The sequence below is a fragment of the Streptomyces sp. NPDC002499 genome (assembly GCF_053595415.1).
Genome location: NZ_JBSFXO010000003.1, coordinates 180481 through 238151 on the forward strand (window position 1 = coordinate 180481; position 57671 = coordinate 238151).

Sequence of the window (57671 nt, forward strand, 5' to 3'; positions counted from 1 at the left end):
CCCCTGTGCACGGTTGCCGTGCACGCCCGGGAGATCAGCGACGGCTGATGCTGCGGACGCTGGCGAGCGTCAGGAGTCCGAGACCGACGAGAGTCACCGCGGCGCCGATCAACTCCGCTGTGGCGTGCATGGAACCTCCGGGGTGCGACGAGAGGGCGGCAACGGCCGGGGAATGGGGCGGTGTTAGTCATATAGACATGGGGAGCGGGCGAGCTGCGGAATCCGTCGCCGGACCGGCTCAGAGTTCACCCGGAGGGCAGATGTGGAGATGGGGGTGCCCCCGTTCGAGCGTGTCGAGAACGGGGGAGGGTGGTTGTGCACCCGTTCGAACGCCTACGATGCTCAGTTGTGTCCAAACTGACCGACGTGCCCAAGCGGATTTTGATCGGGCGCGCACTGCGCAGTGACCGGCTGGGCGAAACGCTCCTGCCGAAGCGCATCGCCCTCCCCGTCTTCGCCTCCGACCCGCTCTCCTCCGTGGCCTACGCCCCCGGCGAGGTGCTGCTGGTCCTGTCCATCGCGGGTGTGTCGGCCTACCACTTCAGCCCCTGGATCGCCCTTGCGGTCGTCGTGCTGATGTTCACCGTGGTCGCCTCCTACCGGCAGAACGTGCACGCCTACCCCAGCGGCGGTGGCGACTACGAGGTGGCGACCACCAACCTGGGCCCCAAGGCCGGGCTGACCGTCGCGAGCGCCCTGCTCGTCGACTACGTCCTCACCGTCGCCGTCTCGATCGCCTCCGGCATCGAGAACCTCGGCTCCGCCATCCCCTTCGTGGTCGAGCACAAGGTCGCCTGCGCGGTCGGCGTGATCGTGCTGCTGACCCTGATGAACCTGCGCGGGGTGAAGGAGTCCGGGAAGCTCTTCGCCATCCCGACATACGTCTTCGTCGTGGGCGTCTTCATCATGATCGCGTGGGGCGCGTTCCGCGGCCTGGTGCTCGGCGACACCATGCGCGCGCCGACCGCCCACTACACGATCAAGGCCGAGCACCAGGGCCTGGCCGGATTCGCCCTCGTCTTCCTGCTGCTGCGCGCCTTCTCCTCCGGCTGCGCCGCGCTCACCGGCGTCGAGGCGATCTCCAACGGCGTGCCCGCCTTCCGCAAGCCCAAGTCGAAGAACGCGGCGACCACGCTCCTCGCGATGGGCCTGCTCGCGGTCACCATGTTCTGCGGGATCATCGTCCTGGCCCTGACCACCAAGGTCCGGATGGCCGAGAACCCGGCCACCGACCTGCTCAGGAACGGCGCCGAGGTCGGCTCCGGCTATGTGCAGAACCCGGTCATCACCCAGGTCGCCGAGGCCGTCTTCGGCAAGGGCAGCTTCCTCTTCGTCATCCTCGCCGCGGCCACCGCGCTGGTCCTCTTCCTGGCCGCCAACACCGCCTACAACGGCTTCCCGGTGCTCGGCTCGATCCTCGCCCAGGACCGCTATCTGCCCCGCCAACTGCACACCCGCGGCGACCGGCTCGCCTTCTCCAACGGCATCGTGCTCCTGGCCGGCACGGCGATGCTGCTCGTCGTCATCTACGGCGCCGACTCGACCCGGCTGATCCAGCTCTACATCGTCGGCGTGTTCGTCTCCTTCACGCTCAGCCAGACCGGCATGGTCCGGCACTGGAACCGCCACCTGGCCACCGAGAAGGACCCGGCCAAGCGCCGCCACATGGTCCGCTCGCGCGCCATCAACACCTTCGGCGCCTTCTTCACCGGCCTGGTCCTGGTCGTCGTCCTCGGCACCAAGTTCACCCACGGCGCCTGGGTCGCCCTGCTCGGCATGGTCATCTTCTACGCGACGATGACGGCGATCCGTAAGCACTACGACCGGGTCTCCACGGAGATCGCGGCCCCCGAGGGCCCGAGCGACGACAGCGTGCGGCCCTCCCGCGTGCACTCCGTCGTCCTGATCTCCAAGATCCACCGCCCCACCCTGCGCGCTCTCGCCTACGCCAAGCTGATGCGCTCGGACACCCTGGAGGCGCTCAGCGTCAACGTCGACCCGGCCGAGACCAAGGCGCTGCGCGAGGAGTGGGAACGCCGCGGGATCGACGTACCGCTGAAGGTCCTCGACTCGCCCTACCGCGAGATCACGCGGCCGATCATCGAGTACGTGAAGGGGCTACGGAAGGAGTCGCCGCGCGACGCGGTGTCCGTGATCATCCCCGAGTACGTGGTCGGCCACTGGTACGAGCATCTGCTGCACAACCAGAGCGCGCTGCGGCTCAAGGGCCGGCTGCTGTTCGTGCCGGGCATCATGGTGACGTCCGTGCCGTACCAGCTGCAGTCCTCGGAGGCGGCCCGCGACCGCGCCCGCAAGCGGCAGGACTGGAACGCGCCGGGTGCGGTGCGGCGGGGTCCGGCGCAGGTGCGGCCGAAGGAGCCGACAGGGTCGGGCACGGGCACGGGGACGGGCGGCAAGGCCTGAGCGAGTCCTTGGCCTCGGGCGGCAAGGGCCGACGTTCGTTGGTCGGCGGCCGGACGGCACCCACGTAGACTGGTGGGCTGTTGTCCGGCCGTATTCTCTTTCGATGTTGTGGAGTCACCCCGCCATGCAGGCAGAACCGAAGAAGTCGCTGGTCGGGGAGGCGTACGAGGTCGAGGTCGGGCCCGTCGCGCACGGCGGGCACTGTATCGCCCGTACCTCCGAGGGCCAGGTGCTGTTCGTCCGGCACGCGCTGCCCGGTGAGCGGGTCGTGGCCCGGGTGACCGACGGCGAGGAGGGCGCCCGCTTCCTGCGCGCGGACGCGGTCGAGATCCTCTCGGCGTCCAAGGACCGCATCGAGGCGCCCTGCCCCTACGCCGGTCCCGGCCGCTGCGGCGGCTGCGACTGGCAGCACGCCAAGCCGGGGGCGCAGCGCCGGCTCAAGGGCGAGGTGATCGCCGAGCAGCTCCAGCGGCTCGCGGGCCTCACCCCGGAGGAGGCCGGCTGGGACGGCACGGTGCTGCCGGCCGAGGGCGACAAGCTGCCGGCCGGGCAGGTGCCGCAGTGGCGGACGCGCGTGCAGTACGCGGTGGACGTGGACGGCAACGCCGGTCTGCGCCGGCACCGTTCGCACGAGGTCGAGCCGGTCGAGCACTGCATGATCGCGGCGCCGGGCGTCAGCGAGCTCGGCATCGAGGAGCGGGACTGGGCCGGCATGGCGTCGGTCGACGCGATCGCGGCGACGGGCTCCCAGGACCGCATGGTGATCCTGGAGCCGAAACCGGGCGCCCGTCTGCCCCTGGTCGAGCTGGACCGCCCGGTCTCCGTGATGCGGGTCGAGGAGCACGACGGCGGCATCCACCGTGTCCACGGTCGCGGATTCGTGCGTGAGCGGGCCGACGGTCGTACGTACCGGGTCGGGAGCGGCGGTTTCTGGCAGGTCCACCCGATGGCCGCCGACACCCTCGTCAAGGCGGTCATGCAGGGCCTCATGCCACGCAAGGGCGAGATGGCGCTCGACCTCTACTGCGGCGTCGGCCTCTTCGCCGGCGCCCTCGCGGACCGCCTCGGCGAGAAGGGCGCGGTCCTCGGCATCGAGTCCGGCAAGCGGGCGGTGGAGGACGCGCGGCACAACCTCGCGGGGTTCGAGCGTGTCCGGATCGAACAGGGCAAGGTCGAGGCGGTCCTCCCGCGCACCGGCATCACCGAGGCCGACCTGATCGTCCTGGACCCGCCTCGGGCGGGAGCGGGGAAGCGGACGGTCGAGCACCTGGTGTCGCTGGGGGCGCGGCGGATCGCTTATGTGGCGTGCGATCCGGCTGCGTTGGCTCGGGACTTGGGGTATTTCCGGGACGGGGGGTACAAGGTGCGGACGCTGCGGGCGTTCGATCTGTTCCCGATGACGCATCACGTGGAGTGTGTGGCGATTCTGGAGCCGATGGCCAAGTAGGCCTGATCGGTCCGGCGACGGTGCCCGTCCCGGGCCGGTCGCCGGGCGAACCGCCGGTCACAGCGTCGCTAAGGGCGGTTCGGCATCGACGGCGAGTCCCGCCTCGTCGTTCGTGATCGGGGAGATCCTGGTGATCGACGGGGGCCGCACCTTGTGGTGAGCCGGGCCGGCAAAGGCTCCTGACCTTCACGAAGGTCCGTACCGGTCGCGTCAAGTGATGGAGGAACAAGCCCCGTTGGGATCCGGCCCGCGGTCGGGTCCTGAACGGATCGGCGGCATCGCGCGCCCTCATCGACCAACTGCTGCGGATTCGGCTTCAGTTGTTGACGTCGGGCAAGGGTGGGGCTACAACCCGGGGAGAGCGCTCTCACATCTGCTGTTGCTCCTACCCCCGCACGCCGAACCGGCTTGAGGAGACTCCCCATGCAGACTTCCGCCGGCGTACCCGGCACACCCGGCAGACCTTCGGCCCGTGTCGTACGCCCCCGTACCGCTCTCGGACTCGTCGTCATCCTGATCGTCGCCTGTTTCGTCACCCTCACGTCGTCGCCCGCCCGGGCCGCCGAGCAGTTGCTGTCCCAGGGCAAGCCCGCCACCGCGTCCTCGACCGAGAGCGGGGCCTTTCCCGCCAGTGCGGCCGTCGACGGGAACACCGGCACCCGGTGGTCCTCGGCCTTCGCCGATCCGCAGTGGGTGCGGGTGGACCTCGGGTCCGTGCAGCAGCTCACCCGGGTCGCACTGAACTGGGAGGCCGCCTACGGCACCGCCTACCAGATCCAGATCTCCAACGACGCCAACAGCTGGACCACCGTCTACTCCACCACCACCTCCACCGGCGGCAACCAGAGCATCAATGTCTCCGGTAGTGGACGCTACGTGCGGGTGAACGGCACCGCACGGGCCACCCAATGGGGCTACTCGCTCTGGGAGTTCCAGGTTTATGGGCCTGGAAGTACCACGCCGCCGGACGACTTCTGGGGGAGTACCACCGACATTCCCCCGGCCGCCAACGCCGTCGAGGTGAAGATCCTCAACCGGACCAACGGCAAGTACCCGGACAGCCAGGTGTACTGGAGCTTCAACGGGCAGACGCACTCCATCGCCGAGCAGCCCTACCTGGACATGCCGGCCAACTCCGCGGGCCGGATGTACTTCTATCTGGGTTCGCCCACCAGCTCGTACTACGACTTCATCGAGTTCACCGTCGGCAACAACGTCTTCAACGGGAACACCACCCGCGTCGACGCCTTCGGGCTCAAGCTCGCCATGCGCCTGCACAGCAAGGACGGTTACGACGTCGAGGTCGGTGAGAACCGGCAGACCTTCGCCGAGGATCGCGCCACCACATTCCAGCGGTTCACGGACGCGGTGCCTTCGCAGTTCAAGGTGCTGGCCCAGACCCAGGGGCCGTACCGGATCATCGCGCCCGGCAGCGACCCGAGTTTCCGTGCGGGTGGGGTCAACGCCAACTACTTCACGTCGTACGCCCAGTCGGTCGGCGTGAACGCGGCCACTTCCGACATCTTCGGGTGCGCGGGCTCGTTGGCCGCCAATCCCGACATGTGCGCCGGACTCAACCGGCATGTGGCCACGCTGCCGGCCTCGCAGCAGTCCGACCCCGCGCAGTTCTACAAGGCCGCGCCCGCCAACTACTACGCCAAGTTCTGGCACGACAACGCCATCAACCAACTCGCCTACGGCTTCCCCTACGACGACGTGGCGGGTCAGTCCTCCTTCGTCTCCCATGCCAACCCGCAGTGGCTTCTGGTCGCCGTCGGTTGGTAGGCATGTAGACACATGCCGAACGGGGCCGCCCCTGTCAGGAAGGGCGGCCCCGCTTCATGCGGTGCTGGTCTGCGCTGCTCGGTCGCTACTCGACGTTGATCGTGAACGTGGACGTGGTGTTGCGGATGTCCTGGAAGTTGCCGCTCATCCGCAGGTTACGGAAGGTGGCCGAGCCGACGGCGGGTCCCTGACCCGGTTCCGGCAGCTCGTTGGCCCAGATGCCCCAGCCGGACTTGGCGTCGAACGCGTCTCCGCTCTTCTTGGAGTTGGTGATGGAGATGTCGGTGAAGATCGTGTCCTTCACCGGGAACTGCGGCTGGCCGCCGACGTAGTTGGTCTGGAACATCACGCCTCCGTAGGTGGAGTCGTCGATGTCGACGTCGTTGACCCGGATGCCCTGGAAGACCTTGGAGGCCGAGAACGCCCAGATCGCGGGGAAGACCTGGGAGCCCCAGAAGTGGCCGCCCGTTCTGTCCAGGGAGACGTTCTCGATCGTCGTCGGATCGGTCCCGAAGCCGTTCATCGGGTAGCCGAAGTCCAGCGAGGAGATCGTGATGCCGGAGTAGACCAGGGTGTCGGCGACCCTGATGTTGCGGAAGGTGTTGTTGAAGCCGCCGTAGACGGCGATACCGGCCGCACGCCAGGTGAGCGTCGACGTCAGGTTCTCGTACAGGTTGTTCTTCTCGTCCGCGCCGCCCGCGTCGATCGCGGAGAAGAGCGCGAAGCTGTCGTCGCCCGTGGCTCTGGCGTCGTTGTTGACCACGTGGTTGTCCGTGGAGCCGTTCGTCATGTTGACGCCGTCGGCGAACGTGTCACGGATGCGGGAGTTCTTGATGGTCACGCTGTCGGTGTTGGCGCCCCAGTAGAGGCACACCATGTGCTCGACCCAGATGTCGTCGATGGTGATGTTGGCGACGTTGGAGAAGTCGAACACCTTGCCCGGACCGTCGATCCGGGACGTGTAGTTGCCGAAGTAGGAGAAGCCGGTGAACGAGGAGCCGTTCGCGGTCGCCTCGGCCCGGAAGCCGACGTCGGTGTTCTCCTGCGAGGAGGGCGCGTGGAAGCGGGTGAACCACGACCCGGCTCCCAGGACCTTGACCGCCTTGCCGTAGACCTGGAACTTGCTGGCGGTCTCGTAGTCACCGGCCGGCAGGTAGACGCCCACGAGCTTGCCCGTGGTGTCCATGCGGACCTTGTCGAGCGCGTTCTGCACGTCCTGGTGCGAGAAGCCGGCCGGGACCGTGTAGGCGGCCGGGTCCGGGTTCGCGACCGCCGTCGCCTGTTCGAGGTTGATGAAGTCGACCGCGTACGTGGAGGTGTTGGCCGCGTCCTTCTGGAGCCGGATCTTCGAGCCGGCGGGCACGGTCTTTCCGAGCTGGACGTTCGCCTCGTCGTAGATGTGGCGCGGGGCACCGGAGCCGGGCGAGTTGCCGGGCGCGGTCTCGTTGCCGTACAGCCACGCGTACTTGGAGGTGAGGTCGATGGCCTTCAGGAACTGGCCGTCGACGTAGATGTTGAGTGTGGTGTCGGTGCCGTCGGGGATCTCGAAGCGGGTGACCAGGGTGTTGGTCGCCGCCCGGGTGGTCCACTCGACGTACTGACCGGTCGCGGAGAGGGTGACCGCCTTGCGGCCGCTGGCCTCGCCGGCGATGTCGCCGATCGTGCGGTTCGGTCCTACGACCTTGGCGCCGCCGCCGACGGTGCCGTCCTCGGCCTCGTACATGTCGTACGGCATGTCCGCGCCGCGGCCGACGAACAGGTTCTGCGTGGTGGTGTTGTTGGTGCGCTTGACCGGCAGTTCGTTGGCGTCGTCGGCGATGACCGTGGTCACGGTGAACTTGCCGTTGGCCGCCGTCCAGGAGCCGAGGGCGACCGGTGAGGTCGTCTGGCCGGACGCGATGGTGCCGTTGTAGGTGCCGGTGAGCGTCTTGACGGTGACGCCGTTCGCGTCCTTGACCGTCAGCGTGACGCCGTGGGCGCCGGCGGCCGAGGCCACCGAACCCTGGTTCTTGATCGCCACGGTGAAGGAGACGTTGTCACCCGCCGAGGCGCTGGTCGGGGTCCAGGCGACCGGTGCGGCGACCAGGTCGGAGCTGGCGACCGGCTTGACGACGAGGGCGTCGGAGCGGGTGAAGACGTTGTTCGCCTCGTTCTGCTCGATGACCTTGTTCGTCGGGTCCACCTCGGCGCCGACCGGGTAACTGCCCGCGTCCCGGGTGCCGATGCTCGCGGTGACCGTCGCCGACGCGCCGGCCGCGAGAGCCGGGACGTCCGCCGTGGCCGCCTTCGTGCCGCCCAGCGTGAAGTTCAGGTCGGTGGCCTTGGCCGCCTTGCTGCCGCTGTTGGTGACGGTCGCCGTCAGGCTGATGGCGTCCGACTCGACAGGCGCCGCAGGGGAGTTGGTGATGCCGGTGACCCTGAGGTCCGGGTTGGCCGCCGGGGTGCCGATCACCTGGAACTCGGCGACCTGCGCGCCGGGGGCGCCGGTGTTGGAGGCGAACTTGAGCTGGATGTCGGCCGCGGCGCCGGAGACCGGGATGGTCACCGTGTTGCCGCTCGACGGGTTGAACGTGTAGTCCTTCGCCGCGGCGAGACTCGTGAACGCGGTCGCGTCCTGGTCGCGCCCGAGGACCTGGATGTTCTGGGTACGAGTGGACCAGGCGGCGTCCGGGTTGAGCTTGACGACGACCTGGCTGAGGTCGGCGTTGGCGCCCAGCTTGGTGGTGAGGGTGGCCGGGTAGGCGCCGCCCCCGCTCTCCCAATAGGTCGCGACCTGGCCGTCGTTGGCGTTCGCGGCGACATAGGTGAAGGTGTACGAGGAGGCCTCGATGGGCTTGCCCTGGGCGAGGTCGGAACCGGTGCCGTTACCGGCCCGGGTGACGCTGTTGCTCGCCACCGACACGTTCCCGGCCGCGTCCTTGGCCTTCACGGTGTAGACGACCGTGGCCGTCGGCGACGGGGTGTCGGTGTAGGTCAGGGCGGTGCCCGCCACGGAACCGACGACCGTGCCGTTCGCGTAGACGTCGTAGCCGGTGACCGCGACGTTGTCGCTCGACGCCTGCCAGGTGAGCTTCACGTCGTTGCCGGTCTGCGTGTAGGCGAGGTTGCCCGGCGCGGTGGGCGCCTGGGTGTCGCCGCCCGATCCCGTGCGGGTGACGCTGTTGCTGTTGGCGGAGACGTTGCCCGCCGCGTCCTTGGCCCGCACGAAGTACGTGAGGGTGGTGCCGGCCGGCTGGGTGTCGGTGTACGTGAGGACGTTCCCGGCGACGCTCGCCCTCAACTGCCCGTTGGCGTAGACGTCGTAGCCGGTCACGGCCGTGTCGTCGGTCGCCGCGTTCCAGGTCAGCTTGATCTGCCCGGTCGCCGGCTCGGTGTAGGCCAGGCTCGTCGGCGCGGTGGGCGCCTGGGTGTCGCCGGTGGCCGGTCCGTAGACCTCCAGCTCGGACAACTGCCCTGCGGGCCAGCCGGTGTTGGCGGTGATCAGCACCCGCACGTACCGCGTGGTGGTCGTGTCCAGGGCGATGGTCGTCGACTGGTCGTTGGAGCTGTCGAAGGTGTACGCCTTCGAGGCCGTCAGGTCGGTGAAGTTCTGGTTGTCGGTCGAGCCCTGGACCTTGAGGGTCTGGCTGCGGCTCGGCCAGCCGCTGGGCAGCCGCAAGGTCACCTGGTTGATCTGGACCGACGATCCGAGATCGACCTTGACCCACTGCGGGAAGGCGTTGTTGGTGCTCTCCCAGTAGGTGGTGCGGTTGCCGTCACCGGCGTTGGCCGCGCCGTAGACGTCGGCGTGCCCGCTCTCGCTGAAGGGCTTGCCCTGGGCGAGGTTGGGGGTCGCGGCCGCGGCGGTCAGGACCTGAAGCTCCGCCAACTGGGCGGTGCCGGCGACCGAGTTGGCACTGAAGTCGGCCCGTACGAACCGGGTGAGGGTCGCGGGGAAGGAGACCTTCACCGTGTTGCCGTTGCCGGGGCTGAAGACGTACTGCGCCGACGACTTGAGCGTCGCGAAGCTCTTTCCGTCGGCGCTCGCCTGGAGCGCCAGGGTCTGCTTGCGGGTCTGCCAGTCCTCGGGCAGCCGCAGCACGACCTGGCGGACGCGCTCGGTCTTCCCGAGGTCGGTCTGCACCCACTGGGCCGACTTCTTTCCGGCCTGCCAGTAGGTGTCGGTGTCGCCGTCGGTGATGTTGGTGGCCTTGTGCGCGCCGCGGGTGCTGCCCGCGGTGGTCCTGGCGTCCGCTGCGGCGTTGGGGCCGCCGGCCGCGTGCGCGCCGACGGCGGGCAGGCCCAGCACCATGACGGCGGAGGCGAGCGCGGCGGTCGCTGCGCGGCGCCTGGTGGATCTCTGCTTGTGTCGAGTCATGCGGGGTCGCTTCCTGCGGAGGCTCGCGCGCCGGTGGGGGCGGCGAGGGCGGCTCATTCCTGGCGGAGTGGTGCAGAAAGGTGCAGGACGATCAGAGAGGTGCGGTGGGGGGTGGCTCAGGCGAGAATTTGCATTGTTTCATCGAAATATTGCAGAGCCGAGTGAAGGGGTCTACAGCCCGAACAGCACAATTTTCACCAGAAGCACTCACCACTCGGGGGTGGCGACGGCGCGGGAGCCCCTTCCGAGCCGTTGAAGTGGCCGAACGGCAGGACTCAGGGCGGGTCGCACCGGTCCGTGCGGCCCGCCCTGAGGTTGGGAGGCAGTGGCGAACTTGCGCTTCGAGAGCGCAAGCGAACGCAAGAACTGCAAACTCTTGCGTGATGTCTACGCCCGCACACTCCCCGGAAGCGGGGTCCGGGCGGGCCTGTCGGCCAGGACGTCGAGGATGTTGTCGACCGCCAGATCGACCATCGCGGCGCGGGTGGACTCGGTCGCCGAGCCGATGTGCGGGAGGGTGACGACGTACGGCTCCGCGACCAGCGGGGACAACTCCCGCCCCATCGGCTCGCGTTCGTGGACGTCGAGGCCCGCGGAGTGCAACCGGCCCTCGCGGACGGCGTGGAGCAGGGCGTCCTCGTCCACGACCCCGCCGCGGGAGGTGCTGACGAGGGTGGCGGTGGGCTTCATCAGGGCCAGTTCACGGGCCGAGATCAGATGCCGGGTCTCCTCGGTGAGCGGCACGTGCAGCGACACGACGTCGGACTCGGTCAGCAGCGTGGGCAGATCCACCGCGGTCGACAGGTCGTCGTCGGCGGCGTACGGGTCGTGGTGGAGTACGCGCATGCCGAAGCCGTGCGCCCGGCGGGCCACCGCGCGGCCGATCTGGCCGTAGCCGATCAGGCCGAGAGTGGCGCCGTGGATGTCGTGGCCCAGGTAGTCGTGCATCCGGAAGAGGTCCCAGGAGCCGGCGGCGAGGCTCGCGGACGCGGCGCCGAGCCGGCGGCGTGCGCTGAGGACCAGCGCGAAGGTGAGGTCGGCGGTGGTCTCGGCGAGCACGCCCGGGGTGTGGGTGACGACGATGTCCCGCTCGGCCGCCGCGGCCCGGTCGACGTTGTCGAAGCCCATGCTCGCCAGCGCGACGACCCGGAGCGAGGGGCCCGCCGCGTCCATCAGCGCGGCGTCCACGGGGTCGTTGCCGAGGGCCAGTACGCCGCTGACTCCGGGCGCGAGTGCGGCGAGGTCGGCGGGGCCGGGCTTTTCGGTGCCGGGCCAGGCAACCAGTTCCGCCGATTCGGACAGGCGGGCCAGGCCGTCGCCCGGCAGGTTTTCCCGGGTGGTGAGGACGCGCTTTCTCATTTGCTACTCCAGTGCCGAGCCATGCGTAACCGACCAAGTGAATTAATTCGATCGACGCTAGTCGGGACGGTCACCGGAAACAAATAGCGGATTCTTCTGACGCTATCGGGGATCCTTATCCCCGGTCAGTTCGAGGAACAGGTCGTGCACGGCCAGCGCGGGCTCGGAGAGCGGCTGATTGTCGGACGTCACCAGCGACAGCTTGACCTGGATCACCGGCTCCACGATCCGCCGCACGGACAGCGAACGGACGTCCAGGATGGCGCGCGCAGCCGACCAGGGCAGGACCGTGGCGCCCAGGCCCGCGTCCACGGCGTTGACCAGGGTCAGCGCCGATTCGACCTCGCCGACCACGTTCAGCCGGAGGGACGCCTGCTGGAAGGCGGCGTCCACCACCTGCCGGATGGTGTGGATGCGGCTCGGCAGCAGCAGCGGCACGCTCGCGAGCTCCGCCAGCCGCACCTCGCCCTGTCCCGGCGGTGCCGTCTCGCCGGGCGCGCCGATCAGGAACAGGTCCTCCGTCCGTACGGGCTCGAACTGCACACCCCGCAGCGGCCCCGCCCCGTAGATGAACGCCATGTCCATCCGGCCCGTCATGATCGCCTCGCTGATCACGCCGCCGAAGTTCTCGTTGATGTGCAGCAGGATGTCCGGGTAGCGCTCGCGCACGCTCTTGAGGAGCGGCAGGGCGAGGGCCGCGCCCAGGCTGTACGGCGCGAGGCCGACCGACACGCTGCCGGCGGGGGCCCGGCCGGACACCTCGACGGCGGCGTGGGCGAGGTCCACCTGTCGCAGGATCAGCTGCGCGTGCTGGTACAGCGCCCGGCCCGCCTCGGTCGGGGCGACCCCGCGCTTGCTGCGGATCAGTAGCTGCTGCCCGAACTGCGCCTCCAGCGCCGACAGTTGCTGGCTCAGCGCCGGCTGGGCGATGTGCAGGATGTCGGCCGCGCGCGTGATGCTCCCCGCGTCGATGATCTTGATGAAGGAGTAGAGACGCCTGGTGTCCATGCGCGGGGCCTTCCAGATGGAGCGAAGCCTCATCGTAGGGAGGGATCATCCCGAAGCACAGCCCCGGTGGGCGGAGGGTGTGAGGGGAGTCATAGCGGTTCGCGATAACGCCAGAACGAACGGATATTGGCGATCACGCGACGGGCGGAATAAGTTGAGCGGAACAAGTCGAGCGGAGCCTCCGCACCGGGCCGTACCCCGTTCCCCGTTCACGGTTTCCGGTCTCACGAAGACGTGATGGTATCCGCTTCCCAGAATTCCGCTCCCCAGGATTCCCCTTTCTGGAACTCCCTTCCCGGCATTCCCTACCGGAGGACGTCATGACTCCCATGGTTGATCTCGTCGCCGATCTCGGCGAGGGATTCGGCGCGTACACGATGGGCGACGACGCGGCCCTTCTGGAGATGCTGACGTCCGCCAATGTGGCCTGCGGGTTCCATGCCGGCGATCCGCGCATCATGGACGCCACCGTGCGGACGTGCGTGGCGAAGCAGGTGGCCGTGGGCGCGCACCCGAGCTTTCCCGACCTGGCCGGCTTCGGCCGCCGCGCGATGGACCTCACGCCGGAGGAGGTCCGCACGGACATGCTGTACCAGATCGGCGCCCTCCAGGCCTTCGCCGTCGCCCACGGCACCCGGGTGCGGCACATGGCCCCGCACGGCCGCCTCGGCAACCTGGTCGCCGTCCGCGCCGACTACGCCCGTGCGGTCGTGGACGCCGTGGCCGCCCTGGACGAGTCGATGATCGTGCTGGCACAGGACGGCGAGCTGGCCGACGCGGCCCGCGCCCGCGGACTGCGTGTGGGCATCGTGGGCATCGCCGACCGCGCGTACCGCGCCGACGGGACGCTCGTGCCGCGCTCCGAGGCCGGAGCCGTGATCCACGACCCCGACGAAGTCGCCCGGCGCACCCTGCGGATGGTCACCGAGGGCGTCATCCGCAGCGTCGACGGCACGGACGTCCAAGTCGCCTGCGACACCGTCCTGTTGCACGGGGACAGCCCTGGAGCGCTCGCACTGGCCGGCCGGATCCGCGAGCAACTCCTCGCCGCCGGGGTCGAGATCACCTCGCTCGACAAGGTCCTGACCGGCAAGGGAGCCTGACGTGACGGGTCTTGAGGTGAACGCCGGTGTCACGATCACCGACTGCGGCGACTCCGCGCTCGTGGCCAAGGCCGTGGGCCTGGACTCCGAAGCCGCCTGGCGACTGGTCCACGCCCTCGCCGACGCCCTGGACGCCGTCCGGCTCACCGGAGTCCACGACGTGGTGCCCACCTACGACGCCCTGCTCGTGGAGTTCGACTGCACGCGCACCGACCACGCCACCGTACGGAGCGTCCTGGCGCATGAAGCTGCCCGCCTCGGACCGCATCCCGAGCCGACGACCCCGCAGCGGCGCTTCGTCGTCCCCGTCGTCTACGGCGGTGAGTACGGCCCCGATCTGCCCGAGGTGGCCGCCCGACTCGGCCTGACCGAGGGCGAGGTGGTCGATCTGCACTCCGGGTCCGACCTCACCGTCCGCTGCCTCGGCGCACCCGCCGGAGCCCCGATGACGGACGGCCCGCCCTTTCCGAAGCCGGTGCCGCGCCTCGCCTTGCCCCGCACCCGGGTCGACCCCGGCTCGGTCGCCGTCGCCGGCCGGCAGGCGGTCATCTGCCCGATGCCTTCCCCCGGCGGCTGGCCGCTCCTGGGCCGCACCCCGGTGCGCGTCCTGGACCCGCACAGCGACCCGATCACCGCGTACCGCCCCGGCGACACCTTCCGCTTCCGGCCCATCGAGGCCCGACAGTGGGACGAATACGCCGACTTGAGCCTCGCTGACCTGGTGGACGCGGCGGACACGGTGGGCGTGGCAGACCTGGTGGACGCGGCGGACCTGGCACCCGTGACAGACCTGGCGGTCCGCCATGGCTGACACCCTCACCATCCGCACCGCGGGCATCGTCACCGTGCAGGACCTGGGCCGCGTCGGCCGCTCCCGCTACGGGCTGCCCGCCAACGGAGCCGCCGACCAGCACTCGGCACGCGTCGCCAACGTCCTGTGCGGCAACGACGAACGCGCCCCGCTGCTGGAGATCACGGCCCTCGACTTCGCGTGCGTGCCCTCCGCCGACATCCTCGTCGCCGTGACCGGCGCCCCCGCCGACGTCACGGTCGACGGCGGCGTACGGCCGCAGTGGGAACCCGTTCCCGTGCGGGCCGGCGAGACCGTCAAGGTCAGCGGTATCCGGCAGGGACTGCGCGTCTACCTGGCCGTACTCGGCTCGTTCGAGGCGGACCGGTTGCAGGGCAGCTGCGCTCCCGACACCATCCTCGGCTTCGGGCCCGCCCTGAGCGCCGGCGACGAACTCGTCCTGCGCACGGCGTGCCCGCCCCTCGACCACCCGTTCTCCCGCATCCCCCTGTTCCGCCTGAAGGCACCCGTCCCCCCGTTCCCCGCCGGCTGGACCATCGACGTCACCGACGGCCCCGACCGGGCCGAGTTCGGCGACACCGGACGGCGCCTTTTCGACGGCCCGTTCACCGTCACTCCGCGCAGCAACCACATCGGCCTGCGCCTTCAGGGGGAGGTGCCCCGCCGTGTCACCAAGGGTGAGGTGCTCTCCCGCGGTGTCCCCATCGGCGCCGTCGAAGTACCCGCCGGGGACGAACTCCTCGTACTCCACCGCGGCCGCGGTGTCACGGCCGGCTACCCCGTCCTGGCCGTCGTCACCGCGACGGGCCTGTCCGCCCTGGGACAGGTCCGCCCCGGCCAGACCCTCCGCTTCCGCCACCGCACCCTCGACCAGGCGGTCGCCGCCCACCGCGCCCAGCGCAACGCCGTCGACGCCCTGAGATCCAGGGTCCGCACGGCTTTCGAGGCCCTGCGCATCCGCGCACCCGCGGGGGCCTGATCACGGGGCACGGGCTCCCGCCGGCGCCTGACGCCCCGCACCTCGTCAACACGGGCCGCTTTTGCAGGGGCGCGGGGAACTGCGCGACCAGCCCCCACCGGCCGGCAGGAAATCCGCATCCGCTCCCTCCCCACTCAGCGGACCTCGCCGCCCACCAGCACATCCCAACCTGCACACACAACCCACCCGCACGCGCTCACCCGCTCCCGCCAACCCGCTGGAAGCACCCCGCACGGAGCCGCAACACCCCTCATCCCACGCCTGCTGCTCAAGACAGGAGACGCCATGAGTACCGTGGCCGCTCAGCCAGTCCCCAACACGGTCGATCCCAGAACCGCCCGCAAGGTCACCCTCGCCGGATGCGTCGGAATCTTCGCCGAGCTCTACGACAACGGCATCTTCGGCTTCATGGCCGGATCGCTCGCCGCGGTCTTCTTCCCCGGCTCGGACAACGCGATCCAGCTCGTCTTCCTCGGCTACGCCGTCTCCTTCTTCTTCCGCCCCCTCGGCGCCGTCATCTGCGGTCACCTCGGCGACCGCATCGGACGCCAGCGGATGCTGGTCTTCGTCATCATGCTGATCAGCATCGCCACCGCGGCCATCGGCATCCTGCCGACCTACGCGAGCATCGGCGTCGCCGCGCCCGCCCTGCTGATCCTGCTCCGCGTCGCCCAGGGCTTCTCCGTCGGCGGCGAGGCGTCCGGCGCCATGAGCTTCCTCGCCGAGCACGCCCCGGAGGGCAGGCGCGGCCTCTACACCAGCTACGCGCAGATCGCCTCGTTCCTCGCCCTGCTCACCGGCACCCTGGTGGCCGCCGCCATGACCAGCGGACTCGGCGACGACCGCATGCAGTCCTGGGGCTGGCGCATCCCGTTCCTGCTCGCCGTGCCGCTCGGCGTCACCGGCATCTACATCCGCAAGCGGATCAGCGACACACCCAACTTCACCCGCCTCAAAGAAGAGGACGGGCTGTCCAAGAACCCCCTCAAGGAAGCGTTCAAGTCGCCCGAGCACCGCCGCGCCATGCTGCTCGCCCTGTTCATCCCGCTGATGAACGGCTCCGGTTACTACGTCCTGTTCAGCTACATGCCCACCTTCATGAGCAGCGAGCTGGACTTCGGCAAGGTCCAGGGCCTCCTCGTCACCGCCTCCAGCCTGGTCGCGATCTGTATCGCCATCCCGTACATGGGCCGTCTCTCCGACCGCATCGGGCGCAAGGGGGTCATCGCCGGCGCCGCGATCGCCATGGCCGTCGTCGGCATCCCCTGTTACCTGCTGATCGGCACCGGCAACGTGGCCCTCGCCGTCATCGGCGCCTGCATCATGGCCGTCGTGTTCGCCGGGCACACCGGCGTCATCCACATCCTGCTCGTCGAACTCTTCCCGACCCGCGTGCGCTACTCCGCCTACGGCCTGGGCTACAACGTCTCCTCCGCCCTCTTCGGCGGCACCGCCCCGCTGCTCATGACCTACCTGATCGACCGCACGGGCAACGTCAACATGCCGGCCTTCTACGCCGTCATCACCGCACTCGGCACGCTCATCGCCGTCTCCCGAGTGACGGACCGCGCGCATCTGCCCCTGCGCGACGCCTGACAGCCCCGCGAACTCCCGGCACCCGCACACCCGTCGCACCCCCCACCCCGCACAGCAAGGAGCCCTCAGCATGCCCATCTCCGACTACAGGACGGCCCTCGTCACCGGAGCGTCGACCGGCATCGGAGCCGTGGTCGTCGAGCGCCTCGCCAAGCGCGGCCTCGAAGTCCATGCCGTGGCCCGCAACGCCGACCGGCTCAACACCCTTGCCGACGAGACCGGTTGCATCCCCCACGCGGTCGACATCACCGACACGGAGGCGCTCACCGCCGTCCTCGACGGCCTGGAGATCGACGTCCTCGTCAACAACGCGGGCGTCTCCCGGACCGGCAACATCCTGACCGCCGACGAGTTCGCCGTCGACGAGCAGGTCGCCGTCAACATCCAGTCCGTGCTGCACCTGGTACGGCTGCTCATGCCCGGCATGGTCGAGCGCGACCTCGGCCACATCGTCAACATCAGCTCCATCGCCGGTGTCTACAACTTCGGCGGCAACACGATCTACCACGCCACCAAGGCCGCCGTGCACACCCTCTCCCGCCAGCTGCGGGTCGACGGTTACGGTCGCCGGGTCCGCGTCAGCGAGATCTGCCCCGGCCGCGTGGAGACGGAGATCTTCGGCCGGCTGCTCGGCGACATGGAGGCCGCCCAGCGCGAGTTCTACGACGGCTACGAGTCCCTCAAGCCCGAGGACATCGCCGACGCCATCGAGTTCGCCGTCGATGCGCCCCGGCACGTCAACATCGGCCACATCGAGATCCTGCCCACCTTCCAGGTGCCGGGCGGCCTCAACTTCGAGCGCAGGGAGGGCTGAGCCGATGCCCGTCGACACGGCACAGCGTGTACGTCGTATCAACCCCTCGCCCAGCACGGCGGCGGCCCAGCGCGTCCGCGAGCTGAAGAGCCAGGGCCTCACCATCCTCGACCTCACCGTGGGCGAGCCCGACTTCGACACCCCCGACCACGTCAAGGCCGCCGCGATCAAGGCCATCGAGGCGGGCGAGACCAAGTACACGCCGGTGAACGGCACTTCGGCCCTGCGCGCCGCGATCTCCGGCAAACTCCGCGAGCGCCACGGACTCGACGTCACCGACGCGCACATCACCGTCGGCGGCGGAGCCAAGCAGGTCATCTTCCTCGCCCTGATGGCCACCCTGGACGAAGGGGACGAGGCCATCGTCCCCGCCCCGTACTGGGTGTCCTACCCGGACATGGTCCGCGCCAACGACGGCACGCCGGTCATCGTCGACTGCCCGGAGACGGACGGCTTCAAGCTGACGCCGGAGCGCCTGGCGGCCGCGATCACCGACCGCACGCGCTGGGTCGTCCTCAACACCCCCGGCAATCCCACCGGATCCGCCTACACCACCGCCGAACTGCACGCCCTCGCCCAGGTGTTGCTGGATCACCCCCACGTCCGCGTCCTCACCGACGAGATCTACGACGAGATCTGGTACGGCGACGAGGACACCCCCTCCCTCGCCGCCGCCGAACCCCGCCTGGCCGACCGGGTGTTCCTCACCAACGGCGTCTCCAAGACGTACGCGATGACCGGCTGGCGCATCGGGTACGGAGTCGGTCCGGCGGACCTGGTGACCGCGATCAACACCCTCCAGTCCCAGACCTCCTCCTGCCCTTCCTCCATCAGCCAGGCCGCCGCTGCCGCCGCGCTCACGGGACCGCAGGACTTCGTACGGGACACCGTGCGCGTCTACCGCGAACGCCGTGACGCGACCGTGAAGCTCATCAACGATGTCCCCCGGCTCAGCTGCACCGTCCCGGACGGAGGTTTCTACCTTCTGGTGAACTGCCGTGCGGCCATTGGGCTGTTGACACCTGAGGGCCGGTCGATCGAGGACGACGAGGACTTCGCCCGTCACCTGCTCGACAGCCGCCAGGTAGCGGTGATCCACGGAGCCGCGTACGGCGCGCCCGGCTACTTCCGTATCTCGTTCGCCACCTCCACGGAGGTCCTGACCGAAGCCTGCACCCGTATCGCGGCCGCCTGCGCGGCCCTGTCCGAAAGGTCCTCATGATCCGCGTCAGCACCAAGTTCGAGCGGCCGGAACCCTCCGTCGTCCGGCAACTGAGCGCCTTCTCCTCGGCCACCGTCCACGAGGCACAGGGCCGGCTCGGGGCACTGGACTCGGCGATCAAGCCGGTCGACCACCGCATGTCCCTGTGCGGCCCCGCCTTCACCGTCCAGTGCGCCCCGCGCGACAACCTCATGCTCCAGACCGCCATTGCCTACGCCCAGCCCGGCGACGTCGTGGTCGTGTCCGCCGGCAACTACGAGGAGGCGGGCTCCTTCGGTGACGTCCTCGCCAACGCCTGCCAGTCCAAGGGCCTCGCCGGACTGATCACCGACACGGGCGTGCGGGACACCGAGGACCTGCGCGACCTGGGCTTCCCGGTCTTCTCCCGCAGCGTCTCGATCAAGGGCACGGTCAAGGAGACCGTCGGCCCGATGTGCGAGCCGGTCACCATCGGCGGGGTGCTCGTCCGCCCCGGCGACGTGATGCGGGCCGACGCCGACGGCGTGGTCGTCGTCCGCCAGGAGGACGCGGCCGAGGCGGTCGCCGCCTCGCAGCGGCGGGTCGACACGGAGGCGGAGTTCATCGCGGCGTACCGGGCGGGCCGCACGGTCGTCGAGATCTGCGGCCTCGAACCGCTGCTGGCGGCGAAAGGCCTGGTCATCGAGGAGTAGGACGCCGCGAGGCCCTGGTCGGCGACCCCTCTCACACCGTCCGCCCCGCCCCTGTGCGTCCCGCGTAACCCCGGCCGACCGGCCCAGGAGACACCGGCGTAATGGGCATTTCGTACGGTCGCGGAAGCTCCACCCGCACGGGACGATCAGGAGAGGCAGGGGATGCCCGTGGCCGCGCCGCACTCGGGGAACGCCGGCACGAGGAAGGTGCGCACGGTCTGCTCGTACTGCGGAGTGGGCTGCGGCATGGTCCTCGACGTCGGCATGGGCCCGGACGGACGGCGTACGGTCCTGAAGGCGTCCGGCGACAAGGCGCACCCCGCGAACTTCGGCCGGCTGTGCACCAAGGGCGCGACCACCGCCGACATGCTGGCCGCGCCCGGCCGGCTGACCACCGCCCTGCGCCGGCCCGAGCGGGGCGCGCAGGAGGTGCCCGCCGCCCTGGCCCCGGCGATCACCGAGACGGCCCGCCGGCTGCGCGCGATCATCGACGAGCACGGGCCCGACGCGGTCGCCTTCTACGTCTCCGGGCAGATGGGGCTCGAAGCCCAGTACCTGGCGAACAAGCTGGCCAAGGGGTTCGTGCGGACCAACCAGATCGAGTCGAACTCCCGGCTGTGCATGGCCAGCGCCGGCACCGGCTACAAACTGTCGCTCGGGGCGGACGGCCCGCCCGGCTCGTACCAGGACCTCGACCGCGCCGACGTCTTCTTCGTCATCGGCTCGAACATGGCCGACTGCCACCCCATCCTCTTCCTGCGCATGATGGACCGGGTGAAGTCGGGCGGGGCGAAGCTGATCGTCGTCGACCCGCGCCGCACCACCACCGCCGAGAAGGCCGACCTGTTCCTCCAGATCAAGCCGGGCACCGATCTGGCCCTGCTCAACGGCCTGTTGCACCTCCTGTACGAGAACGGGCACACCGACCCCGACTTCATCGCCCGGTACACCGAGGGCTGGGACGCCATGCCCGCCTTCCTCGCCGACTACCCGCCCGCCGCCGTCGCCGAGATCACCGGCCTCGCCGAGGACGACCTGCGGGAGGCCGCCCGGCTGATCGGCGAGGCGGGGGAGTGGACCAGTTGCTGGACCATGGGTCTCAACCAGTCCACGCACGGCACCTGGAACACCAACGCCCTGGTCAACCTGCATCTCGCGACGGGCGCGATCTGCCGCCCGGGCAGCGGCCCCTTCTCCCTCACCGGCCAGCCCAACGCCATGGGCGGCCGGGAGATGGGGTACATGGGGCCGGGCCTGCCCGGGCAGCGGTCCGTGCTGGTCGACCAGGAGCGGGCGTTCATCGAGGAGTTGTGGGGGCTGCCGGCCGGCAGCGTCCGCGCCGACGGGGTCGGCAAGGGAACCGTCGAGATGTTCCGGAAGATGGCCGACGGCGAGATCAAGGCCTGCTGGATCATCTGCACCAACCCGGTCGCCTCCGTCGGCAACCGCAAGACGGTCATCGAGGGCCTGGAGGCGGCCGAGTTCGTCGTCACCCAGGACGCGTTCGCCGAGACCGAGACCAACGCGTACGCCGATGTCGTACTGCCCGCCGCCCTGTGGACCGAGTCCGAGGGCGTCCTCATCAACAGCGAGCGCAACCTCACCCTCGCCGCCCCGGCCGCCGACCCGCCCGGCGAGGCGATGGCCGACTGGCGGATCATCGCGGCCGTCGCCCGGGAGATGGGCTACGAGGAGGCCTTCTCCTACGACAGTGCCGAAGAAATCTTCGAGGAGCTCAAGCGGGCCTGGAACCCGAAGACCGGCTGGGACCTGCGCGGAGTGACCTACGAACGGCTGCGCTCCACGCCCGTGCAGTGGCCGGCCCCGACCGAGGACGGACCCGACCGCAACCCCGTGCGGTACGTCAACGAGGACGGCTCGCTCACCTTCCCCACCGCGAGCGGCCGTGCCGTCTTCTACGCCCGCCCGCACGTCCCGGCCGCCGAAATGCCCGACGACGACTACCCGTTCGTCCTCAACACGGGGCGCCTGCAACACCAGTGGCACACACTCACCAAGACCGCGAAGGTGCCCAAGCTGAACAGGCTCGACCCCGGGCCCTTCGTCGAGCTGCATCCACAGGATGCCGCCCAACTCGGCGTAAGCGACGGCGACTCGGTGGAGGTGGCTTCCCGGCGCGGGCGTGCCGTGCTGCCCGCCGTGGTCACCGACCGTGTACAGCCGGGGAGTTGCTTCGCGCCCTTCCACTGGAACGACGTGTTCGGGGAGTACCTGAGCGTCAACGCGGTCACCAGTGACGCCGTCGATCCGCTGTCCTTCCAGCCCGAGTTGAAGGTCTGCGCGGTGTCGCTGACGAAGGTGTCGACGCCGGTGACGGTACGGATTCCGGGGCCGGGTGCGGTGAGTTCGGGCACGGAGAGCTCGGGCACGGAGAGCTCGGATACGCAGAGGCTGGATGCGCAGAGGCTGGATACGGAGAAGCCCGGCGCGGTGATCGTGCCCTCCGGCGGACCCTTCGGTCTCGAACCCGGCCCACCGCCCCAACTCACCGCCCTCGAACGGCAGTACCTCGTCGGCTTCCTGGCCGGCATTCCCTCCGGAGCCCCGGGCGTGCCCGTCCTCCCGCCCTCCGCCCCCTTCAGCGCCGAGCACGCCCTGTGGGTCAACGGCGTGCTGGCCGGCATGTACTCGCGGGCGACACCGGGCACCGCCGACACCCTCCTGCCGGCGAGGTCGCCCGGCCGTGAGGTGGTGATCCTGTGGGCCTCGCAGACCGGCAACGCCGAGGAGTTCGCCGCCGCGATCGCCGAGCGGCTCAAGACGGACGGTCACGCGCCCTCCCTGCTCGGCATGGACGAGACCGACCCCGCCACCCTGCCGCCCGGCGCGGATCTGCTCCTCGTCACCAGTACCTTCGGCGACGGCGACGCCCCCGACAACGGCACCGGCTTCTGGGAGACCCTGGCAGCCCCCGACACCCCGCGCATGGAAGGCCGCCGCTACGCCGTCCTGGCCTTCGGTGACTCCTCCTACGACGACTTCTGCGGCCACGGCCGCCGCCTGGACCAACGCCTGCGGGAACTGGGCGCGTTGAGCCTCACCCCCCGCACGGACTGCGAGCCGGATTACGAGGACGCGGCGCACGCGTGGCTGGACGAGGTGCTCACGGCGCTCGCCGGGACACCGGAACGGGAGCTCACGCCCACGGCCCCCGAGCCCACGGCTCCCGTGCCGACGGCCCTCACCCCGACCGCGCCCGCAGGAGCACGTACACGAAAGCCCGTCCCCGTCACCGCCCGCCTCACCGGCAACCGCCTGCTCAGCCGCCCCGGTGCCGGCAAGGAGGTCCGCCGGTTCACCTTCGACACCCGTGACAGCGAGATCCCGCTCGTCTACGAGGCGGGCGACGCGCTCGGCGTCCGGCCGCTCAACTCCCATGCCCTGGTGGGGGAGTGGCTGACCGTCACCGGCCTGGACGCGGGCACGCCGGTCGACGTGAACGGCGTAGGAGAGGTCCCGCTCGGTGAGGCGCTGCTGCGGCACCTCGACATCACCCGGATCACCCCGGGACTGCTCCGCTTCCTGACCGAACGGGTCGGCGACCCGAGGGAGTTGAAGAAGCTTCAGCGCCCCGACAACAAGGACGGCCTGGCGAAGTGGTGTTGGGGCCGGCAGGCCGTCGACGTGGTCGCCGAGCACCCGGTCCGGGCCGGCGCCCAGGAGTGGACGGACGTCCTCGGGCGCCTCCAACCCCGCCTGTACTCCATATCGTCCAGCCCACTGACCGACCCCCACCAGGTCTCCCTCACCGTCTCCGTCGTGCGCTACGAGAACCTGGCGGGCCGCCCGCGCCAGGGCGTCTGCTCGCCGTTCCTCGCCGACGCCGCACCGGACACTCCCGTACCGGTGCACGTCCAGCGCTCCCCGCACTTCCGCCCGCCCGTCGACCCCGCCACCCCCATGGTCATGATCGGCCCCGGCACCGGAGTCGCCCCCTTCGTCGGCTTCCTGGAACAGCGCCGCGCCCTCGGCCACCGCGGCCCCAACTGGCTGTTCTTCGGCGAACAGCACCGGGCCACCGACTTCTACTACGAGGACGAGTTGACCGATCTCCTCGCCGACGGCACCCTCGACCGCCTCGACACCGCCTTCTCCCGCGACCAGCGCGCCAAGGTCTACGTCCAGGACCGCATGCGCGAACACGGCCCCCTGCTCTGGTCCCGCCTCCAGGAGGGCGCCCATCTCTACGTCTGCGGCGACGCCTCCCGCATGGCCAAGGACGTCGACCGGGCCCTGCGGGACATCGCCGCCCTGCACGGCGGTCTCGACGAGGCCGGGGCGGCGGCGTACGTGAAGCAGCTCGCGGCGGAGAAGCGGTACGTCAGGGACGTGTACTGAGCGGCTCCCGGCCGGAGGCGAGGAGCGGCTCCCGGGAGATGTGAGGAGCGGCCGGCTCCCGGCAGAGGTGAGCGAGACGGCAGATGCGAGGGTGAATTATGCTTTTGCCTCGCACGAGCTTGGCTGAATTGCCGTTCACATGCGCAGACGCGTTTGTCGGGCCCCGTCTCCCGGGTACCGTCTTGCGGGAGGTGGTGGCCCGTGAGCCAGTCCCTGATCCAGCCGGTCGCCGAGCTCGCCCTGACCGGGGACCTCGCCCGACCGGCCCGGCTGACCGTGCCGGACCTGCTCGGCTGGCCGCAGCACCGGGTCCGGGTGACCTTCGACTGCGCCACCAGCGGCCCCCAGCACCACCACTTCACGGGACCGCGCCTGTACGACGTCCTCACCGACGCCGGACCCGGCTTCGACCCCCGCCGCCGCAAGGACCGGCTGCGCTTCCTGATCGCCGTCACCGGCACCGACGGCCACCACGCGCTGCTGACCTGGGCCGAGATCGACCCCGACTTCGCGCACGCGCCCGTCCTGCTCGCGGCGAGCATCGACGACACCCCGCTCGACCGCGCGGGACCGCAACTCGTGCTGCCGCAGGACCGCTGCGGCGCCCGCTACATCAGCGGCATCAGCGCGATCCGTGTCGACGGGGGCTACCCGGGACCGTGAACCGGGACCGGTAACAGGGCACTCTGATCACATGCTGCTCCGCAGGCTCGAATACCTCGTCGCACTCGCCCGCGAACGCCACTTCGCGCGCGCCGCGGCCGCCTGCTATGTCTCCCAGCCGACCCTGTCCGCCGCGATCCGCCGTCTCGAACACGAGCTGGACGTCCCGATCGTGCGCCGCGGCAGACGGTACGAGGGCCTCACTCCCGAGGGCGAGGTGGTCCTGGCATGGGCGCACCGCATCCTCGCCGAACGGGACGCCCTGCAACAGGAGTTGTCCGCCCTGCGCGACGGCCTGGCCGGCACCCTGCGGCTCGGTGTCGTGCCCACCGCGCTGCCCGCCGCCTCCCTGCTCACCACCCCGTTCTGCGACCGCCACCCGCGCGCCCGGGTCACCCTGGAGTCGCTGTCCTCCGTCGACATCACCCAAGGACTCACCGAGTTCGAGCTGGACGCGGCGATGACGTACCTCGACGACGACACCCTGCGGCACGTACGCCGCATCCCGCTCTACGAGGAGCGGTACGTCCTGCTCACCCCCGTCGGCGGCGCGCTCGCCGGAGTGCCCGAAGCCCGCTGGTCCCAGGCCGCCGCGCTGCCGCTGTGCCTGCTCAACCCCCGGATGCGCAACCGCCGCATCATGGACGAGTGCTTCGCCGCCGAGGGCGTCACGGCCACGCCCGCCATCGAGTCGGACAGCGTCGCCGGGCTCTACGCCCATCTGACCGGCGGCCGTTGGTCCAGCGTGATCTCGCACGCGTGGCTGTACATGTTCGGCGTCCCGGACGGCATGCGGGTCATACCGCTGGAAGGCCCCGCGCACGGGCCGCGCGTCGGCCTGGTCGTCGCTCATAGCGAGCCCCAATCGGTCCTGGCCGAGGCGCTGTTGAAGGTCGCGCGGGAGGCGGGGGTGCGGGACGCGCTGGACGAACTGCTGCACACCTACCTGGGAAGCGCCGGGAGTTGATAGCCGTCGGCTATCCCGACATCACAAAGAACGCTTTGACCAGGGCGATCGTCCGCGAGCATCGTGAACAGCACCTTCCCGCAACGCCAGTTGAGGAGCCGCGACATGGCCAAGGTGCTCTGCGTGCTGTACGACGACCCCACCGACGGTTACCCGACCACGTACGCCCGCGACGACCTCCCCGCGATCGACCACTACCCCGGCGGCCAGACCACCCCGACCCCCGAGGCGGTCGACTTCACCCCGGGCCAGCTCCTCGGCAGCGTCTCCGGCGAACTCGGCCTGCGCGCCTTCCTGGAGAAGGCAGGCCACACCCTCGTCGTCACCTCCGACAAGGACGGCGCGGGCTCCGCCTTCGACCGTGAACTGGTCGACGCGGACGTCGTGATCTCGCAGCCCTTCTGGCCCGCGTACCTCACCCCGGAGCGCATCGCCGCCGCGAAGAACCTCAAGCTCGCCGTCACCGCCGGCATCGGCTCCGACCACGTCGACCTGGACGCCGCGATCGCGCACGGAGTGACGGTCGCCGAGGTGACGTACTGCAACAGCATCAGCGTCGCCGAGCACGTGGTGATGATGACCCTGTCGCTGGTGCGCAACTACCTGCCCTCGCACCAGGTCGTCCTCGACGGCGGCTGGAACATCGCGGACTGCGTGGAGCGTTCGTACGACCTCGAAGGCATGCACGTCGGCACGGTCGCCGCCGGGCGGATCGGGCTCGCGGTGCTGCGCCGGCTCGCGCCCTTCGACGTGAAGCTGCACTACACCGACCGGCACCGGCTGCCCGAGGACATCGAGCGCGAGCTGGGCCTGACCTGGCACGAGAGCGCCGCCGCCATGGTGCCGCACTGCGACGTCGTCACCATCAACGCGCCGCTGCACCCCGAGACGGAGGGCCTGTTCGGCGACGAGCTGATCGGCACGATGAAGCGCGGCGCCTATCTCATCAACACCGCGCGGGCGAAGATCGCCGACCGGGACGCCGTCGACCGGGCCCTGCGCAGCGGGCAGTTGGCGGGGTACGCGGGTGATGTCTGGTACCCGCAGCCGGCCCCCGCCGACCACCCCTGGCGGACCATGCCGCACCACGGCATGACCCCGCACATCTCCGGTTCCTCCCTCTCCGCGCAGGCCCGTTACGCGGCCGGCACCCGGGAGATCCTGGAGTCCTTCTTCGCGGGGCGGCCCATCCGCGACGAGTATCTGATCGTGGAGGGCGGCCACTTGGCGGGCACGGGCGCCCACTCGTACTCCGTGTAGAGGGGTAGAGCAGTAGAGGGGGGCGGGAGGATGGGAGGACCGGTGCCCGGCACCGGTCCTCCCACCCGCTCACTCAGCCCTTGCCGAGGAGCTTCTTCATCTCGGCGATCTCGGCGGTCTGGCCGGTGACGATGTCACCGGCCATGTCCTTGGCGGGACCGTAACCGCCCTTGCTCTTCTCGGTGTTGGCCATGGTCACGGCACCCTGGTGGTGCTCGGTCATCATGGTCAGGAACATGGTGTCGAAGGCGCTGCCGGACGCCTTCTTCAGCTCGTTCATGTCCTGGTCGGCCATCATCCCCGGCATCCCGGAGTGCTCCGAGTGGTTCGTGCCGGGCTTCTCGCCCCAGGCCTTCAGCCAGCCGGACATCGTCCTGATCTCCGGGTCCTGGGCCTTCTCGATCCGCGAGGCCAGGCTCTTGACCTGGGCCGACGAAGCTCGGTCGGCGGCGAGCGCGGCCATCTCCAGGGCCTCCTGGTGATGCGGGATCATGCCCTGCGCGAAGGCCACGTCCTGGGCGTTGTGGCTGCGGGCGCCGGTGCCGGCGCCCGTGCCGGTCGAGGACGCGGTGGAACCGTGGCCGTCGTGGCCGCTGTCACCGTCCTCACTGCCACAAGCGGTGAGGACGAGCGCGGCGGACACGGCGGTGGCCACCAGGGCGACGCGGCGGATGGGCGACGTACGGATGGGCGACGTACGGATGGGTGACGTACGAATCTGGGACGTACGAATCCGGGACGTACGAACGGTGTTGCGCATGCGGGAACTCCTGCTGTGCGAAAGGGATCTGGCGTGTGAGGGCGCGCGCGAGCCCACCGCGTCGCCCCGACGACGGGGGCGCGGTGCTCGCAACGGCCTCTAGATCCGCAGGAGTTGGAGTTCGGCCAGGTCCGGTGGCGCACGGCCGCCGTCCGGCGCGGTGACGGCGTACGAGCGTGGCGCCTCGGCCGGTACGGCGGCGGCCACCGGGTCGGGCACGAGCGCGGGCAGTGCGGGCCCGCCGCTCACCGCCCCGGACACGCAGGTCCGGTCGGCGTGATGCATCTGCCCCGACCCGCAGTCGTCGCCGGCACAGTCCCCGTGCGCGGCGGCCGCGACCGTCATGTGCCGGTCGGCGGAGTGCTCGTGCATACCGCCACCGGGAGCCAGCGCGTGCATGCCGAGGAGTCCGACCAGCAGCCCGAGCACGAGCAGCGCCTGCCACCGCACGGGGTGCGGCGGCGCGGTGCGTTGCTGTGCGCGGGCTGTCACGCGGCTCATGCTACGCACACCGTTCCTGCCCGCCGGCGGTCACCCTCGGCGACGGTCACTTCTGATCGGGGCTGTCGCTCTCCGCCGTCCAGACGATCCGCGGCGGCACCACGCGCGCGCAGAGCGGCCCGCCGCGGGCGTCCGTCAGCCCGAGCCGCCCGACCAGCAGCCCCTCGCGCACGGCGGCCTCGAGCACCTCGCCCGGCACCGCGTCGAGCATCAACTTGGCGCGGCGGAACATCGTGAAGGCGCCGGCCTCGTCGACCGACCCCCACGAGAGGTAGACGAACCGGCCGCCCGGTCCGCCCTGCACATAGGGCCCCTTCACATCCGTACCGTCCCCGGAGACAACGGCGGTGCACTCCAGCGTCCAACTCACAGACCCGGCGTCCCCGGGCGTGGCACCGAGCAGCTCGGCCGGTCGGTTCCGGCGCTGCACGGCGACATGGATGTTCGCGTACGACGGGACGCCCTCGGCGGGTCCGCAGTCGCGGCCCGGCAGGTCGACGGCGTCGATACGGATGCGCAGACCGGCCGTCATGCCGTCACCGCCTCGGTTCGTTGCCCTGTGGGACTCCAGTGTGCGGCTGTGGGCTTCGGTATCCGCGGGGCGGGGCCGCACCGGCGCGTGGCAGGATCAGGCGCCATGACGGCGTCTCCTACGGTACGCACGCTGCGCGCGGCGGTCTTCGCCGCGCTGTGCGTGCTGCTCGCCGCCGGAGGACACGCCCTGGCCACCGGTTCGGCGCCGCCCGTGTGGGCGCAGGCCGCCGGGTTCGCGCCGGTCTTCGGGGCCGCGTACCTGCTGGGCGGCCGGGAGCGCTCGCTGGCCGCCATCGGGGCCGCCACCCTCACCGCGCAGGGCGGACTGCACCTGACCTTCGACGCCGCACGCGCCCATGGTTTGGGCTCTCTCCGCTCGATGACCTCCATGCAGGGCATGACCTCGATGCGGGGCATGTCGGGGATGCAGGGCATGGCGTCCGGGCACGGCATGCGGATGGCCGCGCACGCGCAGGTCCACAGCCACACCCATGCCCTGACCCCGCACGCCACCGCCGCCCACGTCACGGCCGCGGTCCTGCTCACCTGGTGGCTCCGGCGCGGCGAGGCCGCCCTGTGGTCGCTGCTGCGCCGGGCCGCCGCGCTGGTGCCGGGTCTCGCGGCGTGGTGGCAGGTGCGCGACGGCGCGCGGGACGTGCCGGCCGCACCGGACGCCGTGGCCCTCTGCGCGGTCCGGCCACGACCGCTCGGACAGCAACTCCTGCTGCGACACGCGGTGCAGCGGCGCGGGCCGCCGCTGGGGACTTCGTACGCGAACTGACCCCAACACACCTTTCCAGTACGGAGATCGGCCCACCCATGTCCCCAGTACGCACCACCCTGCGCCGCGCCGGAATCGTCACCGGCCTCGCCGCCACCGCGATCATGACCGCCGCGGGCATCGCCTCCGCGCACGTCACCGTCCACCCCGAGAGCTACGCGAAGGGCGCCACGGACGGTGTCCTGACCTTCCGCGTGCCCAACGAGGAGGACACCGCGAGCACCACCAAGGTGCAGGTCTTCCTGCCCACCGACCACCCCGTCCTCGGCGTGCTCGTCTCCCCGCACGACGGCTGGACCGCCAAGGTCACCACCACCAAGCTCAAGACGCCGGTCAAGACCGACGACGGCACCATCACCGACGCGGTCTCCGCGGTCACCTGGACCGGCGGGAAGATCGGCGCGGGACAGTTCGAGGACTTCGACGTCGCCTTCGGGCAACTGCCCGACGACACCGACCAGTTGACCTTCAAGACCCTCCAGACGTACTCCGACGGCAAGACCGTCCGCTGGATCGAGGAGGCGCAGTCGGGCGACGAGGAACCGGAGAACCCGGCGCCGGTCCTGAAGCTGACCGCCAAGGGCGCCGCGGAGGACGGCGATTCGGCGGCCGCGCCGTCCGCGTCGGCGACCACGCAGGCGTCGGCGTCCGACAGTTCGGGCACCTCCAGCAGTTCCGACGCCAGTGACTCCACCGCGCGCGGGCTAGGCATCGCCGGTCTCGTCGTGGGCGTACTGGGCCTGGCGGCGGCCGCGTTCGCCGTCGCGCGCGGTCGGTCGGCGGGGGCCGGCAAGGAGTAGGCACCCGGCCCCGGACCTGGCCGCTCTCTCCCTTGTGTCCTGGGTCACAGCCTGTGAGTTGAGTCTGGTGCCCTGTGCACTTCCGTACTCACCTCTGCCGGCGACGACCCGGATGCAAGGATGAGGCGCATGAAGCCAGGGTGGTGTGCACGTACGACACGAGCCGCGGTGTTCGCGGCCGTGTGCGTGCTGCTCGCCGCCCTCGGCCACGTGCTGATGTCCGGCAGCGAGGTGCCCCTGTGGGCGCTCGCCGCCGGCGCGGCCGTGACCGGCGCCGCGGGGTGGTGCCTGGCGGGCCGTGAACGCGGGCTCCCGCTGATCGTGGCCGTCGTGGTCGCCGCCCAGACCGTGCTCCACTCGGCGTTCTCGCTGGCGCAGTCGGCGCACGTCGACGCGGGGCACGCCATGGACTCCATGGACATGGGCGGGATGCACATGTCCTCGACGGACTCCATGGACATGGCCTCGATGGGCACGACGGCGTCCATGTCCGGGGGTTCGGGGAGCCCGACGGGTGCCGCGGACTCCATGGACATGGGCTTCTCCCTGCACGGCACCTCGTCCTCCCTCGGCATGCTCGCCGCCCACCTGCTGGCCGCGCTGCTGTGCGGGCTGTGGCTGGCATACGGGGAACGCGCGGCCTTCCGCATCCTGCGGGCCGTCGCCGCGCGGCTGGTGGCCCCGCTCGAGCTGCTGCTCGCGCTGCCCGCCACCCCGGACCGCCCGCGGGTACGCTCGCGCCGCCGGCGTTCCGACCGGGCGCCGCGCCTGCTCCACCTCACCCACACGATCACCTCTCGGGGGCCGCCCACGGCCACGGCTGTCGTCCGATGACAGCCGGTTCCCGGGGCGGCCCCTGCGCACGCCCCGGTCACGGCCGTACGCGCGCGTCGACGCCGTAGGGCCGACCTCCCCTTGCACCGGACCGCCCACGCCTGGGCCGTGTCCGCAAAGCCCCTCCCTCAGCGGGGGTTCCCAGCCACGCGACGCCCGGCACGCACTCTCGCCGCACCGAGCGAATGCCCGAGTACGCCCAGTACGAGGGCTTCCGCCCGGCACCCCCAGCTTCCGTCCGGGGGGACCCCGAGAGCACGCACCGGACACCGCGCGGCCCGCCCTCCCGGCGGACGACGGGACTTTGCGGACACGACCTGGCGCGCCCCACGGTCCGGATCACGGATCCCGAGAAGGACCCCAGGTGATCACTCCTGCCCTGCCCGCGCCCCGCGCGGAGTCCGACGTCCTCGATATCGCCGACGCCGAACGCGACCCGGCCGACGTCCTCGACCCCTTCGATTCCCTCGACCCCTTCGACCCCATCGACTCCCTCGACAGGTTCGACACCCTCGACGAGTCCATAACCGCGTGGGCCCTCGCCGCCCGGACCGGCGACCCGGTCGCCGTCGAGCGCTTCGTGCACGCCCTGCATCGCGACGTCCGGCGCTACGTCGCCCATCTGTGCGCCGATCCGCAGGCCGTGGACGACCTCGCGCAGGACACGTTCCTGCGGGCGCTCGGCAGCCTGCATCGGTTCGAGGGCCGTTCCTCGGCCCGCTCGTGGCTGCTGTCCATCGCCCGCCGCGCGGTGATCGACGGTTACCGGTACGCCGCGGCACGCCCTCGGCAGTGCGACGCGCAGGACTGGGAGCCGGCCGCCGAACGCGCCCAGCCGCGGGGCCTGCCGGGCTTCGACGACGGCGTGGTCCTGCTCGACCTGCTGTCCGCGCTACCGGACGAGCGCCGGGAGGCCTTCATCCTCACCCAACTGCTAGGCCTGCCCTACGCGGAGGCCGCCGCGGTGAGCGACTGCCCTGTGGGGACCGTCCGTTCCCGAGTGGCGAGGGCGCGCGCCACACTCGTGGACCAACTGACTGACGCGGACGCGGTGTTGATGGCGTGAGCTGAGTGCGGCGCCCGGTGTGTGGTGGCTGAGAGGGTTGGGCTATTCGCGGGCCGGGCGCGCGCTCACCGTGCGGCGGCTTGCGCGCGCGTCTGCCGTGCGGGGGCCTGAGGAAGGGGCCCGCTCGGGCCAACCGGCGGGCGCGGGGGCGGTGTTGACGGCCTGAGCCGAGTGCGGTGCCCGGGGTGCGGTGGCTGAGAGGGCGCGGTCATGTGCGGGCCGGGCGCGGCGCTCACCGTGCGGCGGCCTGCGCAAGGACCATGCTCGGGTCAGCCGGTGGACGCGAAGTCGGTGTCCATGGCCTGGCCTGAGCGCCGCACTCGCTGTCTCGTGGCCCTAGCCGCTCGGTGGCCCGGGCACGCGGAACATGTCCGCGGGACAACTGGTCCCCACGGGAGCGGTGTTGACCGCCCAACCCGAGCGACGGGCTCGCCGCGCGGTTGTCCGGTGCGATGCCCATCGTCCGACGCCCACGCGGTGGCCCGAGCGCAACCCCCGCCACCCGGCGGAGCCCCACGACGCCCCCGCTACTCCGCCGTCGGCCCCCCGCCGTCCGACCTCTCCGCAAGGTCGGGCAGCAGGCCGCACACCGCTTCCCGTTCGGCCGGTCCGACGAAGCGGGCGAGTGCCTTGCTGACGGTCTCGGTGAGGACGCCCGAGGCGTCCTGGAGGAGGTCGCGGCCCTTCTCGGTGAGGGCGACCTGGACGCCCCGCCGGTCGCCGGAGACCGACGTGCGGGTGACCAGGCCGGCGTGCTGGATGCAGGCGATCTGATAGGTGAGCCGGGTCTTCGGTCGGCCCAGGAGCTCCGCGATCTGCGTCATCCGCAGCCCCGTCCTGGGCTGCTCGGCGAGCAGGCACAGGATCAGGAACTCGTCGTGGGAGACATCGAGCCGTTCCTTCACGACCGACCGCAGCTGCTGCTCCACCGCCCCCGTGGCCGCCAGCAGGACCATCCACGCCCGAAGCTCCGGGGGCAGCAGGCCCTCGCCGCTCGCGGACGGGCATTGCGGCAGCTGGGCGGAGTGCTCCTCGGGGTCGGCCATGACATCGAGTCTACCTGTTGTCCAATTTTGGACAGAGGGCATCACGGAGGGCGTCGCGGAGAGTGCCGCGGACGGTGTCGGGGGGTTGTTCAGATTTGGATAATGGGCTAGCGTCACAGTCATCCAAATTTGAAGCAACCAAATTTGAACTACCCGGACTGGAGAACGATCATGACCGTCGCCGTGGAAACAGGCCTGTGGCAGCTCGACACCACCGCCTCCACCGTCGCCCTGCGGCACAAGACGATGTGGGGCATGGTCACCGTGAAGGGCACCCTCGACGCCGTCGAGGGCCAGGGCGAGGTGACCGCCGCCGGGTCCGCGACCGGCACCGTGACGCTGAGCGCGGCCTCCATCGACACCAAGAACCGCAAGCGCGACGAGCACCTGCGCGGCGCGGACTTCTTCGACGTCGAGAACCACCCCGAGATCACCTTCGCCGTCCGCACCGCGGAACTGCGTGCGGGCGAGACCGTCGAGGTCGCGGGTCAGCTGACCGTGCGCGGCATCAGCCGCCCGCAGTCCGTCACGGCGAAACTGACCGGCGCGAGCGCCGACGCGCTCACCCTGGACACGGAGTTCACCGTGGACCGCGCCGAATTCGGCCTGGGCTGGAACCAGATGGGCATGATCCGCGGCCTGACCACGGTCACCAGCACGCTCCGCTTCGTACGCACACAGGCCTGATGCTCGTCAACCACCCTTCGCCCGTACAAGACTGACGTCCCGTCAATCTCACTCGTGGGCCTGCGCGTCGGCACCCCGGTCCACCAGGTGCACGTACACGCTCGACAAGGTCTGCGGCCCCGCCGTGAACGCGCGCAGCCGTATCCGCGCACTCGGCTTCGTCGACAGCGCGAACTTGCCCGCGGCCGGTCTGATCTCGACCCGTTCGGTGCGGTGGGCGGGGATCGTGGCCGGGCCCGCCACCACGGACCAGTACGTGCTGGAGCCCTGGCTCATGGTCAGCATGTAGTGCGGGGTGAGCGCGGTGCCGTCCCTGTTGCTGACCCGCAGGGTCAGCCGCGTCAGGACGTTCGCCCGGATCCCGTGCGCCGCGGCCCGGCCCACCGCCGCGACCCGCAGCTGCAACGGCGCCGAACCGCTCACCGCGAGAGCCGCGCTCAGCAGCGCCGGGGTGAGCGCCAGCACGGCCGCGGCGCCCAGCGTCGTACGGCGGTGCGGACCGGACAACAGGCGCGGGCGCGGCTGCCAGGCGCCCTCGAACTCCGCCGGGGGAGCGGTCACCGCGGCCGCGAGCCACAGCGGCGTCATCAGCAGGTAGTAGCCGTCCTGCGAGCGGGTCGCCAGATAGAAGGCGCACCAGGGCAGCACGGTCGCCGCGGGTCCGAGCCGGCGCATGAACAGCACCATCAGCACGAGCAGGCCCGCCGCGAGCAGCACGCTCGCGTGCCCGTACCAGTCGAGGCGGTCGCTGCCGTCGGTGAAGTAGAGCGAGATGTCCGCGAGGCCCTGGCCGTGCAGGGTCGCGCCCTGCGTCAGCGGCAGCGCGACGCCTCTGATCCAGGTGCCCGGTTCGCTCACGATGAAGTACGTGTTGATCAGCAGCCACACGGTGGCCGCGATGCCGGTGATCCGCAGCACCAGCAGCCCCGCCACCCGGCCGCCCGACTCGCCCCGGCGCACCGCGTACACGCCCGCAAGGAGGAACGGCGCGAGGAACCACGGCAGTTGCTGTGCCGCGCACGCCGCGCCCAGACACGCGGCGCGGGCGATGTCGGCCGCCCCGAGCCGTCCGCCTTTGCCGATCCGGGGCCAGCGGACCACCACCGGGATCAGCAGGGCCAGCGCGGTGATCGCCGGGTAGCCGAGCCGGGCGTACATCGGCAGGAAGCCGAAGCCGAGGCAGGCCATCGTCGCCGCCGGGCGCCACGGCACGGGCAGCATCCGCCACAGCACGACCGTGCCGACGAGCAGCGCGCCCGTGCCCACCGCGGTCGCCGGGATGCCGCCGTGCCCCAGCCACAGCAGTGGCGCGGTCAGCAACGGGACCAGCGGGGGATAGCCGTACGTGAGGTCGTAGCCGCCGTTCATCGTCGGGGTGAGGGCGGCGCCGTGGCCGAAGAGCCAGGGCCAGGACTGTCCGTAGACGGGGTGCCCCGCGACCAGTGAGCGGGCGGCCTGGGTGGACAGCAGGGCCTCGTCGGAGCCGCCGTGGTTCATGAGCCAGGTGCACAGCGCGAGCGTGATCGCGGTCGCGAGGACGCACAGGTCCAGGCGCGCCAGCGAACGGGTGCGGCGGACCACCAGGGCCAGCACCCCGGAGACCAGGATCGAGACGTAACAGAGCGAGACCACCGCGGCCACGGGGAGGCGGTGGCTCGCGCCCTGGGTCCACACGGAGCGGGTGCCGATGAAGAGGCTGACGTCGGCGAGCAGGGTCAGGACGCGGTGCCACTGCGCGGGGGAGTCCGGGACGGCGGACACCGCCGACCGGGTCCGCCGACGGGGTGCCACCAGCTGTGTTTCTGCCAAGTGCACGTCACGGGACGCTAGTCGCGCCCGGTGAGCGGGGCGTCGCCGGAGGTGAAGAGTCCGGTGTGAGGCCGGTAAGGCTTCGTCCGGGGCGCTCGTCCGGGGCCTTCGTTCGGTGCTTCCGCGGGGTCGCGGACCGTGTCGCTGTTAGGCCGAACGGGTGACATGGCGTAAGAATGGCTGGTGCAGGAGTTGAGGACGAGTCAGTTCGGGGGGAGCCGGTGAACAGCCACGACGTCACCGATGCACAGTGGGAAGGGCTCGCCCAGGTCGTGCCACTGCGGGGCCGGGACGCCTGGCCGTCGGCCGTGGACCACCGTTCGCTGCCCGACGCGGAGACGGAGACCCGCCGTCGCTTCGTCGTCCTGCGGGTCAACATCTTCGCCGACGCCCGCGAGGTCGCCGAGACCCTCATGGCCGGCATCCCGGTCCTGCTCGATCTCAGCGGCGCGGAGACCGAGGTCGCCAAGCGCGTCCTCGACTTCAGCACCGGCGTCGTCTTCGGCCTCGCCGCAGGCATGCACCGCGTCGACCGCAACGTGTTCCTGCTGACGCCCGCCGACACCGAGGTCACGGACCTGATCGAGGACGCGGGGGCGGCGGGCACCTGACCCTGCCCCCGGTGTTCGGTCCCTCGATCGTAGGAAGGTCGCCCGGGCGGAACGGTTCGCCTCCAGGCGGAGTCCTACGGTCCGGTCATGACCGTCCCTTCCGCGCGCCCCGAACCGGACGCAGCGCCTCCGCCCGCCGACCTCGCGAGCGACGCCGTGCCGTCCGCGCCCGCCTCGCCCGCTTCGCCCGGCGACCGGGCGCACCACGTCCGCCCCTGCGTCACCGAACTCCGGCTCTCGGCGTTCGCCGGACATCGGCAGGCCCGGCTCACCCTCGGGCCCGTCACGTTGTTCGCCGGGCCCAGCGGGGCCGGCAAGACGACGGCCCTGCGGGCGTACGAGGCCCTCGCGCGCCTCGGCGGGGGCGGTGCCGTCGGCGACGTGTTCCCCGATGCCGCGGACTGCGTTCCCGAGCGGGCCCGGCCCGACGCGCAGCGGCGCCGGGGCTTCCGGATCGGCTGTACCGCCGACGGACCGGAGGGTCCGGTGCGGCTCGACGTCGCCGTGCAGGCCGAGCCCGAACTGCGCATCGTGGGCGAGCGGTTGACGGCCGGCGGGCTCGTCCTGCTGGAGACCGCGCTGCGCGACCCGTCCCGTCCCTTCGTGCAGGCGGCCTGGCACACGGCGGGCTCGTCCCCGGTGACTCGGGCCCCGCTGCCCGACGACCGGCTCGGCACCGCGCTGCTGCCGTTACGCGTGGCCGGCAAGACCGACGGCCAGCGCCGCGTGCTCGCCGCCGCCGAGCAGATGGTGGTCGCCCTGCGCTCCGTCTTCGCCTGCGACCCGGACCCCGGCCGGATGCGGGCCCCCGTGCCGACCGGCTCCGGCCGACTGCTCAGCGGCTGCGACAACCTCGCCGACGTCCTGTGGCGCACCCAGGCGGAGTGCGGCCGGCGGCACGCCCAGCTCGTCGCCGCGGTCCGCGGCGGCTGCGCCGGCGCCGTGACGGACGTACGTGCCGAACCCTTCGTCGACGGCACGGTCCGCGCGCTGCTCGACCGGGGCGACGGACACCGCACGGCCCTGCGCCGGCTCGGGGACGGCGAGTTGAGATACCTGGCCCTCGCCCTGGTCCTGCTGACCGGGCCCGGGGTGCTGGAGGTGGACGCGGCCGGCGAGGTGCCCGCGGCGATGCAGGCGCTCACCGTGCTCGCCGACGGCTTCGACCGCTGTCTGGATCCCTGCCAGCGGGGTGAACTGCTGCGGCTGGCTACGCGGATGGCCGCCCGCGGACACATCCGGTTCGTCGCCGCGGTGAGCGACGCGTCCTGGGCCGAGGAGACGGCGGGAGTCACAGTGGTACACCTGGAGCCGTGACAGAACCACTCGACCCCGGGTCCCTCGACGTGCCGAAACTGCAGCGCAGGCTGGCCGACTTCGCGGCCGCCCGCGACTGGCGGCAGTACCACACCCCCAAGAACCTCGTCGCGGCCCTCAGTGTGGAGGCCTCCGAACTGGTCGAGATCTTCCAGTGGTTGACGCCGGAGGAGTCGTCGCGGGTGATGGACGACCCCGGCACGGCGCACCGCGTCACCGACGAGGTCGCCGACGTCCTCGCGTATCTGCTCCAGCTGTGCGAGGTGCTCGGCGTCGATCCGCTGGCGGCGCTGGACGCGAAAATCGACCGCAACGAGCTCCGGTTCCCGGCCCCGTAAGGAGCCGTTCGATCCGTTTTCACTCTCCGCAGTCGAAATCCCGCTCGAAATCGATTTGTTGTCCGCAGATTTCCGTCTTCCTCTGGCTTTTCGCCCTGCACACGCTCACGCTGGGTAGTGAATGGCGGGGTTCGAGTGGACGTGCGGACAGCGCGTCGTGGCAGACGGGGACAGCGCATGGACGCGGTGCGGCTCATCGTGACGAGCAGACGTGCCCTGGCGGGATCCGGCGGTACGCCGGAGACCTTGACGGAGGTGTGGCAGGCGCAGGCCCTGGCCCAGGCGATAGGCAGTCGCCTCGCGGTCTACGGTCCGCCCGAACTGCGCGGCGAGGCACTGGGGTTGACCGAGCTGGCGGGCCGGGGCTGCGGCGTCCTGGACGCGCCGCAGCTCGCCACGGAGGATCTACGAGCCGCCCAGCTCACCGAACTGGGCGACGCAGGACAGGCGCTGCGCTACCTCGGCGGCCTCCTCGGCGAGGTGGGCATCGCCCTCGTGGGCCTCGCCTGCGCCGCGGACGACGAGGGCACCTACTGGCAGTGCATGGAGGCCATCGACGCGGCGGACGAGTCCAGGGACCGGGTCCGGGAGATGCTGCGCAAACTCACGGACGCGGAGCAGCGGTTGACGGAGAAGGAGGCGGGTTAGCTTCTCGGGTGACCCGGGGTGACCGGCCGGCAGGCGATCCGTTCAGCCGGCCTCGGGCTCCTCGCCCGTTCGGCCCGCCGACTGGAGGTCCGCGTCCAGTGCCGACAGGTCCGCGTTCAGCGCCGCCATGAGCTCCTCCATCTGCTGCAGCAACCCTTTGGGCTGGCCGGAGCTCCCGCCCTGCTGCGGCACGGATTCTTCGGACATGACGGCCTCCTAGGCCTGCCGGCCCCCGGGGAGGCCGATGCGGGTGACGCGCCGGTGACGACGACCGACCGGTGCGGGTGCCGGTCGGCCCGGCTCCGCTCCGGCCAACGATCACTGTCGGGCCGGGTCACTGGCGCGAGCACCCCGCGTGCACGCCGTTGACGCAATTTCACCCGACCGGGGACGGCCGTGGCCAGGGGGACCGGTGGGGTTGACCGGCACCGGAGCGTGCAGGATGGAGGTATGGATCTTCGCATCTTCACAGAGCCCCAGCAGGGCGCCACCTACGACACGTTGCTCGCCGTGGCGAAGGCCACCGAGGACCTCGGCTTCGACGCGTTCTTCCGCTCGGACCACTACCTCCGCATGGGCTCGTCGGACGGCCTCCCCGGCCCCACCGACGCCTGGATCACCCTCGCCGGACTGGCCCGCGAGACCAAGCGGATCCGCCTCGGCACGCTGATGACCGCCGGCACCTTCCGGCTGCCCGGCGTGCTCGCCATCCAGGTCGCCCAGGTCGACCAGATGTCCGGCGGACGCGTCGAACTCGGCCTGGGCGCGGGCTGGTTCGAGGAGGAGCACACGGCGTACGGCATCCCGTTCCCGAAGGAGAAGTTCGCCCGCCTGGAGGAGCAGCTGGCCATCGTCACCGGCCTGTGGGAGACGAAGCTCGGCGACACCTTCGACTTCCACGGCACGTACTACGACCTCAAGGACTCGCCCGCGCTGCCCAAGCCCGCGCAGCAGAAGATCCCGGTCCTGATCGGCGGCCACGGCGCCGTCCGCACCCCGCGCCTGACCGCGCGCTACGCCGACGAGTTCAACATCCCCTTCGCCTCCGTCGAGGACAGCGAGCGCCAGTTCGGCCGGGTGAAGGCCGCCGCCGTCGAGGCCGGTCGCCCCGCGAACGACCTCACGTACTCCAACGCGCTGGTCGTCTGCGTCGGCAAGGACGACCAGGAGGTCGCCCGCCGCGCCGCCGCCATCGGCCGCGAGGTCGACGACCTCAAGACCAACGGTCTCGCCGGCTCCCCGGCCGAGGTCGTCGACCGGATCGGCAAGTTCGCCGAGATCGGGTCCCAGCGCGTCTACCTCCAGATCCTCGACCTCTCCGACCTCGACCACCTGGAGCTGATCTCCTCGCAGGTCCAGTCGCAGCTGTCGTAGCGACGATCCGGCGCGGCCCGGGACGGCGGCCTGGGACGGCCGGAATAAACAAAGGCGCCGGTCGGTGCCGTGTGCCAAGGTGAGACGGTCGTCCTGACGGCCCCCAGGATCACCCCCTGGGGGCCGTCGCGCGTACGGCACCACACCAGTCCGTCGATACGTCATCCACCCGGCCGGAGAGGCCCGCGCATGTTCCTGACCATCACCACCACCGGCACCCCCGAACGCCCCGCCACCGACCTCGGCTACCTGCTGCACAAGCATCCCGACAAGGCGCAGGCGTTCTCCACCTCCTACGGCACGGCGCACGTCCTCTACCCCGAGGCGGATGCCCAACGCTGCACGGCGGCGCTGCTGTTGGAGGTCGACGCGGTGGCGCTGGTGCGGCGGGGGAAGGGCAAGGGCCGCGGCGGCGCACCCGACGCGGCGCTCGCGCAGTACGTCAACGACCGCCCGTACGCGGCCTCCTCGCTGCTCGCGGTGGCGCTGAGCGCCGTCTTCTCCAGCGCGATGAAGGGCGCCTGTCAGGCGAAGCCCGAACTCCCGGCACAGGCACGCCCGTTGCGCGTCGAGGTGCCCGCGCTGCCCGCCCGCGGCGGCCCGGATCTCGTACGGCGCCTATTCGAGCCGCTCGGCTGGACGGTCACCGTCGAACCGATCGCCCTGGACGCCGAGTTCCCGGAGTGGGGCGACTCGCGCTACGTACGGCTGGTCCTGGAGTCCGAGGCGCTGACCCTCGCCGCGGCCCTGCGCCACCTCTACGTGCTGCTGCCGGTGCTCGACGACGCCAAGCACTACTGGGTCGCGCCCGACGAGGTCGACAAGCTGCTGCGGGTCGGCGAGGGCTGGCTGCCGGAGCATCCGGAGCAGAAGCTGATCGTCGGCCGCTACCTCTCGCGCCGCTGGTCGCTGACGCGGGAGGCGATGGAGCGCCTTGAGCTGGTCCGGCTGGCCGAGGCCGACGACAGCGAGGTCGAGGACATCGACAACGCCGTCGAGGCGGAGACCGAGACGGAGCAGAAGCCGACCCCGCTCGCCGTGCAGCGCCGGGACGCGATCCTCGCCGCGCTGGGGGCGTCCGGCGCGGCCCGCGTGCTCGATCTCGGCTGCGGACAGGGCCAGTTGGTACAGGCGCTGCTCAAGGACGTGCGGTTCACCGAGATCGTCGGCGTCGACGTGTCGATGCGCGCGCTCACCATTGCCTCCCGCCGACTCAAGCTGGACCGCATGGGGGAGCGGCAGGCCTCGCGCGTCAAGCTCTTCCAGGGCTCGCTCGCGTACACCGACAACCGGCTTAAGGGGTACGACGCCGCCGTGCTCAGCGAGGTGATCGAGCACCTCGACCTGCCCCGGCTGCCGGCCCTGGAGTACGCGGTGTTCGGCGCGGCCCGCCCGCGCACGGTCCTGGTGACCACACCGAACGTCGAATACAACGTGCGCTGGGAGACCCTCCCGGCCGGCCACGTCCGCCACGGCGACCACCGCTTCGAGTGGACCCGCGAGGAGTTCCGCGCCTGGGCGGCCACGGTCGCCGAACGGCACGGCTACGGCGTGGAGTTCGTACCCGTCGGGCCGGACGACCCCGAGGTGGGCCCGCCCACGCAGATGGCCGTGTTCAAGGCCGAGAGCGCGACCGACAAGAACGACACGAACGCCAAGAGCATGACGAACGAAGAGAACGACAAGAGCGAGAAGGAGGCGAAGGCGGCATGACCGAGACCACCGAGACCCAGGTGTCCCAGAAGCGGGGCCGGGTCCTCCCCGTCACCGACCTCTCCCTCGTCGTCCTCGTCGGCGCCTCCGGCTCCGGCAAGTCCACCTTCGCGCACCGGCACTTCGAGCCGACCGAGGTCATCTCCTCCGACTTCTGCCGCGGCCTGGTCTCCGACGATGAGAACGACCAGGGCGCGACCAAGGACGCCTTCGACGTCCTGCACTACATCGCGGGCAAGCGCCTGGCCGCGGGCCGCCGCACCGTCGTGGACGCGACCAGCGTGCAGCAGGACTCGCGTCGCCAACTGATCGACCTGGCCAGGCAGTACGACGTGCTGCCCATCGCCATCGTGCTGGACGTGCCGGAGGAGGTGTGCGCCGCGCGCAACGCGGGCCGCACCGACCGGGCCGACATGCCCCGCCGGGTCATCCAGCGCCACATCCGCGAACTGCGCCGCTCCGTACGCCACTTGGAGCGCGAGGGCTTCCGCAAGGTGCACGTCCTGCGGGGTGTCGAGGACATCGAGGGCGCCACGGTCGTCACCGAGAAGCGCTTCAACGACCTGACCCACCTCACAGGACCCTTCGACATCATCGGCGACATCCACGGCTGTGCCGCCGAACTGGAGTCGCTGCTTGCCAAGTTGGGCTACGCCGACGGTGCGCACCCGGAGGGCCGTACCGCCGTCTTCGTCGGCGACCTGGTGGACCGCGGCCCGGACTCGCCCGGCGTGCTGCGCCGAGTGATGTCCATGGTCGGCTCCGGCAACGCCCTGTGCGTACCCGGCAACCACGAGAACAAGTACGGCCGCCACCTCAAGGGCCGCAAGGTCCAGCACACCCACGGCCTCGCCGAGACCATCGAGCAGATGGCGGGGGAGAGCGAGGAATTCCACGCCCAGGTAAGGGAGTTCATCGACGGGCTCGTCAGCCACTATGTCCTCGACGGCGGCCGACTGGTCGTCTGCCACGCGGGCCTGCCCGAGAAGTACCACGGCCGCACCTCCGGCCGGGTCCGCTCGCACGCCCTCTACGGCGACACGACCGGCGAGACCGACGAGTTCGGGCTGCCCGTGCGCTACCCGTGGGCCGAGGACTACCGAGGCAGGGCGGCCGTCGTCTACGGCCACACCCCCGTCCCGGAGGCCACCTGGCTCAACAACACCATCTGCCTGGACACCGGCGCCGTCTTCGGCGGCAAGCTCACCGCGCTGCGCTGGCCGGAGCGGGAACTGGTCGACGTACCGGCCGAGCAGGTCTGGTACGAGCCGGCCCGCCCCCTGCGCACGGAAGCACCCGGCGGACACGACGGCCGCCCGCTCGACCTGGCGGACGTGCACGGCCGCCGTGCGGTGGAGACCCGGCACACCGGCCGGGTCGCGGTCCGCGAGGAGAACGCGGCGGCGGCCCTGGAGGTCATGAGCCGCTTCGCGGTCGACCCGCGCCTGCTGCCGTACCTCCCGCCGACCATGGCACCGACGGCGACCACGCAGATCGAGGGCTTCCTGGAGCACCCGGCCGAGGCGTTCGCGCAGTTCGCGCAGGACGGGGTCGCGCGGGTCGTGTGCGAGGAGAAGCACATGGGCTCGCGAGCGGTGGCGCTGGTGTGCCGCGACGCGGAGGTGGCTGCGAAGCGCTTCGGCGTGAACGGTCCCACGGGCTCCCTCTACACCCGCACGGGCCGCCCCTTCTTCGACGACGGATCGGTGACGGAGGACATCCTGAACCGCCTCCGCACGGCTGCCGACGAGGCCGGCCTGTGGGCCGAACTCGACACGGACTGGCTCCTGTTGGACGCCGAACTGATGCCGTGGTCGCTGAAGGCGTCCGGTCTGCTGCGCTCGCAGTACGCGGCGGTCGGCGCCGCGTCGGGTGCGGTGTTCCCGGGTGCGCTGACCGCCCTGGAGGGCGCGGCGACACGGGGAGTGGAGGTGACGGACCTCCTGTCCCGCCACCGCGAACGAGCCGCGGACGCGGCGGCGTTCACTGACGCATACCGCCGCTACTGCTGGCAGACGGACGGCCTGGACGGCGTACGCCTGGCGCCCTTCCAGCTCCTCGCGGTCCAGGGCCGCAGCCTCGCCGGGCTCCCGCACGACCAGCAACTCGCCCTGCTCGACCGCCTGGTGGAGCACGACGGCAGCGGCCTGCTCCAGACCACCCGCCGCCTCTACGTCGACACCGCCGACCCCGAGTCGGTCCGGGCCGGCGTCGACTGGTGGCTGGAGATGACCGGCCGCGGCGGCGAGGGCATGGTCGTCAAGCCCCTCGACGCGCTGACCCGCACGCCGGAGGGCCGCCTGGTCCAGCCCGGCATCAAGTGCCGGGGCCGCGAGTACCTCCGGATCATCTACGGCCCGGAGTACACCCGCCCCGACAACCTCACCCGCCTGCGCCGCCGCTTCCTCAACCACAAGCGCTCCCTGGCGATCCGCGAGTACGCCCTGGGCCTGGAGGCCCTGGACCGACTGGCGGAGGGGGAGCCGCTGTGGCGGGTGCACGAGGCGGTGTTCGGGGTGTTGGCTTTGGAGTCGGAGGCGGTGGACCCTCGGCTCTGAGCAAGAGGTGCCCGGACGCGTGACGGGGCGTTCCCGCAGGCGGCCGCCCGCCCGGCAGAAGCGGGTGGTCGCCCTGGGGGGCGCGTTCGGGTTCCGCTGTCCAGTTCACCTGGTTCATCCGGAGTTGCCGTGCTAACTTCGCTGATCAGTCAGGAGTGCCGGCTCATGGGGGAAGGTCGGTGGAAACGGCGGCAGGATTAGGCGAGTTCGGACGTGCGCCAGGCGGTGACCTGCTGTTCCGCTTGACGGAGGAGCTGTGCGGCCTCAGTTGTCTGGAGGACCAGCCCGGCCGGGTGTATTTCGCCGGACTGCTCTCCGAGCGGTTGAACCATCATGTCGACGTTCGCGGAACCAAACAGCGCGAAGACGCCATCGCGCTGGCGCGCGCGGCGTTGAGCGTCGCGGACGGCAGACGCGTGCTGGTGGAGGTGGTGCGCGTCTTCGAGGGCACCCCCGTCGCCACCCGGATCGAGCGGCTGTTGGCACCCATGGCGGCGTCCACGGTGTGGAGTCCGCTGCTGTCCGGTCCGCTCACCGAGGACGACATCGACTCCGCCCTCGCACTCCTGACCGCGGCAGAGCCGAAACTCCCTGAGGTCGGCGTACGTGACGGGCTGGCCGGCGAGCTGCATCTCGACCTGCCTCCGGCCCACTCGGTGATCGAACTCTTCGCCCATGTAGTGGAGTTGAACGTCCAGCCCGACGGACTCCCCCCGGCTGTCCTGCTGATGGACCACGCGGCCGAACTGTCCAGCACTCCGGGACGCAGGCTCGCTCTGTCCACCTGGGCTCGTCGTTGGGCGGAACGGGCCGGGTTGCTTGCGGAGTTGGAACGACGCAGGGCGGAGCGTGCCACAGCCGCGATCGACCCGACGATTCCGCGGAGCCTGGTGGTGGCCGTCGAACCCGCGCGCGACGGTTCGGGGGACATCGTGGTCCGTCCCTGGCTGAACACCGTGCCCGGCCGCTGGCAGCCACAGCCGGCGGAGCCCGAGACGACCAGTCTCGAAGGGCTCGGTGCAGCGGTGGAGCGCGCGTTGCGCCAGGTCGTCCGACTACTGCCCGCCCGGCACAAGCAGCCCCCCAGGGGTGCCGAACCACTGCCGCCGTACGTGGAGTTCGTGTTCCCCTACGATCTGCTCAACCACGATGTGGCCGGGCTGAAGTTCAGGACGGGTGACGGAAAGCCACTGCCCCTGGGCCTGAAGTACGGAGTGCACCTGCGCAGTCTGGAGCGGATGCGCACGGACGACGCGCTGGTCAGGTCACAGTGGCTGGAACGCTGGGACACCCTCCAGAACCACGGCGTCGTGGTCCACGGCTGGCGGGGGCGCGACGCGGTATTGCCGGCGGAGTGGCAGGCCACACTGGCGGCAGAACCGAGCCGCACCGCGGTGGTGCTGGACGCACCGGACGGCGGCGCGGCGACCGACGCGCTGAAGGCGGCCATCGCCGAGGGGATCGGGCTCGCGGTCTGGGACCGCAGAGGTGAGTTCCTGGAAGAGCGCCGCGAAGTGGTCACGGCGGTCTTCGCCGCCGCACCGGCGTCGGCACAGATTCCGGTCGCCATTCACCGGCTGCGCCGCGGGGCGGAACTGCATGCAGAAGGGCCCCTGCTGCTGGGCCGCCACATCGCTTTCTTCTGGGACGACCCGCATCGGCTCGTCGACATCCAGATCTCCGTGGACGACGGAACCGACGGCGACGGCACGCTCGAGGGCAGCCGTAGTGAGGAGACCCCGGTATGAGTGGGCGGACGCCTCGGAAACCACAGGAGTGGCGCGTGTTCCACGCCACGGGTGTCGTCCCGAGCGGTCCGCCGCCCCAGCTGCCCGAGCCGCCGCCCTGGCGCAGATTCCGTGGTGCTCCGTCCCGTCCCGCGCCACCGGACGACGAGGAAGCCTCGGTGCGCCGGCTGGGTCGCGCCGACGCCGTCCCGCAACTCGACGAGGACAGTATCGATGTCGTGAACGCGGCGCTGCTGCTGCGTCGCCCGCTGCTGATCACGGGCTCTCCGGGGGTGGGCAAGTCCACGCTGGCCTACCTGATATCCCGTGAACTCGGTCTGGGGCGTGTCCTGGAGTGGAACATCGTCAGCCGAACCACGTTGCGCGACGGGCTGTACGCCCACGACGCTCTCGGCCGCGCCCAGGCCATCGCCGCATGGCGGGCCGGCATGAGTCCGACCGGCTCGCCGAATACGGGGAACGGCACCGAGGACGGTCCACCGCCGCCCGCCCTGGGCGACTTCATCACGCTCGGAGCCCTGGGGACCGCACTGCTGCCGCACGACCGCCCACGCGTCCTGCTCGTCGACGAACTCGACAAGAGCGACATCGACCTGCCCAACGATCTGCTGCATGTTCTGGAGAACGGCAGTTACGAGGTTCCGGAACTGGTGCGCGACGCACGGGAGAGCGCGCAGGTGCACACCAGCGATCCTGGGCTGTACGCCGTGGTGCGCCAGGGACGGGTGGAGTGTCGTGAGTTCCCGGTCGTGGTGATCACCAGCAACGGGGAGCGCGAGTTCCCGGCCGCGTTCCGCAGGCGCTGTCTTCCGTTGGAGATGCGCACGCCCACCCGTGAGCAGCTGCTCGCCATAGTGGAGAGCCATTTGAGGGCGCGTCCGCCGGGTGTGGAAGACCTCGTCGACCAGTTCGTCGCACGGGTCGACGCAGGCGGCACGCACTCCCTGGATCAGTTGCTCAATGCCGTGCAGTTGACCACGGCGGGGAGCTTCCAGGCGGACACGGGCGGACGTAAGCTCATGGAAATGCTGCTGCGCGACCTCGCAAAGGGCCGCTGAATGGACGGATATCCCCGGGAGCGCGCACCTGGCCCGGACAACGACGGAACCGGTCCGGAGGCCTTTGTGCCGTCGCCGCCCGAGCGGCCACCGCCCGCCGCGGACGGATCGGACGCAGCTCCACGCTGGCAGGAACTCGCCGATGCCGTCTGGCTGAGCGCGCACTGGATCCGCACCGGACGCCCCGTCGCCTCCGTCACCGAACCGGTCACCAGCAGCGAGCCGCAGGAGAACTCGGCACCCTTGCTGCCCCCGCCTCCCTCCGATGCGCCACCGGAGGAGCCGGGTGACCTGGCCGGCACCGCTCGGCGACGCCTGCCGGCCCCTGATCCGGAGGGTCCCGACCAAGTACACCTGGGCCTTCCGGTCCTCCCTCGATCCCGGTCCCTCTCACCGGGGCGGGGTGCGCGTTCGGCCCGGCTGGCCCGTGCCCTCCACCTGCTCGCCCGCCAGGTGCCCTCCCGCGACGCGGTTGAACTGGACGAAGAGGTCACGGCGGAGCGCGGAGTCTCCGACGAGCTGTGGATGCCGTGGTTCCAGTCGGCCAGTGCCACCGCGTTCGACCTGGTCATCCTCATCGACGACGCGCCCACGATGCGTATTTGGGGCGAGGAGACGGCAGCCTTGTCCGCCGCCGCCGAACACAGCGGCGCCTTCCGGGCCGTACGCACCGTGAAGGTGGTCGTGCCGCGCACCGGTGAGCCGGCGTTGCGCTGGAACGCCGCGCGCACCACGGCGGATCCCGGGGAGGTTCTCAACGGCAGAGGGGACCGTCTGTTTCTCGTCGTGACGGACGGCCTGGCACACGGCTGGGCCGGGCCGGCGGCCGACCGCCTGCTCGACCGGCTGGGCAGGGCCGGACCGACGGCTGTCGTGCACCTGCTGCCGCCGCACATGCGGCATCGCTCCTCGCTCTACCCTCACGGCGCGGTGCTGGAAGCCGGCGGTTTCGGAGCGGCCAACACCTTTCTCGGCCTGGGACCGCCCAGAAGCGGACCCGACCCGATGCGGCCTTTGCCGGAGGCGGACGAGGGAGCGGTACCCGTTCCCGTGCTGTCCCTGAAGTCCGGATCCATCACTGCCTGGGCCGACTTGGTGACAGGGGAACGCGGCATGCGCCGCAGCCTGCCCGCGGTGGTGGCCGGAGCGCTCCGCAAGGGGGCTCCCGCTCCGGGGCTGCGCGCACCGCGCCGGGCGCGTGCCGCTGCCACGGCGGTGCGTCGGTTCTTCACCCTGGCGACGCCGGTGGCGCGCCGACTGGCGACACAACTGGCCGCCGCGCCCTTCGAGTTCGACCTCATCGAGCAACTGCGCAGGCGCACCATGCCGGACGCCGGTCCCCAGCACCTCGCCGAGATCCTGATGGGCGGTCTGATCGACTGGAGCGGTCTCGGCACGGAACACCCGGAGTTCGCCGAAGGGGTCAGGGAGGCTCTCCTGGCGACCACGACCCGCACCCAACTGGCCGGGATCGTCAGCATCCTGGGCGATCTGCCCGCGGCGGGGGAGCACGGTGTCGCGCTGCGGGCGGCACTGCGGGACCCGGCACGGGCCACCCTGCCGGACCCGAACGCCAGGGGGTGGCGCCGGTCCGAACTGGCCGTCATGCGCGCACTGGCCGGCCCGTACTCCGAGCGGGCCAGGCGCATCGAGACGGATACCGCGGCCGTCGGTGCCTCGGTGGTGCCGGGCGATTCGGCTGGTAACGCACCCTCCGGCGGGGCATCACTCGACCATGAGCACGGCGACCGTTCCAACCGGACTGGGGACTCATCGGAGGCGTTGCCGGGAATGAAGACGAAGTCGACCGGAGGACCCGCCCTCCTCGTGAACGTCCCGCTGCGGAACACCTCGTTCGTGGGACGCACGGCGCTGCTGCAGGCGGTGGAGGAACAGCTCGCGGCCCAGGACACCGCGGCGGTGCTCCCCCACGCCCTGCACGGGATGGGCGGCGTCGGCAAGTCCCAGCTGGCACTGGAATACATCTACCGGCACCAACAGGACTACAACGTCATCTGCTGGATCCCCGCCGAGCGAGAGAGCCTCATCCTGACCGCGCTCGCCGTCCTGGCCGCACGCCTGAGGATCGTCCCGGTGGGCCAGGAAGGCGGGGGACCTCCTCCCGCCAACACGGCCGTTCCCGCTGTCATCGAGGCGCTGCGCACGGGAGCGCCGCACGACAACTGGCTGCTGGTCTTCGACAATGCGGAGAACGTCGAAGCGGTGCGCTCGTACTTTCCCGCCAACGGACCCGGAAAGATCATCGTCACTTCGCGCAACCGTGAGTGGGAGCGGGTGGCCAGGCCGCTGCCGGTGAACGTGTTCGTGCGCGAGGAATCCGTCGAACTGCTCCAGAAACGCTCGCCGGACCTGGCCACGGAGGACGCCGCCCGGCTGGCCGCAGCCCTGGGCGATCTGCCGCTCGCCGTCGAACAGGCCGGGGCGTGGCATGCCGTCACCGGCATGCGTGTCGACGACTACCTCGAACTGCTGGAGCAGCGCAGTCCTGAGATCCTCGACCTCGATCCGGCACCGGACTATCCGGTCTCCGTCGCGGCGGCCTGGGACATCTCCCTGGAGCGGATCAGGGAGAACAGCCCGGGCGCCCGTCAGCTCATCGACATCTGCGCGTGCATGGCTCCCGAACCCGTGCCGTTGTCCGTGCTGCGTGGCAGCCGCGGGATCGACATCACGCCCGAGGTCGACCCCATCCTGCGCGAACCGTTCAAACTCGGCCGGGCGATCCGTGACCTGAGTCAGTTCTCTCTCGTGAAGCTGGATCTGCGCTCCGACACGCTCCAGATGCACAGGCTGCTGCAGAACGTGCTCATCGCGAAACTGGGCGCCGAGGAGCGCGAGCGCATGCAAGACGCAGCTCACCAGCTGCTGTCGGCGGCGAAACCGGGACACTACGCCTCGTCCCGTGAATGGCCCGCCTACCAGGCGCTGCTGCCGCACGTGCTCAGCTCGCAGGCGGTGCTCAGCAAGGACAAGTGGACGCGTGAACTGATCTACGACACCGTCATGTTCCTCTACTACTGGGGAGACTACGAGACCTCCGTCGAACTGGCCCGACAGGCCTACACCTCCTGGATCACGACGTCGAGGGAGGAGAACATCCACGCCATCAGGATCGCGAAGGTCTTCGCGTTCCTGTTACGTGTCGTCGGCGACATCGCGGAGTCCATCGGCCTCAACGAGCGCATCCTCGAGGTGTGCGGTCGGTCGGGCGTCGACCCGCAGGACCTTTTGGACGCGAAGACCCAGATGGCTGACGCGCGGCGCTATCAGGGCCAGTTCCGCGAGGCGAGCGAGTTGGACCGGCAGGCCACCGAGCAACTGCGCGCGCAGTTCGGGCCGGATGAGCCCTACACACTGACGGCCGCGCACAGTTGGGGCGTCTCGTTGCGCCTGTGCGGGCAGTTCCAGGAGGCACTCGCGCTGGACGGGGAGACCGCGCGGCTGCGCGAACTGCTCTTCGGCCCGGACAACAGCCTGACCCTCAACACCCTCAACGGCCTTGCCATCGACATGCGCGAGTGCGGTGACTTTCCGGGGGCCCGCGACTTCCTGGAGGACGTCTATCGCAGGTCACGGGACTCGCTGGGTGACGACAACCCCTTCACCCTGAGGGTCGCCCGGAATCTCGCGATCAGCAGACGCCGTGACGGGTCGATCGACGAGGCGGCCAAACTTTCCGAGGAGACGCTGCGTCACCTCGTCACCGGCTACGGGGAAGACAACGTCGAGACCTTGTGGACGGCGGTCGACGTCACCGTGGACCGCCGTCTCATGGGCGAACTCGAGAGGTCGCGGGAGCTCGGCGAGGACACGATGTGGCGCCTGGGGCGACGGCTGGGTGAGAGCCATGCGCACACCCTGATCGCCCGGGCCGGTCTTGCCGCCACCCTGCGTGCCCTCGGCGATTTCGACGCAGCCCAGGCACACGAGGACGATGTGGCCCGACGGCTCACCCGGACTTTGGGCACCCACCATGTGACGACCTTGACCGTGGCCCTTGGCCGGGCCAACACCGCTTACGCGCGCCTCGACTTCGGCCGGGCCCACGAGATCGACTCGTCGACTCTCCCGCTGCTCACCGAGGCCGTGGGCGCGGGGCATCCACTGACCCTGGCGTGCAGCGGAAACCTCGCCCTGGACCTCAGAGGCCTGGGACGGGGCGCGGAGGCGGACGAACTGCAGCGGATCGCGGTGGACGGGTTCACCGCCGCCGTCCGGGCGGACCACCCCTGGCTGCTGGCGGTCCGGCAACTGCGTCGCATCGAGTACGACATCGCGCCCATGCCGCTGTGACGGTCCCAACGGCGGCCCCCGTCCGCCCGTTTGGGCTCTGAAACGCCGAACCGGCCGGCGTTCCGACCCGTGCGACAAGGTGCCATCGGCCGCCGACGGCGCCTTCGGCGACAGGGCGAACCACACGTGTCCTACGCGCTCCGCACGAGTCCAGCAAGCCTTGGGGAGACGCGGGTCATCATGTGCAATGATCTGGCGGGGCTTCGCCGTGATGCACCGACACAGTAGACCGCCATGAGAACGAAGGGGGAGGCACGTTGCACCGGCCGCTGACCCATGTGCCCGACGTCCGAGTCACCGCCGGTGAAGGGGATTCCGGTGTCGGCGCCCCGGTCTGGGAGTCGGATCTCGCCGACCTCGCCCACGTGCCTCTCTCCGCCTTCGACACCCTGACGCCGCTCGGTCGCAGCGACCGCATCCTGGCGGAAGTCCTGCGTCCGCGCAGCAGTATGCGAGGCGGCGGCGAGCCGGGGAGAGCGGAGTAGCGGGGTGCGACCACCCCGCCCCCCACGCGAGGAGCGGACAGTTCCTCCCGCCTGATCGCCCGCACGACGGAGGTTCTCCGGCAATGACGACCGAGCAGCTCCAACCTCCGTTGCGCATGCCCGACCACCTCTTCGCCGAACTCGCCACCGGTGGCGGCTCGTCCAAGGCGCTCGCCTTCCTCGAACGTGGCGAACGGGTAAGGCGACTCGTTCTGCTGCGCACGCTGCAGGAGCACGTCGATTCCCTGCAGACGCCGCTGTCCCCGCACTCCGAGGCCTGGCGCGTCCTGCAGGCCGCGGCCGGCAAGGCTCCCGAAGCGGTCGAGCGGCTCATCCTGGCTCCCCAGGTGGGCAGTTGGCTGACCCACGTACTGCGGCGCGTGCACGGCACCTCGGAAGGCCCACCCCTGTGGGCGGAGGCCGGTCGACTGGCGGCGCTGGCCATCACGGCGGCTCTCCACGCCCGCATCGAGGCGGACCTCCTGGTCCCGCTCACCGACGGTGCCCTGCACCTTCCCGGCCTGGGAATGGCTCAACTCGCCACCGTGGAACCTGGGGTGACGGTCGGCAGGGCGCGGACACGCGACGGCGAACTGACCTTGACGCTCTCCGAAACCGCGGACTCGGCACCCTCCCGACCGGACGCCGTACTCACCTGCCGCCCCTCGACGGCTCCGGCTCGCGGGCAGACCGACGTGGCCGGCACCGGCACACGCTGGGTCCCGCTGCGCACGCTCGTCCACCGCGGACCATCGGGCGCCGTCGACATCCCGCTCGACGACCTGGACCCGTACCGCGATCTCGACGAGCCCATCGCGCCGGCCCGGCTGGACGCCGACGAGGCCGCCGTCTGGCAGACGTTGTTCGAAGAGGCCGCGGGACTTCTCACCGGAGCGGACGAGGAATCAGGACTGGGCCGGCTCGACCCTGCGGCGATCCGGGCCGTCGTCCCGTGGGGGCGAACGAGCACCACTCCGCCGCCACCCGCCGACGTGCGGGTCTCCGCCACCAGCGGTGACTCCTACGCCGCCATGGTGATCGCCCGCCCCTCCTCCTCACTCGCTCTCGCCGAGGCCTTCGTCCACGAGTTCCAGCACAGCAAACTGGCCGCGCTGCTCCACCTGTTCCCGCTCCTCGACGACGACCGCGAGGAGCGCTACTACGCTCCCTGGCGCGCCGACCCACGCCACCTCACGGGACTCCTGCACGGCGCCTACGCGTTCATCGGCGTCGCGGGCTTCTGGCGGGAACGTCTGGCCGACGCGGAGCATGCCGAGACGGCCGCGTACCACTTCGCGCTGCGTCGGCTGCAGGGCCGACTGGTCGTACGCACCCTGCTGGCGAGCGGCAGGCTCACGGCCCAGGGACGGGCGCTCGTCGCCGGGCTGGCCCGGACGCTCGACGGTTGGCTGCGTGAACCCGTGGACCGGTCCGCCCTCCACCGGGCCCGTACCGCGGCCGTGCTGCACCGCACCGAATGGCGCCTGCGGAACGTCGCACCGCACTCCGTCGCGGCGAACGATCCGGCCGGACTTCGCTTCCGTGCCGACCGAGGGTCCTGGCCCGACGTACGCACCTATGCGTTCGCCGACCGCCCGAGCACACCCTTCACCGCCGACGAGCACCTCGCCGCAGGCAACCCGGCCACCGCACTCGCCCGATACGCCGACGCGCTGGACGCCGATCCGGCCGAACCGCACGCTCTCGCGGGCTGGATCGTCGCCCGCGCGGCCCTCGCCCCGGGCCGGACGTCCCGGCACATGCTGGCCCGTCCCGAACTGTTCCGGCCCCAGCACAGAGCCTGACGGCTCCTGCCGCCCAACTTGTCTTCTGCCGAGTTGAGTTCGGCTCAACTCGGCCCTCTGGTAACCGTGACCGTTCAGCAAGAGTCCCGGAGGCTGAGTCATGCAGAGCATCACGCCAGCGACGCCGAACAGGCCCGCTCTCATGGTGAATGTTCCGCTGCGGAACACGTCGTTCGTCGGTCGGCAGGCGCAGCTGAGACTCTTGGCGGATCAGGTGGGAGCCCAGGACACCGCGACCGTGCTGCCGCACGCGTTGCACGGGCTGGGCGGTGTGGGGAAGTCTCAGCTCGCGCTGGAGTATGTGTACCGCCATCAGTTGGACTACGAGTTGATCTGCTGGATTCCGGCCGCGCGGGAGAGCATGATCCTTGCAGCGCTGGCCAATCTGGCCGTGCGTCTTCGACTCGTCCCCGCTGCGCAGTCCGGCGGTGACGCTCCCGCTGCCAACACGGCTGTGCCGGCGGTTCTGGAGGCGTTGCGCACGGGAGTGCCGTACGGCAACTGGCTGTTGGTCTTCGACAACGCCGAGAACATTGAGACAGTCCGCTCCTTCTTCCCGACCAACGGTCCGGGGAAGGTCATTGTCACGTCCTACAACTGGGACTGGAAGCGTGTGGCAACGCCGTTGCCGGTGGACGTTTTCGAGCGCGAGGAGTCGGTGGAACTGCTGCAGAAGCGTTCCCCGGATCTGTCCGTGGCGGATGCCGACCGGCTTGCCTCGGCCTTGGGTGACCTGCCGTTGGCCGTGGAGCAGGCGGGGGCGTGGCATGCGGTCACGGGGATGCTGGTCGACGACTACCTCGAACTGCTGAATAGGCGCAGTCCCGAAATCCTTCATCTCGGCCCGGCTCCCGACTATCCGCTCTCGGTCGCGGCGGCCTGGGACATCTCGCTGGAGCGGATCAAGCTGAACAACCCGGGAGCGCGTGAACTCCTGGACATCTGTGCCTGGATGGCTCCCGAACCGGTCCCGCTCGCGATTCTGCGCAAGAGCCGCGGGATCGACATCACGCCCCACGTCGATCCCATTCTGGGCGAGGCCATCAAACTCGCCCGGGCCATCGGCGACCTGACCCGGTTCTCCTTGGTGAAACTGGACCTTCGAACCGACACCGTGCAGATGCACCGTCTGCTGCAGAACGTGCTGCTTGCCAAGCAGGGATCCGAGGAACGTGAGCGGATGCGAAACGCGGCCCACCAGCTCCTGTCAGCGGCCAAACCCGGCCACTACGCCTCCTCCCAGGAGTGGCCCGACTACCAGGCACTCCTGCCCCATGTGCTGAGCTCCCAGGCGGTGACGAGCACGGACACGTTCGTCCGTGAACTGGTCTACGACACCGTGCTCTTCCTCTACTACTGGGGTGACCACGTAGGCGCCGCCGATCTCGCGCGGCAGGCCTACACCTCCTGGCTCGCCGCGTCCGGCGAGGAGAACATCCACGTCATCCGTATCTCGAAGATCCTGGCGTTCCTGCTGCGCGTCGTCGGTGAGGCCGGCGAGTCCATCGCGCTCAACGAGCGGGCGCTGGAGCTCTCACGCCGAGTGGAGGTCGACCAGGAGGACCTCATCGACTCCATGATCGAGCTGGCTGACGCGCGACGCTTCCAGGGCAGGTTCGCCGAGGCCCGGGACCTGGGACGGGAGGCCACCGAACGGGCCCGCTCCCAGCTGGGACCGGACGACGCGATCACCCTGCGGGCCGCCCACAGCTGGGGCGTCGACCTGCGACTGTGCGGCCAGTTCGCCGAGGCGTTGCCCATGGACCAGGAAACAGCGCGGTTGCGTGAGGAGGTATTTGGGCCTGCCAGTTCTCTCACCCTCAACTCTCTGAACGTCGTGGCGATCGACATGCGAGAGTGTGGGGACTATCCAGGTGCTCGCTCCTTTCAGGAAGACGTACATCGACGGGCACGTGCGGCACTCGGCGACGACAATCCCCTCACCCGGTGCATCGCCGGCGACCTGGCGGTGTGCCGACGCCGTGACGGCGCGATCAGCGATGCCGCAGCGCTCTCAGAGGAGACGCTGAGCAGCTTCGTGGCAGGCCTCGGCCGCAACCACCCGGCCTTCCTTTCGACGGCGATCAACGTCAGTGTCGACCGGCGTCTTACCGGCGACCTCTATGGCGCGCGCCGACTGGGCGAGCAGACCTTGGAGAGCTGCACCGAACGCTTTGGCCCCGACCACGCCTACACCCTCCTCATGGAGGCGAATCTGGCCGCCACCCTGCGAGCCCTCGGAGAACTCGCCACCGCGCAGGAACTCGAGGACGACGCCGCCACCAGGCTCGCGCAGGCGGTCGGCCCCCACCACCTGACGACACTGACGGTCTCTAGCGGCCAGGCGAACACAGCTCATCAACTGCTGGACTTCGACCGGGCCCGCGAGATCGAGGAGGCCAACCTCCTGTTGCTGACCGAGGTGGCGGGAGCAGAGCACCCCCTGACTCTGTCCTGTACCTCGAACCTGGCGCTCGATCTGAGGGGGTTGGGCCGCGGAGGAGAGGCGGACGAGCTGGAGCGGCGAGCGGTGGAGGGCTTCAGGCGAGTGGTCCGTGTCGACCACCCCTGGCTCCTCGCGGCCCGTCGCCGTCGACGCATCGAGTGCGACATGGCGCCCATGCCGCTGTAAGCCACTCACCAACCGCCGCGGAATATGCATTACTTGGAGTCGTGACGGCGGTTGTCTTCATCCATGGGACCGGGGTGCGCGAGCCGGGCTTCTCGACGCTCGCGGGACGCGTCGCGGCAGGGCTGACCGAGTTGCGGGACGGGCTGCGCTTCGTGCCGTACTACTGGGGAGGCGGGCACGGCGCCAAGCTCGTCGCGGGTGGCGCGAGTCTGCCGCCGGAGCCGGGTAGTACGGCCCGTGGTCTGGCCGACGCTCCTGGTGGGCCGGCCGCCGCCGAGGACACGGCCGCCACCTGGGCCATGCTCTATGCCGATCCGTACGCAGAACTCGCCCTCGCGGCCGCGGGCGCGAAGTCGTCCGGCGAGCGCCCGCCCGGCTTCGTACCACCGCAGCAGAAGCTCCAGTCGCAGTTGGCCGCGCTCGCCGCCCAAGGGGACGCGACCGCCGCGGAGTTGGGCCCGGGCCTGACCCGTGCCGCCACTGACCTGGCCGCCCATCCGCTGCTCGGCCGCGCCGCCGACGCCCTCGACCCGGCCGACCTGGCGGTCCTTGCCGCACGCAGCCTGGTCGCCCGCGTCATCGCCGACGCGCTCGACGCGGACGCGCCGCTCGTGCCGACCGGCGAGACACGGGACGCCGTCGCCAACCGGCTCGCCGAAGCCCTCGGCGTGCCGCCCCGAGGGACCGAACGGGGAGTGCGCTCTCTGGTGTTGCGGGCGGCAGGCTCTGCCGCTGCCCGTGCCGTCGAGCGGCGCCGGCGTGCCCTCACCGAGGCCGCGCACCCCGCCGCCGGCGACATCCTGCGCTACCTCAGCCGCGGTGACGCCGTCCGCGCCGACCTGCGCACGCTCGTCGCGGGCCTGGAACCGCCCGTCGTCCTGATCGGCCACAGCCTCGGGGGCATCATCGCCCTGGACACTCTGATCGTCACCCGGATCCCCCAGGTCCGACTCCTCGTGACGGCCGGTTCCCAGGCCCCCTTCCTGTACGAATCGGGCTCGCTGCCCTCCCTCGAGCATCCCGCCCCGCTCCCGCCGCACGTCCCCGCCTGGCTGAACCTGTACGACCCCCGTGACCTGCTCGGCTATCTGGGCGGAGAGCTGTTCAGGGGGCGTGTCACGGATGTCGCCGTCGACAGCAAGCAGCCGTTCCCGGCGGCCCACAGCGCGTACTGGACCAATCCGGCCGTCTACCGGCACATCGTGGAGCACCTGCCGTGACCGGCTCGGTCGTCACGACCCACGGATCCGCGGTCGTCCCGCCCGTCGATCCGGCCCGGGTACATGCCCTGATCGTCGGCATCGAGGCGTACGACGCCGGCGACGGCTGGAGTCTGCCGGGGCCCGCCCGGGATGCCGTCGCCCTGTACCGCCTGCTACGCGCGGCGGGCGTACCGGAGGCCCAACTCCGGCTGCACCTGGCCCCGT

At 70.7% G+C, this 57671-nt stretch carries 43 protein-coding genes (1 of these 43 running past the window's edge); 34 read left to right on the plus strand and 9 right to left on the minus strand.

Annotation, left to right across the window (positions count from 1 at the left end; all coding sequences use genetic code 11):
• The first annotated feature begins 348 nt into the window (after positions 1–348).
• The 3 genes from ACWD5F_RS08910 to ACWD5F_RS08920 all read left to right on the plus strand — a co-directional run bounded on the left by ACWD5F_RS08910 (position 349) and on the right by ACWD5F_RS08920 (position 5656).
• Entirely contained in the window at positions 349–2424 is a 2076-nt protein-coding gene (locus ACWD5F_RS08910) for an APC family permease (RefSeq protein ID WP_451252504.1), read from the plus strand.
• A gap of 124 nt (positions 2425–2548) precedes the next feature.
• Positions 2549–3871 carry a class I SAM-dependent RNA methyltransferase gene (locus ACWD5F_RS08915; RefSeq protein WP_451252506.1) on the plus strand — a complete coding sequence of 441 codons (1323 nt, stop codon included), beginning with the start codon at positions 2549–2551 and terminating at the stop codon, positions 3869–3871.
• 423 nt (positions 3872–4294) lie between these two features.
• On the plus strand, positions 4295–5656 hold the full coding sequence (locus ACWD5F_RS08920) for a beta-1,3-glucanase family protein (protein ID WP_451252508.1): 1362 nt from the start codon (positions 4295–4297) through the stop codon (positions 5654–5656).
• Between the two features lie 85 nt (positions 5657–5741).
• Here the strand turns inward: ACWD5F_RS08920 and ACWD5F_RS08925 are convergent, their stop codons facing one another.
• The 3 genes from ACWD5F_RS08925 to nac all read right to left on the minus strand — a co-directional run bounded on the left by ACWD5F_RS08925 (position 5742) and on the right by nac (position 12380).
• Positions 5742–10013, minus strand: a complete 4272-nt coding sequence (locus tag ACWD5F_RS08925) for a discoidin domain-containing protein (RefSeq protein ID WP_451252510.1) — start codon at positions 10011–10013, stop codon at positions 5742–5744.
• Between the two features lie 387 nt (positions 10014–10400).
• Positions 10401–11372 (minus strand): 2-hydroxyacid dehydrogenase, encoded by a 972-nt coding sequence (locus ACWD5F_RS08930; protein ID WP_451252512.1) that lies wholly within the window; start codon positions 11370–11372, stop codon positions 10401–10403.
• 102 nt (positions 11373–11474) lie between these two features.
• Entirely contained in the window at positions 11475–12380 is a 906-nt protein-coding gene (nac, locus tag ACWD5F_RS08935) for a nitrogen assimilation transcriptional regulator NAC (RefSeq protein WP_451252514.1), read from the minus strand.
• 320 nt (positions 12381–12700) lie between these two features.
• Here nac and ACWD5F_RS08940 point away from each other — a divergent pair, with 320 nt between their 5' ends.
• From ACWD5F_RS08940 to ACWD5F_RS08990, 11 genes are all read left to right on the plus strand, one after another.
• Positions 12701–13483 (plus strand): LamB/YcsF family protein, encoded by a 783-nt coding sequence (locus ACWD5F_RS08940; RefSeq protein WP_451252515.1) that lies wholly within the window; start codon positions 12701–12703, stop codon positions 13481–13483.
• Between the two features lies 1 nt (position 13484).
• Positions 13485–14294 carry a 5-oxoprolinase subunit B family protein gene (locus ACWD5F_RS08945; protein WP_451252516.1) on the plus strand — a complete coding sequence of 270 codons (810 nt, stop codon included), beginning with the start codon at positions 13485–13487 and terminating at the stop codon, positions 14292–14294.
• Positions 14287–15273 carry a 5-oxoprolinase subunit C family protein gene (locus ACWD5F_RS08950; RefSeq protein WP_451252517.1) on the plus strand — a complete coding sequence of 329 codons (987 nt, stop codon included), beginning with the start codon at positions 14287–14289 and terminating at the stop codon, positions 15271–15273. The genes ACWD5F_RS08945 and ACWD5F_RS08950 overlap by 8 nt, the downstream gene beginning before the upstream one ends.
• 285 nt (positions 15274–15558) lie before the next feature.
• Positions 15559–16869 carry an MFS transporter gene (locus ACWD5F_RS08955; RefSeq protein ID WP_451252518.1) on the plus strand — a complete coding sequence of 437 codons (1311 nt, stop codon included), beginning with the start codon at positions 15559–15561 and terminating at the stop codon, positions 16867–16869.
• A gap of 70 nt (positions 16870–16939) precedes the next feature.
• Positions 16940–17683: an SDR family oxidoreductase gene (locus ACWD5F_RS08960; protein ID WP_451252520.1), complete on the plus strand. Its 744-nt coding sequence runs from the start codon at positions 16940–16942 to the stop codon at positions 17681–17683.
• A 4-nt stretch (positions 17684–17687) separates the two neighbouring features.
• Positions 17688–18905: an aspartate transaminase gene (locus ACWD5F_RS08965; protein ID WP_451252522.1), complete on the plus strand. Its 1218-nt coding sequence runs from the start codon at positions 17688–17690 to the stop codon at positions 18903–18905.
• Complete coding sequence (locus ACWD5F_RS08970; RefSeq protein ID WP_451252523.1) at positions 18902–19576, plus strand: 4-carboxy-4-hydroxy-2-oxoadipate aldolase/oxaloacetate decarboxylase; 675 nt, start codon at positions 18902–18904, stop codon at positions 19574–19576. The genes ACWD5F_RS08965 and ACWD5F_RS08970 overlap by 4 nt, the downstream gene beginning before the upstream one ends.
• 162 nt (positions 19577–19738) lie before the next feature.
• Positions 19739–23935 (plus strand): molybdopterin-dependent oxidoreductase, encoded by a 4197-nt coding sequence (locus tag ACWD5F_RS08975; RefSeq protein ID WP_451252525.1) that lies wholly within the window; start codon positions 19739–19741, stop codon positions 23933–23935.
• A 201-nt stretch (positions 23936–24136) separates the two neighbouring features.
• Positions 24137–24598 (plus strand): molybdopterin-dependent oxidoreductase, encoded by a 462-nt coding sequence (locus ACWD5F_RS08980; protein ID WP_451252527.1) that lies wholly within the window; start codon positions 24137–24139, stop codon positions 24596–24598.
• 31 nt (positions 24599–24629) lie between these two features.
• Positions 24630–25565, plus strand: a complete 936-nt coding sequence (locus tag ACWD5F_RS08985) for a LysR family transcriptional regulator (protein WP_451252529.1) — start codon at positions 24630–24632, stop codon at positions 25563–25565.
• A 105-nt stretch (positions 25566–25670) separates the two neighbouring features.
• Positions 25671–26825: an NAD-dependent formate dehydrogenase gene (locus tag ACWD5F_RS08990; RefSeq protein WP_451252531.1), complete on the plus strand. Its 1155-nt coding sequence runs from the start codon at positions 25671–25673 to the stop codon at positions 26823–26825.
• Positions 26826–26898: 73 nt separating this feature from the next.
• Here the strand turns inward: ACWD5F_RS08990 and ACWD5F_RS08995 are convergent, their stop codons facing one another.
• The 3 genes from ACWD5F_RS08995 to ACWD5F_RS09005 all read right to left on the minus strand — a co-directional run bounded on the left by ACWD5F_RS08995 (position 26899) and on the right by ACWD5F_RS09005 (position 28618).
• On the minus strand, positions 26899–27585 hold the full coding sequence (locus tag ACWD5F_RS08995; RefSeq protein ID WP_451252533.1) for a DUF305 domain-containing protein: 687 nt from the start codon (positions 27583–27585) through the stop codon (positions 26899–26901).
• 99 nt (positions 27586–27684) lie between these two features.
• Positions 27685–28077: a DUF6153 family protein gene (locus tag ACWD5F_RS09000; protein WP_451252535.1), complete on the minus strand. Its 393-nt coding sequence runs from the start codon at positions 28075–28077 to the stop codon at positions 27685–27687.
• Between the two features lie 55 nt (positions 28078–28132).
• Positions 28133–28618 (minus strand): DUF5990 family protein, encoded by a 486-nt coding sequence (locus ACWD5F_RS09005; protein WP_451252537.1) that lies wholly within the window; start codon positions 28616–28618, stop codon positions 28133–28135.
• A 105-nt stretch (positions 28619–28723) separates the two neighbouring features.
• Here ACWD5F_RS09005 and ACWD5F_RS09010 point away from each other — a divergent pair, with 105 nt between their 5' ends.
• The 4 genes from ACWD5F_RS09010 (at position 28724) to ACWD5F_RS09025 (ending at position 32101) form a co-directional block, all read left to right on the plus strand.
• A complete protein-coding gene (locus ACWD5F_RS09010) occupies positions 28724–29401 on the plus strand; it encodes a hypothetical protein (RefSeq protein ID WP_451252539.1) in 678 nt (225 codons plus the stop codon).
• A 38-nt stretch (positions 29402–29439) separates the two neighbouring features.
• On the plus strand, positions 29440–30201 hold the full coding sequence (locus ACWD5F_RS09015) for a YcnI family copper-binding membrane protein (protein ID WP_451252540.1): 762 nt from the start codon (positions 29440–29442) through the stop codon (positions 30199–30201).
• Between the two features lie 129 nt (positions 30202–30330).
• Positions 30331–31035, plus strand: a complete 705-nt coding sequence (locus tag ACWD5F_RS09020; protein WP_451252542.1) for a hypothetical protein — start codon at positions 30331–30333, stop codon at positions 31033–31035.
• A 484-nt stretch (positions 31036–31519) separates the two neighbouring features.
• Positions 31520–32101, plus strand: a complete 582-nt coding sequence (locus ACWD5F_RS09025; protein WP_451253168.1) for a sigma-70 family RNA polymerase sigma factor — start codon at positions 31520–31522, stop codon at positions 32099–32101.
• Positions 32102–32628: 527 nt separating this feature from the next.
• Here ACWD5F_RS09025 and ACWD5F_RS09030 read toward each other — a convergent pair.
• Positions 32629–33147 (minus strand): MarR family winged helix-turn-helix transcriptional regulator, encoded by a 519-nt coding sequence (locus ACWD5F_RS09030; RefSeq protein WP_451252544.1) that lies wholly within the window; start codon positions 33145–33147, stop codon positions 32629–32631.
• A 171-nt stretch (positions 33148–33318) separates the two neighbouring features.
• On the opposite strand from ACWD5F_RS09030, the gene ACWD5F_RS09035 reads away from it, so the two are divergent.
• The gene (locus tag ACWD5F_RS09035; protein ID WP_451252546.1) at positions 33319–33834 is read left to right on the plus strand and encodes a YceI family protein; all 516 of its coding nucleotides are present in this window, start codon (positions 33319–33321) and stop codon (positions 33832–33834) included.
• A gap of 48 nt (positions 33835–33882) precedes the next feature.
• On the opposite strand, the gene ACWD5F_RS09040 is transcribed toward ACWD5F_RS09035, so the two are convergent.
• The gene (locus ACWD5F_RS09040) at positions 33883–35649 is read right to left on the minus strand and encodes a hypothetical protein (protein ID WP_451252548.1); all 1767 of its coding nucleotides are present in this window, start codon (positions 35647–35649) and stop codon (positions 33883–33885) included.
• Positions 35650–35819: 170 nt separating this feature from the next.
• Between ACWD5F_RS09040 and ACWD5F_RS09045 the strand changes: the two genes are divergently transcribed.
• The 4 genes from ACWD5F_RS09045 (at position 35820) to ACWD5F_RS09060 (ending at position 38557) form a co-directional block, all read left to right on the plus strand.
• The gene (locus tag ACWD5F_RS09045) at positions 35820–36254 is read left to right on the plus strand and encodes a cell division protein SepF (protein ID WP_401721900.1); all 435 of its coding nucleotides are present in this window, start codon (positions 35820–35822) and stop codon (positions 36252–36254) included.
• A gap of 87 nt (positions 36255–36341) precedes the next feature.
• Positions 36342–37571 (plus strand): AAA family ATPase, encoded by a 1230-nt coding sequence (locus ACWD5F_RS09050; RefSeq protein WP_451252551.1) that lies wholly within the window; start codon positions 36342–36344, stop codon positions 37569–37571.
• On the plus strand, positions 37568–37909 hold the full coding sequence (locus tag ACWD5F_RS09055) for a nucleotide pyrophosphohydrolase (protein WP_451252553.1): 342 nt from the start codon (positions 37568–37570) through the stop codon (positions 37907–37909). Before ACWD5F_RS09050 ends, ACWD5F_RS09055 begins: the two co-directional genes overlap by 4 nt.
• Positions 37910–38086: 177 nt before the next feature.
• Entirely contained in the window at positions 38087–38557 is a 471-nt protein-coding gene (locus tag ACWD5F_RS09060; protein WP_401721892.1) for a DUF6099 family protein, read from the plus strand.
• Between the two features lie 42 nt (positions 38558–38599).
• Here the strand turns inward: ACWD5F_RS09060 and ACWD5F_RS09065 are convergent, their stop codons facing one another.
• Positions 38600–38764, minus strand: coding sequence for a hypothetical protein (locus ACWD5F_RS09065; RefSeq protein ID WP_451252555.1), 165 nt, complete (start codon positions 38762–38764; stop codon positions 38600–38602).
• Positions 38765–39007: 243 nt separating this feature from the next.
• On the opposite strand from ACWD5F_RS09065, the gene ACWD5F_RS09070 reads away from it, so the two are divergent.
• From ACWD5F_RS09070 to ACWD5F_RS09120, 11 genes are all read left to right on the plus strand, one after another.
• The gene (locus ACWD5F_RS09070; RefSeq protein WP_451252557.1) at positions 39008–39931 is read left to right on the plus strand and encodes an LLM class F420-dependent oxidoreductase; all 924 of its coding nucleotides are present in this window, start codon (positions 39008–39010) and stop codon (positions 39929–39931) included.
• A gap of 189 nt (positions 39932–40120) precedes the next feature.
• The gene (locus ACWD5F_RS09075; protein ID WP_451252559.1) at positions 40121–41644 is read left to right on the plus strand and encodes a 3' terminal RNA ribose 2'-O-methyltransferase Hen1; all 1524 of its coding nucleotides are present in this window, start codon (positions 40121–40123) and stop codon (positions 41642–41644) included.
• Positions 41641–44202 (plus strand): polynucleotide kinase-phosphatase, encoded by a 2562-nt coding sequence (locus ACWD5F_RS09080; RefSeq protein WP_451252561.1) that lies wholly within the window; start codon positions 41641–41643, stop codon positions 44200–44202. Before ACWD5F_RS09075 ends, ACWD5F_RS09080 begins: the two co-directional genes overlap by 4 nt.
• A 242-nt stretch (positions 44203–44444) precedes the next feature.
• On the plus strand, positions 44445–45950 hold the full coding sequence (locus ACWD5F_RS09085; RefSeq protein WP_451252563.1) for a VMAP-C domain-containing protein: 1506 nt from the start codon (positions 44445–44447) through the stop codon (positions 45948–45950).
• Positions 45947–47008 (plus strand): AAA family ATPase, encoded by a 1062-nt coding sequence (locus tag ACWD5F_RS09090; RefSeq protein ID WP_451252565.1) that lies wholly within the window; start codon positions 45947–45949, stop codon positions 47006–47008. The genes ACWD5F_RS09085 and ACWD5F_RS09090 overlap by 4 nt, the downstream gene beginning before the upstream one ends.
• A complete protein-coding gene (gene fxsT, locus ACWD5F_RS09095; protein ID WP_451252567.1) occupies positions 47009–51322 on the plus strand; it encodes an FxSxx-COOH system tetratricopeptide repeat protein in 4314 nt (1437 codons plus the stop codon).
• 257 nt (positions 51323–51579) lie between these two features.
• Positions 51580–51807, plus strand: coding sequence for a hypothetical protein (locus tag ACWD5F_RS09100; RefSeq protein ID WP_451252569.1), 228 nt, complete (start codon positions 51580–51582; stop codon positions 51805–51807).
• An 83-nt stretch (positions 51808–51890) separates the two neighbouring features.
• The gene (locus tag ACWD5F_RS09105; RefSeq protein WP_451252571.1) at positions 51891–53612 is read left to right on the plus strand and encodes an HEXXH motif domain-containing protein; all 1722 of its coding nucleotides are present in this window, start codon (positions 51891–51893) and stop codon (positions 53610–53612) included.
• A gap of 100 nt (positions 53613–53712) precedes the next feature.
• Positions 53713–56244, plus strand: a complete 2532-nt coding sequence (gene fxsT, locus ACWD5F_RS09110; RefSeq protein ID WP_451252573.1) for an FxSxx-COOH system tetratricopeptide repeat protein — start codon at positions 53713–53715, stop codon at positions 56242–56244.
• Positions 56245–56285: 41 nt separating this feature from the next.
• On the plus strand, positions 56286–57464 hold the full coding sequence (locus ACWD5F_RS09115; RefSeq protein ID WP_451252575.1) for an alpha/beta fold hydrolase: 1179 nt from the start codon (positions 56286–56288) through the stop codon (positions 57462–57464).
• Positions 57461–57671, plus strand: partial view of an effector-associated domain 2-containing protein gene (locus ACWD5F_RS09120; protein WP_451252577.1) — the start only. It continues 944 nt past the right edge of the window; only the first 211 of its 1155 coding nucleotides appear in the window; the start codon lies at positions 57461–57463; its stop codon lies off the right edge, out of view. Before ACWD5F_RS09115 ends, ACWD5F_RS09120 begins: the two co-directional genes overlap by 4 nt.

What these genes read in the sequence shown, in the direction of transcription:
- ACWD5F_RS08915 (WP_451252506.1), top strand. Translation starts at nt 2,549, where the DNA reads ATGCAGGCAGAACCGAAGAAGTCGCTGGTCGGGGAGGCGTACGAGGTC.
- ACWD5F_RS08920 (WP_451252508.1), top strand. Translation starts at nt 4,295, where the DNA reads ATGCAGACTTCCGCCGGCGTACCCGGCACACCCGGCAGACCTTCGGCC.
- ACWD5F_RS08925 (WP_451252510.1), bottom strand. Translation starts at nt 10,013, where the DNA reads ATGACTCGACACAAGCAGAGATCCACCAGGCGCCGCGCAGCGACCGCC.
- ACWD5F_RS08930 (WP_451252512.1), bottom strand. Translation starts at nt 11,372, where the DNA reads ATGAGAAAGCGCGTCCTCACCACCCGGGAAAACCTGCCGGGCGACGGC.
- nac (WP_451252514.1), bottom strand. Translation starts at nt 12,380, where the DNA reads ATGGACACCAGGCGTCTCTACTCCTTCATCAAGATCATCGACGCGGGG.
- ACWD5F_RS08940 (WP_451252515.1), top strand. Translation starts at nt 12,701, where the DNA reads ATGACTCCCATGGTTGATCTCGTCGCCGATCTCGGCGAGGGATTCGGC.
- ACWD5F_RS08950 (WP_451252517.1), top strand. Translation starts at nt 14,287, where the DNA reads ATGGCTGACACCCTCACCATCCGCACCGCGGGCATCGTCACCGTGCAG.
- ACWD5F_RS08955 (WP_451252518.1), top strand. Translation starts at nt 15,559, where the DNA reads ATGAGTACCGTGGCCGCTCAGCCAGTCCCCAACACGGTCGATCCCAGA.
- ACWD5F_RS08960 (WP_451252520.1), top strand. Translation starts at nt 16,940, where the DNA reads ATGCCCATCTCCGACTACAGGACGGCCCTCGTCACCGGAGCGTCGACC.
- ACWD5F_RS08965 (WP_451252522.1), top strand. Translation starts at nt 17,688, where the DNA reads ATGCCCGTCGACACGGCACAGCGTGTACGTCGTATCAACCCCTCGCCC.
- ACWD5F_RS08970 (WP_451252523.1), top strand. Translation starts at nt 18,902, where the DNA reads ATGATCCGCGTCAGCACCAAGTTCGAGCGGCCGGAACCCTCCGTCGTC.
- ACWD5F_RS08975 (WP_451252525.1), top strand. Translation starts at nt 19,739, where the DNA reads ATGCCCGTGGCCGCGCCGCACTCGGGGAACGCCGGCACGAGGAAGGTG.
- ACWD5F_RS08985 (WP_451252529.1), top strand. Translation starts at nt 24,630, where the DNA reads ATGCTGCTCCGCAGGCTCGAATACCTCGTCGCACTCGCCCGCGAACGC.
- ACWD5F_RS08990 (WP_451252531.1), top strand. Translation starts at nt 25,671, where the DNA reads ATGGCCAAGGTGCTCTGCGTGCTGTACGACGACCCCACCGACGGTTAC.
- ACWD5F_RS08995 (WP_451252533.1), bottom strand. Translation starts at nt 27,585, where the DNA reads ATGCGCAACACCGTTCGTACGTCCCGGATTCGTACGTCCCAGATTCGT.
- ACWD5F_RS09005 (WP_451252537.1), bottom strand. Translation starts at nt 28,618, where the DNA reads ATGACGGCCGGTCTGCGCATCCGTATCGACGCCGTCGACCTGCCGGGC.
- ACWD5F_RS09010 (WP_451252539.1), top strand. Translation starts at nt 28,724, where the DNA reads ATGACGGCGTCTCCTACGGTACGCACGCTGCGCGCGGCGGTCTTCGCC.
- ACWD5F_RS09015 (WP_451252540.1), top strand. Translation starts at nt 29,440, where the DNA reads ATGTCCCCAGTACGCACCACCCTGCGCCGCGCCGGAATCGTCACCGGC.
- ACWD5F_RS09020 (WP_451252542.1), top strand. Translation starts at nt 30,331, where the DNA reads ATGAAGCCAGGGTGGTGTGCACGTACGACACGAGCCGCGGTGTTCGCG.
- ACWD5F_RS09030 (WP_451252544.1), bottom strand. Translation starts at nt 33,147, where the DNA reads ATGGCCGACCCCGAGGAGCACTCCGCCCAGCTGCCGCAATGCCCGTCC.
- ACWD5F_RS09035 (WP_451252546.1), top strand. Translation starts at nt 33,319, where the DNA reads ATGACCGTCGCCGTGGAAACAGGCCTGTGGCAGCTCGACACCACCGCC.
- ACWD5F_RS09045 (WP_401721900.1), top strand. Translation starts at nt 35,820, where the DNA reads ATGGCTGGTGCAGGAGTTGAGGACGAGTCAGTTCGGGGGGAGCCGGTG.
- ACWD5F_RS09050 (WP_451252551.1), top strand. Translation starts at nt 36,342, where the DNA reads ATGACCGTCCCTTCCGCGCGCCCCGAACCGGACGCAGCGCCTCCGCCC.
- ACWD5F_RS09060 (WP_401721892.1), top strand. Translation starts at nt 38,087, where the DNA reads ATGGACGCGGTGCGGCTCATCGTGACGAGCAGACGTGCCCTGGCGGGA.
- ACWD5F_RS09065 (WP_451252555.1), bottom strand. Translation starts at nt 38,764, where the DNA reads ATGTCCGAAGAATCCGTGCCGCAGCAGGGCGGGAGCTCCGGCCAGCCC.
- ACWD5F_RS09070 (WP_451252557.1), top strand. Translation starts at nt 39,008, where the DNA reads ATGGATCTTCGCATCTTCACAGAGCCCCAGCAGGGCGCCACCTACGAC.
- ACWD5F_RS09075 (WP_451252559.1), top strand. Translation starts at nt 40,121, where the DNA reads ATGTTCCTGACCATCACCACCACCGGCACCCCCGAACGCCCCGCCACC.
- ACWD5F_RS09080 (WP_451252561.1), top strand. Translation starts at nt 41,641, where the DNA reads ATGACCGAGACCACCGAGACCCAGGTGTCCCAGAAGCGGGGCCGGGTC.
- ACWD5F_RS09090 (WP_451252565.1), top strand. Translation starts at nt 45,947, where the DNA reads ATGAGTGGGCGGACGCCTCGGAAACCACAGGAGTGGCGCGTGTTCCAC.
- fxsT (WP_451252567.1), top strand. Translation starts at nt 47,009, where the DNA reads ATGGACGGATATCCCCGGGAGCGCGCACCTGGCCCGGACAACGACGGA.
- ACWD5F_RS09105 (WP_451252571.1), top strand. Translation starts at nt 51,891, where the DNA reads ATGACGACCGAGCAGCTCCAACCTCCGTTGCGCATGCCCGACCACCTC.
- fxsT (WP_451252573.1), top strand. Translation starts at nt 53,713, where the DNA reads ATGCAGAGCATCACGCCAGCGACGCCGAACAGGCCCGCTCTCATGGTG.